Raw genomic sequence first — 40,907 nt, forward strand, 5'->3', positions numbered from 1 at the left:
TTGACTAAGTTATTTAAGGCATTTTTAGCTTCAGATCAAAGTGAATTAAAGACTATGCTTACAACTGATTTTACTCAAAAATTTGGAGGAGAAGAAAATCGAGGGAATGCTTTCATACAACATGCATCAACATTAAGTAAGCAATTGAAGAGTATGGATATTGTATTTGAAGATGTGAACATTGACAGTGATGGGACAATATCTGAAATACATACAGTAACTGCAACAAAATTAAATGGTAAATCTGCAATATTGAAATTGTATGCGTTCTACTACTTCGATAACACTGGTAAACTTAAGAAAATCGATGAGTTGTCTACACTTTTACATGGTGCGAAAGCAGATCGTGATCTAGGTTCGCGAACAAGTTAATATCCTGGTGAACTGTTTTGGGTGACATTGTTAATTTTGGTGTCACCTAAATTGAAAGTTTTTATAACCAATAAAATAAAGCCTATATTGATTTTTGAAAAATTAACTAATTCAATTTGTAAAATTGGATAGATAAGGAGGGGGTTTGGAAGATAAACGACTAATTCTAAAACACTTTGAGTCACACAAATCAGAAAGGGAAATTCATAGCCATTCTTATTTACATTTGGTCTATGTACATAAAGGGTGTCAAATTCTATATACAGATCAGCATAGCTTATTATCTATGCCTGGGACTTTAGTATGCGTTCCGTCTAATACTCCGCATCGAGCAGATTTTCTTGAAAAGTCACAGATGTCTTTACTCCGTTTACCTTCAAATTTTAATCTAAATATCAATGAAATATGTATATTGAAGGTCTCTCCGTTTGTCACACAGCTATTTAACCTTTGGGAGAGTAAATTATTTAAACCTAGTTTATTTGATGAATAAGTAGATGTACTAATCGATCAATGTTCTCGTTGTGTGCCACTAGTGAATCCATTGATTGCCAGTGGAAGTATGGATAGACGGTTATTTTTTATCATTGAAGCGCTTTCTGATAAACCCAATATCAAAATGTCTATTTCGAAATTATCTGAGCAAGCAGGAGCTTCTGTTCGCACGCTAAACAGACTATTCTTATCTCACTTCAAAGCATCTTTTAAAGAAATCAGAAATAAAGTTGTCATGGAGAGAGCTGAGCAAATGATGAAAAAAGGTATTAGCGTCACCGACATAGCATTTGAGCTTGAATACTCGAGTATTTCTGCTTTTTCTACCGCTTTTAGTAAGTATCAAAAACAAAAGTATTAAAGATATATTTTCAGAAAGACTTATTTTCTTTATTTGTTTTTTAGTTGAATAAATAAAAGGAATTAAAAACTCTGAATAATATCTTTCTTATCTTTAACATATGGCTGTAAGGTTTTTGTTAAGGTGATTTAAGAAAAACTCAATAATTGTGTATTCAGTTCCAAAATACAAAGTGGCCCCTTAAGAGCCACTTCAATTTTTATCTTATTTTTGTAGCGCTGCGATTGCTGCGTCGTAGTTAGGCTCATCAGTAATTTCTGCTACTAGTTCAGCATGGATCACAAGACCTTCCTCGTTTAGTACAACAACGGCACGAGTGGCTAAATCACGAAGTGCGCCTTCAGCTAGTTTAACGCCGTATGCTTCTGCAAATTCTGGACTACGGAATAGAGAAGCAGTTTGAACGTTCTCAATACCTTCTGCTTCACAAAAACGACCCGTTGCGAAAGGCAAATCAGCAGAGATACATAGCACAACTGTATTTTCTGTATTTGCTGCTTTTTGATTAAATGCTTTCACACCAAGCGCACAAACGGGTGTATCGATGCTTGGGAAGATATTTAAAACAACTTTTTTACCTTTTACTGAATCAAGCGTGATGTCAGAAAGATCAGCGCCGCAAAGTGTAAATGCTGGTGCTTGAGTACCTAATACTGGGAATGTACCTGCAAGTTGAACAGGTGAGCCTTGGAATGTTACTTGAGTCATTTTTTACTTTCCTTTTATATAGCACGTAAATGACGTGCAACTTTTTATTCACACACTATATACACAGGAGAATAAATTAACAGTGCCCTATCGCATATTTAATCAAGGTCATACCACTAGGTTATTTTTTGTCTTTTCAGTCGCTTTACATCGAGGGGCAGACTGATTATTTAATAGACATAACTCATCATTAAAAAACGCGATAGCGACTTAATTTCTTTTTTGTAAGCACACAAGATGTCGCTCTTTGTTGATATTGTGATAACAGCATAAGTTTGAGCGTATTTGTTAAAGTTGTTGCGACTTTTACAGATAACGTAATTGAATGGTTACATCTTGTATTGCGAGATTAAATATTCAGTTTGGGCTATCAATGATGAAGATTTACAAATTTTGTTGATAAAGATTCACAACTTGCGTTGAGACAATAATAATGAAAAAAATAATCCTATTAGCCGTTTGTGCCATGTTTGGCATTGCCGTTATGGCGAGTATGGCATCGACCTACTTTATATCCAGCCAAAATATAGACAACATCATCCTCGATAAATCTCAAATACAGGCGGAATTCTTAGCCAAAAATGCAGGGTATATTCTAGAAAATTCCGAGACACCTAAAAAAGATCTTCAAGCATTGGTTGATGATTTGAAACAACGTCCTGATGTTAGCTATGCCATTGTTATCGATAATAATGTTACAGCTGTTGCACATAGTGACAAGCAAAAGCTAAACAAAAAGTATGATGATGCGTATACCGTAGACGGCGCGACAAAAGGCGTACAACAATATTCCAAATGGTATGCTGATGTACAAAAGGTATGGGTGTTCGACATTATGGCGCCAATCTATGTGAATGGTCAGCTTTACGGCACATTTGATATTGGCATTCCCATTACCGAAGTAAGCCAAGCAACCAATGGCATTATTACTTACCAGCTGGGTTCGATGATTGTGATCTTCGTACTTTGTTTAATTGTGCTATCTCTACTGCTCAATAAATTAATGCGTCCACTATCAGTACTTAAAGATGCATTGCATGATATCTCGCAAGGTGATGGCGATTTAACAGTGCGCTTACCAATAAAAGGAAATGACGAAGTTGCCCAGATCTCGTCAGCGTTCAATGTATTTGTTGAAAAAGTACATGGCATTATTTCCCAAGTGGTCAATTCTGGCGTGGAATTAAATGGTTCTGCCATTGCATTACGTGAACAGTCACAGCAAGCACTCGCGAGAGGACAAGAGCAAAATGAACAGACCATGCTCGTTGTGACATCAATGAATGAAATGATTGCCACGGTTAATGAAATTGCATCCAACGCCGCGAACGCCGCAGATGCAGCAAGCATGGCAACAAATGAAACCCAAGAAGGGTATAAAACGCTACAACGAACAACAACGGCCATCTCTAACCTAGAAAATGAGATGAACAGTACTTCAAATATCATCATTGTTAGCTTGGCGGATAATACGCAATCTATAGGTACGATTCTTGAAGTAATACGTGGGATCTCAGAGCAAACCAATTTACTGGCATTGAATGCGGCTATTGAAGCAGCAAGGGCAGGAGATGCTGGGCGAGGGTTTGCCGTTGTTGCTGATGAAGTGCGTAATCTTGCAACGAAAACAGCCCAATCAACAGATGAAATCGATGCCATGATCCACCAGTTACAAACAGAAGCACAGAGCGCGGTAGGTTCAATGAGTAACAGTAAGGCACTGATTAACGAAGGGGCTACCGAGACAGAGCATGCGCGACAAGCGCTTGAATCAATCTCACAGCAAGTAACCACCATTTTAGATATGAACACCCAAGTGGCGACAGCAACTGAGCAGCAATCAACAGTGGCTAATGAGATCAACTTGAATATGGATACGGTTAGTCACTTGGTTAAACTTGGTTTGAACGCCAGTGAACAATTAGAGGTATCCAGCCAGCAACTAGCAGACTTATCGCAAACGCTTGATGAGCATGTTGGGGCATTCAAAATATAGTAAGGATGTTCGGTAAAAGGCGACGTTAAGTCGCCTTTTTTATATTTATTAATCAGAAGGTTAATGTTTTAAAAGTATTTTATATTCAAATGATTAATAACTTTCAAAAAAGGTAATTGTGACTATTTGTCTATTTCAGCATGCCTATATGTGTAATGGGGTTAATTTAACTTATTGAATATAAATTAAAATTATGGAATGACCAGTGAATGTTACATTTATGTAAAATTATTATTACATATGTTACAGGTATAATTTTGCTCGTATGCTTGTAAGGCATTTAAATTATAGACACTCTTGATGTGCAAATTATTGCTTTTGAATATCCATATTTAGGCTTCCTATAAAGTCGTTGGGAAGTAATAATTTAATTAACATCAGGAACCAAACATGAACTTACAACGTCAAACAAGCTGCAAGATAGCAGTGCTTCTTGGTACATCTGTTGGCTTTTCGGTACATGCCGCAGAAATGGTAAAGGTTAATGATAATAAATTCCTCTTACAGAGCCTTAGGGCACAATCTACAAGTATTACTCCATTAGAAACGGGCTTTTCTGAAATAAAAAAAGTTGTCTTACCAAACGGGAAAACCAAAGTCCGGTATCAACAGACCTACTTAGGTGTGCCTGTCTTTAATACTTCTGTTGTGGCAACTCTTTCTAACAATAAACCATCGGATGTTTATGGTTTGATGGCGAAAGGGGTCAACCGCGATTTGCCAAGTATTACGCCTAAATTAAGTGAAAAAGAAGCAATTTTAGCTGCTATTACTTCGCACCAGCTCGTTGCTAATAACAATCATAATATTGAAAACAAAAACGCTAAGTTAATGGTAAAACTTGATGATAACCAAACGGCAAAGATTGTTTATCTCGTTGATTTCTATATCGCCTCCGAACATCCTGAACGTCCATTTTATATTGTTGATGCAATAAATGGCGTTATTTTAGAGCACTGGGATGGATTAAATCATGCTAAAGCCTCAGGCATGGGCCCTGGCGGTAATATAAAAACTTCTGAATACATTTATGGTTTTGATTTTGACGGTCTCCCTATTAGCAAGGTGGGGACAACGTGTACGTTAGAAAATGCTGCAGTTAAAACCGTGAATTTAAATAATGCGACCGAGGGTAATACCGCTTATCAATACAATTGTATTGATGATGATAACTACAATTATTTTAGATATGTAAACGGTGCTTTTTCGCCGCTTAACGATGCACATTATTTTGGTAATGTTGTTTTTGATATGTATCAAGATTGGATGAATACATCACCGTTAAATTTCCAGTTAACAATGCGTGTTCATTATGGCTCCGAGTATGAGAATGCATTTTGGAACGGATCTTCAATGACATTTGGAGATGGTAAAGATCGCTTCTATCCACTTGTTGATATTAACGTAAGTGCCCATGTAGTGGTCAACTAAAATTGGCCACGGTTTTAGAGTTTTCCCAATATAATCGTTCTGATTCGTTGGGAGTTAGGCCGCCATTATATTGATGCGGCCTGAGTTGACAGTAATACCCGATAATGTAGCGGATGATCTCTTGTTGAGCTTCAGCAAAACTACGATAACCCACTGTTGGCACCCATTCGGTCTTTAAGCTTCTAAAGAAACGCTCCATTGGTGCATTATCCCAGCAATTTCCTCGGCGAGATAAACTCTGTTTTATCTTAAAACGCCACAGTAATTGACGGTACTTTCGACTTGTATAGTGGCTACCTTGATCGCTGTGGAACATGACGCCTTTCGGCTTACCACGCGACTCATAAGCCATTGAAAGAGCTTTGCCTGTCAGACTGGAATCAGGTGATAAAGACATCGACCAACCAATCACTTTGCGGGCAAAAAGATCAATAACAACCGCTAAATACATCCAGCGATTTCCTGTCCAAATATACGTAACATCACCAACCCAAACTTCATTTGGGGCGGTAACAGCAAACTGTCGGCCCAAGTGATTTGGAACCTCAACATGTTCTTGAGAAGCCTTTCTGTATCGATGCTTTGGCTGTTGGCAACTGACTAAACCAAGCTCTCTCATGAGTTTTGTTGCTCGGTATCGGCTCAGTTTTAAACCCTGATTTGTGACTATATCTGCAATAGTCCTCGCTCCCGCAGAGGCGTTGCTTGCTGCGTGGGCCTCACTAACTAAGCTGCGAAGTTTGACTGTTTCCGCCCTAATCGCTGTTGGACGCTTTAGCCAATAGTTATAACTACTTCGATGAACATTGAAGACTTCGCATAATGTTTTTACGCTATAGCTCTGCTTGAGTTTCTTGATCATCAAGAATTGTTCAGTGAGTCCGACATCAACAGAGCCGTGGCTTTTTTTAATATTTCATTATGCTCTTCAAGACGAGCTAACTTCTTTTTTAATTCCCGAATTTCTATTTGCTCAGGGGTCATAGGCGAAGCTTTTGGCGTTTTGCCTTGTCGTTCTTGTTTAAGCTGACGAACCCATTTATCCATCGTGGATTTACCCACATTCATGGCTTGGGCGGCTTCTGCCACTGAGTAATTTTGATCAATCACTAACTGTGAAGCCTCGAGCTTGAATTCTGCGCTGAATAGTCGTCTTGTACGATTTGTCATAGTGTCACCTGTTAACGTATGAAGTGATGATATCACCTCTAACTAAGTGACCAAATTCACTATGCCACTACAAGCACTGCAGTTCTATGATGCATATATGTTTGGCTCAACTTTAAGTGGAGTGGGACATGATATTGACATTCTTATTGTCGGCCCGTCCGGTGATACTCTTTCAACCTTAAAAAAAGAGATTGCTGATGCAGGAAAAGAGCTGCCTTTAGATGTGTTATATATGCAACCATCAGAGGCTATTGAAACTAATTTCGTCAATAGTGAGGGTTGTGTCAAACTATCGGTACTTGCATCTAGTCCCTAAATAAAAGAGCTAGCATAAACTATGCTATTTGCTGGATAAATCTGCCCAAGCGGGTTCTCCTCGTTTAGAGCTTTAGAACAGTATCGATACTCAAATTAAGTAAAAACCTAAATCACTTCTGTCCAGAAGTTAGCTAGAACCCCCAAAGAAGCCAGTTAAATAAATCCCAAAAAGTATCAATCCTAGTCTCTGACAGTCGCTAAACAAATCGGATTCAGATAAGATCTAATTATCACTGATGAAAGTTAGATAATGTAATAACGAATACCGTAAAGAATTACGATCTAACTTTTCTATAGAGCGCCCTAAAAATAGTTACAAAATTAGATAAAAAGACAGAAAGTTAGATAACTACCTTGTAGCCCTTATTCCATATAGGGTTTCTAACTTTTCAATCTAACTTTAGGTTAACTGTGTTTTTTATATCTTTAGTAATAAGAATAACGCAATAAGAGTATGCTGTTATTATTAGGATTATCTTAATAATATTTATACAGTTTATCGTTAAAGCAAGACGACTCTATACATAAAAAACTGTTTTATTTTAGAGTTATTGCTCTAGAATGAAAAAAGCATTAAGAAAAACTGGTATCAAAGGGTTACCTTATGAGAATAAAACCATTTATGGTTAAACCACTGGCTATCGCCTTGCTGGCGATCACGCCTAGTATTTATGCATCACCAATTGCGTTCAGTGATGCGTGGCATACTGTCGTGACAAAGAATGATGGTTTGGCGGCTGGACGTTCAAGTGTTGAGCAAGCGGAGCACATGCAAGATGCGGCAAGTGACTTATATCTGCCAACTGTGACGATTGGCGCTAATTACACCCGTTTGGATCAAGATGTAAAACTGTCACCTTCAGATTTGTTCGGCAGTATGCCTGCATCTTCTACAGCAGCAGGTCAAGAATTAACAAAAATTATTGCCGAGCTTACTAAAGTAACAGGCCTAGACCTTAATTCTGCACTAACGTCAACGATTGAAGATCGTGATGTGTTAACCAGTTCTGTTCGTGCTATTTGGCCTATTTTCACCGGTGGTCGTATCAGTGCGGCACAAGATATTGCTAAAGGACAAACGGAAGAAGCGAAATACATGCTTGCCATGATGCAACAGGCTAAGTTTGAAGATTTATCCCGCTTTTACTTTGGCGTTGTTTTAGCAAAAAATGTTGTCGAAACACGTAAAGAGGTTGAAGTAGGGCTAAAACGTCATTATGAGCATTCGCTTAAACTTGAACAACAAGGTCAAATTGCAAAAGTTGAGCGCCTACAAGCAGAAGCGGCTTACGATAAAGCGAAAGTTGACGCACAAAAATCAGTGCGTGATTTAGAAATTGCACAAGTTGCGCTAACAAGGTTACTACAGCAATCGAGTACCACAGCACCCACTACCAACCTGTTTATCAATAGCTCTTTACCGCCTATGTCGGCGTTTATAAATAAAACGTTAGCAAGCTACCCTGGTTTACATATTTTGGATGCTAAGCGTAAACAGGCAGATGGCTTAATTGATGTAGAGAAAGGCAAATATTACCCAGAAGTGTATTTGTACGGGGATTATAACCTCTACGAAAGCGATTCTCTTGCCGCTAAAATGGCACCTGATTGGGCTGTGGGTATTGGTGTCAGTGTCCCGCTTATCGACAGCTCTGGCCGTTCAGGCAAGGTAAAAGCGGCGCATTCGATGGTGACACAAGTGAATCATTTACGTGCGCAAGCCGAACAAGATCTGACTGTGTTAGTCGAGAAAACCTATCGAGAAGCTAATCAAGCAGTAGAAGAATATAACGGTTTACAATCGAGTCTTGCATTAGCAAAAGAAAATATTCGTCTACGTGAAAAAGCATTTAGCCAAGGGTTATCAACGTCACTTGATGTGGTTGACGCTGAACTGTATTTATCTGCCGTTAAAACCCAGCGACTTGCTGCGGCCTATCAATATGTTATGTGTTTAACTCGTTTACTTGCGGTAAGTGGTGAAATGAACACCTTCAATAATTATCAGAAATATCAAGGTATAGAGGTTTAATTGTCATGAGTAAGTTGAAGTCTATAGCAGTAGCGGTTCCTGTAATTGCTGTTGTGGGTTGGTTGGGTTATACCTTCTGGCATGCTTACCAGCCTCAGCCTGAACGTATGCAAGGTCAGATTGAAGCGCAGCAATACAATATTTCTTCAAAAGTGCCAGGACGTATTGATCAAGTACTTGTTCGAAAAGGTGATGAAGTTAAACCGGGACAACTTATTTTTACCATTTTAAGTCCGGAAATTAATGCCAAGTTAGAACAGGCGAAAGCGGGTGAGCAAGCGGCTGGTGCGTTGGCAGAAGAAGCTGAAAAAGGCGCGCGACGTCAGCAAATTGCAGCAGCAGAAGATCAGTGGCGTAAAGCTACGGCAGCTGCGAAATTGATGAAAACGACTTATGTCCGTGTGAATAACCTTTATAAAGATGGCGTGATTGCAGAGCAAAAACGCGATGAAGCTTTTACACAATGGCAAGCGGCACAATATACCGAAAGTGCAGCATACCAGATGTATGAAATGGCCAAAGAAGGTGCACGCGTAGAAACTAAACGTGCAGCTCAAGAGAAAGTTAAAATGGCAGCAGGGGCAGTGGCAGAAGTGGAAGCGTATGTTGCTGATACCAAGATCTCTAGCTGGCACCAAGGGGAAGTTTCACAAGTGTTGCTGCACGATGGTGAATTAGCACCACAAGGTTTCCCTGTTGTGAATATTATTGATATTAACGATGCGTGGGCTGTCTTTAATGTGCGAGAAGATAAGCTAAAAGATTACCAAGAAGGTAAAGAGTTTAACGTAACCATTCCTGCACTAAGTGATAAAGCTTATTTATTTAAAGTAACACACGTTGCGGTAATGGGTGATTTTGCTACGTGGCGTGCAACAGATACGGCGAAAGGCTTTGATATGCGTACGTTTGAAGTGGAAGCTCGTCCAACACAACCAATTGATGGCTTGCGCGTAGGCATGAGCGTGATTGTAGAGCAGTAATATGAATAGCTTTCAGTATGTGAAGCAAGAATGGCGAAACATATGGAAAGATGGCTGGTTACGAGCATTAACACTGTGGTTACCTGCCGTGTTATTTCTCACTATGTGGGCTATTTTTTCTACGGGTATAGCGCATAACTTACCTGTTGGTGTTGTCGATCTTGATCATAGCCAGTTGTCTCGTCATTTTACTCGTTATGTGGATGCAAGCCCGACAATGGCTGTTACACGTCAATTCACGAGCCCAGATCAGGGTAGTGAAGCGATGCGAGCCAATGAAATCTATGCCATGGTGGTGATCCCAGATAATTTTGAAAAAGACACAAAGCTTGGTTTTTCGCCACAGATCACCACATTTTATAATGGACAATTTATTTTAATAGGTAAATTGATCAGCTCTTCAATGCTGCTTGCCGAAGGCACATTCAATGCAGGGGTTGAAACCGTTAAGAATATGGCGACAGGGGCACCAGTACCATTGCAAGCGATGGGGCAAGCCGTTCCTATTCGTGGGCAAATTACACCGTTATTTAACAGTAATAGCCATTATGGACAGTTTTTGGTTTCTTCCATTATCCCGTCTATCTGGCAGATCTTGATTGTTGCAACAACGGTGTTAGCTATTGCTCATGAAGCGAGAACACAAGGATTATGGAAGTGGTTACAAACATCACCTGTTTCTAAGTTATTAGGTAAGTTAGCGGCCTATACGGGTTTATTCCTTATCCAAGGGTTGCTGTTCTTGTGGTGGATGTACGTAGCGCTTGATTGGCCTATGCATGGTGATTGGTCTATTTTGATTGTTGCGCAATTGTTAATGGTGCTGGCGTGTCAAAGTATGGGGGCTTTTCTTTATTTTCTTGCAATGGAAGTACCGCGTGCAATGAGTTTCGTTGCGGCATTTACAGCACCGGCTTTTGCCTTTATGGGGATCACTTTTCCTGCCACTGATATGCCGATGATTGCAAAAATGTGGCGTAGCTTATTACCTGTAAGTCATTATATTGAACTGCAATTACAGCAAGTTGATTATGGTACTGGTTGGTATCAGGCATCTCATCAATTGTTTATTCTGGCGTGCTTTATGGTGGCTCTTGTGATGGCTGTGGTGCTGATGTTAGTTCGTCGCCGAAAGGCGTTGGATAAACATCCTATTGCGAAAGGGGAAGCATAAATGAGCTGGTTAAGTTTATTTAAGCATGAGTTAAAAGCCATTTTTACGAATGTTTCGTTGGTGTTTACAGTATTTGGTGGAGTGGTTTTCTACTCTTTTCTATACCCGTTACCTTATACCAATGAGCTTCCTCGTGATCAGAAAGTTGCCGTAGTCGATCTTGATCAAACTCAGATGAGTCGTGAATTGATCCGTATGGCAGATGCCACACCACAGGTTCATATTACTCAACATCTAGGTAGTATTGATGCGGCTAAACAAGCGTTACTTGATCGTCAAGTAGAAGGGATTTTAGTGATCCCCCATGATTTCTATAAAGATGTAATGTTAGGGACTAGCCCAACACTGGCATATTCAGGTAATGCGGCGTTGTTCTTGGTATACGGTACGATTGTAGAAGGATTAAGCGCTGCAGGTGCCGATTTAGGTGTAAAGGCGAAGATTAACCATCTTGTTTTAAAGGGTGACAATTTCGTTCAAGCAACTGAGCAATACAGTGCGATGAAACTCAATATGCGTCCTGTGTTTAACGTAACTATGGGTTATATCAACTACGTAGTGCCAGCGGTATTTGTACTGATATTGCATCAAACACTATTAATTGGTGTCGGCATGGTGGGCGCATCTGAAAACGAGGCTCGTGCTGCGGGTAAAACCGGTTACTGGGCTGAATATCCGGTATGGATGATTATGGCAGTAAGGGCGTTTATTTTTGTCGTGATTTATTTAGTTTTAGCCGCTTACTATTTTGGTTTTACCTTTACCTATTATGGGGTAAATCGATTGGCATCAATTCCTGATCTCCTTTCCATGACGGTAGCCTTTTTATTAGCGGTAATCATGTTGGGAATGGTATTAGGACAGTTGATTCCACGTTGTGAGTTAGTCACGCTGGTGGTGCTATTAAGCTCATTACCTCTGGTGTTTACCGCAGGCTTTATTTGGCCAACCTCTGAATTGCCAACATTACTACGAGAGTTAACCCAGTTAGCACCGTCAACGGCTGCTATTAATGGTTTTCTTGGCTTAAATCAGATGGGCGCAACCTTTGCTCAAATGATTGGCTGGTGGCAGCAATTATGGTTACAAGCATTAGGTTTTGGTGCTTTAGCATTTTGGTTAATGTCACGAGCACGAAAGGCAAATCGTTAAGCCAATAATAATTCAGCAAAAACAAAAAAGGTCACCATTAGGTGACCTTTTTTATATCAACAGCAAACTAAATATTAGTCAGCCATTTCAGCGTTGTGGTAAACGTTTTGTACGTCATCACAATCATTCAATGCATCAAGGAATTTCTCGAACATAGCGATGTCGTCGCCAGCCAATTCAGTCATTGTCTGTGGAACGAAAGAAATTTCTTCAACATCTAATGTTACTTCTGGCATTGTAGCCGCAATAGCATTTTTGATTTTGAAGAATTCTGTGTGAGGAGCGTAAACAGTGATCACGCCATCTTCACATGTGATGTCAGTAACATCAGCATCTTCCATCATTAGATTCTCAAGAACTGCTTCTTCATCAGTGCCTTTGAATTCAAATACTGCTTGGTGTTCAAACATGTGGCCAACAGTACCTGGGCTACCAATCTTTGCATTGTTTTTAACGAATGCTTGGCGAACGTCCATGAAAGTACGGTTGTTGTTGTCAGTTAGGCAGTCAACAATAACCATGCAGTTGCCAGGACCAAAACCTTCGTAACGTGCTGTTGAGTAATCTTCACCGCCGCCACCTTTAGCCTTATCAATTGCTTTTTCGATAACGTGGCTTGGCACCTGATCTTTCTTCGCTTTTTCAATAAGACGGCGAAGTGCTAGGTTAGCATCTGGATCAGGGCTACCGTTCTTAGCACAAACGTAGATCTCTTTACCGTACTTTGAGTAAACTTTGATCTTAGCGCCTTGGGTTTTTGCCATAGACAATTTGCGTACTTCGAACTTTCTTCCCATGAGGAATCACTCTCTTTTACTATGTGTGACGGTCAATTTTGCAAGGATTTTACCAGTAACCCTCCTATTATTACTAGCGTGATCTGCTATTTAGCATAGAAAACCGCCTTTTTTCTCACTTGATTGAAGGTGAGGATCTCGGAAAAGTTACATCTTTTTTATTACTGTGATAATGCGTTGATTTTTAATTAACAAATTGAAACGCTATGTAAATATTTATTAGACAGATAAATCCCATAGGGTAAGAAAGTTTCTTGATAATAATTCAGTAAATATAAAGTGTTTAATATTAGGTTTCTTATATTGCGGTAATTTATTGATGATTATTTTGTATAATTCTCAGTCTGTAAGAATTTAATTTGCAGTATGGTTTTTTATTGGTTAAAAGTAATTATCATACAAAAACAAGAAGCCAACACCGTGACAAACTCACTCAGTGCTAATGAAAAGCTGTTGCAAGTATTAACTCACATTGCAGCTTCACCTTTCCCTCTGCAAGCCCTGCAATTAAGTGTCGAAATGAATATGCCTATTAGTAGTTTATACCGCTACTTAGCATTACTAAGGGATTGGAATTTAATCGAAGAGAATCACGGTCATAATACGTACAGTGCCGGGCCTGCGGCATTGCAATTACAACGTAATTTTCAGATTAATTCACCATTACCAGATGATGTTCGACCTATATTAAAACGCTTGCAGCAACAAACTGGCGAGATGTCGGCATACATGGTGCCTGTTGGGTTTAATGCTTTGTGTGTCGATAGCATTGATAGCCTATATGCTTTGCGTTGTAGCTATGAAAAAGGGCAGAGCCAGCCTCTTATCCGCGGTGCTTCAGCAAAAGTGATTTTGGCGTATTTACCCCTTTCTCGCCAATTACGTATTTTGAATCATTATGAGATCGCTGAGAAAGAGCAATTAGACACATGGTTAACAGAGCTTGATCTTATTAAACAAGATGGTTTTGCTATTAGTACGTCTGAAATTGACGAAGGTGTCTCTGGTGTCAGTGCGCCTGTTTTTATTGGTAATAAAGTGGCAGGTGCAGTGAGTGTTATGGCACCTACTGAACGTATCAATAGCTGTAAAAATAAAATTGTCATGTGTGTTTTACAGGCCGCTCGTGTATTACCTCCACAACATTAAATTACAACGTTTTTGATCAAAGGAAGATAAACGTATGTTTGTAGATCATTTAAAAAAATTATTTAAAACTGATGATGTTAAACCTCGTATTACACATCGTTCACATACGTTAATTTCTCCTTATATTGATCAACAAGAACAAGGGATTGTTTTACTTGGTGTTATTTCTGATCTCAGTATTGGCTGGAATCGAGGTCGACAAGGAGCGAAAGAAGGACCTGCAAGTATTCGTCGTATTCTTCCCAATACACATTCGCATTCAAAACTGCCCTTTTATGATGCTGGCGATATAGAACTGGTTGATGACGATACAAACTTCTCAACATTAAGTGATAAGCAAGCGCAAGTTGTAAATGGTTTACTCCATTCTGGGCATTTCCCTATAATGTTAGGGGGCGGTCATGAAATTTCTATTGCAAGTTATCAAGCGTTATCAGATTTTGCCGATGATAAAGCAAAAATACATACCGAATGGCAAGTAGCTAAATCGATACCTAATAATGTTGTTGCTTTATCGGTGACGCAAGAAGATCCAACGATGAGTTATCAGCCTTGTAAATCGCGTGTTGGGATCATCAATTTTGATGCACATTTTGAGTTGCGACCAACCTTGTCTGTTCGTTCAGGTTCGGCTTTTCATTCTGCATTATGTTATAGCAAAGAGCATCACCGAGATTTTCATTACCTTGGTTTAGGTATATGCGATCGTGCTAATTCACAAGCGATGTTTAAATTAGCTGAAAATCTGGGCTGTGAATGGTTGCTTGATAGCCAAATAACGTCACGAAATAAAAAAGCAGTACAAGCCAAAATTGATAAATATATCGATAGTGTCGATGTTATACAGTTAAGTATTGGACTAGATGTATTTTCCGCATCCATTGCGCCAGGTGTGAATATGACCCAAATGCAGGGGGTTGGTTTACCCATGGTGGAATGGGCAATTAAACATATTATGGCGAGTGGGAAAGTAAAGTTAGTTGATATCGCTGAGCTCAATCCTGAATATGATTATGCTAATCAAACCGCGAAATTAGCGGCGAAGTTGATTCAACTTATATCTCGATGCTTATAATATAATAAGCCACCTTATATAACTGATGATGGCTTTTCTTATTAATGATGTACCTCAACCATTAAACTTATCGTGATAACTCATTACTATACTATTAATGTTATCTCAGCAGACTCAATTGCAACTTATAGTCAGAATGGTGCTTATGTTGCACCAATCGGACAAGCAATAGATTCAGTACTTCAATCTCAAGTTACTGATTTAGTTAGAGATGGTGCGTATAACATGGTTGTTTATTCGCAAGTGAAATTAGCGGATGCTAGATATAGTTATGATGTATGGTCAGCAATAGCTAAATTGTCAGATTCTATGGCGAACTATTGTTCTATTGGTGATACCTTAATTGCTAGCGAAGATATTTATCACAATGCTGTTGTGTCATGTACCGAACCTAATTTAGTTTCTGCATTAGTATTTCATGAATCATACTTGAACGATAAGTCACTGAATATTGGCGGTGTGGATTATAGTTTTATTAAAAATCAAATTGCAGTTGATTAGGTCAAGAGTACTCTTGGCATATTAATGATATGGGAGCTCTTCAACTCGAATCAATAACTGATAGTAAGAGAAAGATTATAACGTTAACTGATATTTATGTATCAATAAACTCTAGTGGTGAGGATGTTGTTTCTTTCTATTCTAAGGAGCTGATAATTAATGATTTGGTGAACTTAATTATTTTGTAACAAGTACTGGAATAGAATTTAATTAATATCATCTGAAGTAAAAGAGCAACACCTCGTGTTGCTCTTTTTTATTTTTAGCTCTTCAGCAATTGCCAGTATTTTTCGTAAATATTGACTGCATCGCCAACATCATTAGTAAACTCACCCTTATTTACTTCCTCATCTGTTGGGAAGATCATTGGATCGTTTTGTAATTCTTTAGGTAAGAATGACTTTGCTTGCTTATTTGGCGCAGGGAAACCTAGCTCTTCAACTAATTTTGCTTGGTTTTCCTGACGCATAAAGAAATCAATAAACTTAAAGGCTAAATCTTTATTTACACTGCCTTCTGGTACAATAAAGTTATCCATCCACAGAATTGAACCTTCTTTTGGATAAACAAATTTTAGCTCTGGCATTTCTTGCTTGGCTAAATAAGCATTACCGTTCCATTGCATACCTAGCATTGCTTCACCTGTTACGTATGGTACGTGTGGTGCGTCTGAGTTATAGACAATAACGTTAGGACGTAAGTCGCGCAGGTTCTCGTAAGCTTGTTTTATTTCTGCTTCGTTGGTGCTGTTAATGCTATGGCCCTGTGCTTTTAATGCCATACCAAATACATCACGAACATCGTCTAATAGCATGACTTGGCGTTGGAAATCAGTATTCCATAAATCATTCCAGCCCGTTACCTGATCGTTTTTAATACTATCTGAGTTATAAGAGATCCCTGTCACACCCCAAACATACGGAAGTGAGTAATCGTTTTTAGGATCAAATTGTTGGCCTAACAAACCAGGATAAACATCTTTTAAGTGATGCATTTTGGTTTTGTCTATTTTGGCTAACATGCCTTCACGTGCCATTTTTTCAATAAAATAGGTTGAAGCAAAAACCACATCATAACCTTTGTTATTCAGAAGTTTTAATTTGGTATACATCGCTTCGTTATTATCGAAAGTCGAATAGTTGACGGTGACATTGTATTCTTTCTCAAATGCTTGAATTACATCTGTTGGCATATATTCAGCCCAGTTGTAAATGTTAAGCACAGCATCATTTGCCGAAACATTAAATGCTGAAAGTGCGAATGTTAGTGTTGTCACCCCTTTAAAAACTTTTTTCATTTCTATTTCCCTAAATGACCAGGTAAGTCAGTGAGTAGCGGATAATAGAGTTAACATTAAGCATGTCAAAGCTAATTAGTGTGATATATGAACATTATCACAGTAATAAATTCCTTGTTGTTACATTAATAGCGTGACATTATCCGCGCGATTTTTTCTCTGTTCTTATTTATAGGCAATTGGAATGTCCATGCGTAGTCAATATATTAATAGTTATTACCAAGCAACAATTAATGCATTACCTGAGCAAGCAGAACTCGAACAACAAATAGAAGCTGACGTGTGTATTATTGGTGGCGGTATGACAGGTTTGAATGCTGCCATCGAATTACGTCAGAAAGGTTTTTCGGTTGTCGTTCTTGAATCTAAACGTTTAGCATGGGGGGGCTCTGGCCGAAATGGTGGGCAGTGTCTCGTCGGTTACTGTTTGGGGCTACGTGAAGTCGATGAGACCTATGGCCCTGAATGGGGAAAACAATTATGGGATCTCTCGTGTGAAGCGGTTGATATTGCACGCGAGCGTATTGAAACATTCAATATCGACTGTGATTTTCAACAAGGCTATATTGAACTTGCATTGAAAAAGAGCCAAGAAGAAGAATTAAAATCTTGGTATGACTTAAAGCAGACTTGTTATGATTACCCAACTGCAAGCTGGTGGGAAAAAGAACAAATTCAGCAAATAGCGCATACCGATCGCTATCTTGGTGGTTTGTTTGATTCAAACAGTGCACACATGCACCCATTGAATTACACCTTAGGTTTAGCCAGTGCTGCAATGTCATTAGGTGCATCGGTATTTGAAAATACCCCAGCGACTAAAATTGAAAAAGGTAATCCACATATTATTCATACACCTAAAGGTCGCGTAAAAGCGAAACAAGTGCTATTGGCATGTAATGCCTATTTAGACGGATTAAACCGTAAAGCACAAAGTGTCGTTTTGCCGGTTGCTTCTTATATTGCAGTAACCGAGCAATTAGGTGATCGTCAGCCCATAGCAAATATGATGGCAATGTCAGATTTAAATAACAGTCTTGATTATTATCGTCCGACTCCTGATGGTCGTATTTTATTTGGCGGTGTAAACCATCCATTTAATGGTGAATACAGTGATTCAGCGGAGCGCCTAAGCCAACGTATGATCACGGTATTCCCACAGTTAAAAGATGTGAAAATGAAATACCACTGGGGCGGCTTATTTGCGGTCACTCGTTCTTACATGCCTCAAATTGATCACTTGGGGAATGATATTTATGTTGCTCATGGATACACTGGACATGGCGTTGGTTTAACCAATATTGCTGGTAAAGTCATAGCAGAAGCAATGTCTGGCACTGCAGAACGTTTTGATGTGTTTGCTAAGATCAAGCATGGCTGGATACCAACACCAGAAGTGCTACGTAAACCTGCATTAGCAATGGCGATTTGGAAAGCGAGAATTGAAGATTCGTTAGGAAAATAGCTGAAATTTACGGTGTAAATTACAATTAGTGCAAATAATTTTATTTTCTTACCGAACTATGACGACTTTTCTGCAAAAAAAGTTACAATAAGGTATTACTTTCTAGTGAACAGGAAATACCATGATTGAACGTTTGGAAACAGGTGCTCGAATGAGCCGTATTGTAAAACATAACGGAACTATTTATCTATGTGGTCAAGTTTGTGCTGATGCAACAAAAAGTATTACAGAGCAAACACAGACAATGCTGGATAAAGTTGAAGCGTTATTACTACAAGCGGGAAGTGATAAAGAGCATATGCTTTCTGCAACGATTTATATTAAAGATATGAGTATGTTCGCAGAGATGAATGCAGTGTGGGATAGCTGGGTTCCTGAAGGTCATGCACCTGCACGTGCTTGTGTAGAAGCAAGTATGGCACGTGATGCTTTGTTGGTTGAAATCTCAGTTGTTGCAGCTGAAAAATAAGATTATATAAAGATAAGGCGTTTTAGATTATAAACGTTCTAATCAGGCTCAATAAAATGGCATCACTGATGGCAATATTGAGCCTTTTTTATCTCTGTTGTTAGCTCAACAACTGTTCTAATGTTATAGGTGAAGAGGCAAGACCTAATCGTTGCGCAGGCGTTAATCTGTATTTATCTTGGCGACAAAGGTTATGCCAAGCGCGGTAAATATCAAGCAGAGGTAATAATCCTGCTGGTCGAAGTTTACGTCTTGGTTCGTTGATCAGTTGGCTAAATTGGTCTTGAAAACGGTTTTGATAAGATGAAATAGCACGATACGTTGCATGCTCTAGCCATTGCTTATCTTTCGATGTTTCTCCACCAAGGTGGCAGATCCCTTTACTGGCGTTATCTAAATGTGTGAAAGCCCATCGATCTTGCCACCAACCTAGTAGCACAATATCGACATTGTCTGGTTTATCGCCGTGTAGCCATTGCTCACCTTCCAGAACATAAATAGGATCAATTCGTTTATTTTTAATATGGTCAATAAAAACCGAAATACAGGCAGAACGAAGCAGTGTTTCTTGGGGCATGAAAACCGCAAGATAGTCACTATGCTGGAACATTTGCTTTAAATATAGGTAGTGGCTATATACGGTGTATTGAGGGTGGATCAATGTTCCTTTCGTTGGGTAATTAATGATCCTGCCATCAGTTAATGGATTCTCCATATTGGAGCGACTAAAAATTTTCCGATACGTTGTATCTACTTGCGCTAATATTCCTTGCGGGATAAATGTTTCTTTCAGCGTTTGATGAGGTGACGAAAGGGCCATGTAGCGAGCGGTATCTTGATAAGCATCATGGTGCTCTTGTGTTGATTCAACAGTTTCTTGTTGGTAATTAATATGCTGAGTAACGACATACCCTGACTGCGCTTCTGCACTAGCAACCCATAGTACACCGTTCATACTTTTCTCTTGCAACGCTTTGATATTGGAAGCAAGTTCTACTTTATGTTGGTGTTTAAATAAGCGTTCATCAAACAAAGCAAGTTGGCGACGACACCTTGCTGCGATGTGGTTTAATTGATCATAAAATGTCTTTGGATTTATCTCTAAGCGACGACAAATATCTCGCACTGGATAACCAGTAAATAATAACCCTAAGAGTTTTTGTTGTATGAGATGCTTATTATTGGTACCAGACCAACGATCGACAAATGTTTGGTCGCATGCTTTACAACGATAGCGCTGCCTGTCACCACTAAAGCCAAATGCGTGATATAAATGTCTGTGTGTTAGTGCTGAAAAATCTTTATTCTCACAGGCGTTATTTGTACATCTAGGAAGATCGCCGCTTTGTTGAGTTTGGTAACGTAGGGCTTCTTCTACAACATCTTGGTTATTCAATAAAGGAGGAAAAGCACCACACTCAAGGCATACCAGTGTTGGACGATTTTTGTTTGTATGTTGTAGCACATAGTCATTTGGATTATGTGAACAAAAGTTCTTACAAATCAATGTTTTACAGTGATTAAACTGATGGCCATTGAAAGCTAAAGGTAACTGCTCAATGTGGTTTGCTGTTGTAAGAAATGTCGACATAATCAAACCTTATTTTTGAGGGATCTTAACAATGATTATAAATATATTATCAAGGTTGTTACTAAGCACAGGAGTGGGATTTGTGAGAAGGGGCTGAGTAAATAGTACTCAGCACTGTCAGAGAACAAAACGTTTCAATAATATGTTACCTATGATTGTGTAAGACGCCACATTTTACATTATCGAGCTGGTTTCTATTAATTGAAGGTATTGATTAAACTAACATCCCTTTAGTTTTTATTTATGTATAGAAATAAGCGGTCAACACCTCGGGGAAAATGTCTCCCGCTTATGGGGTATTTATAAAGAAATTGCTGTTTCTAGTGCGATATTCATCATTTCATTAAATGATTTTTGACGATCTTCTGCACTGAGCTTTTCACCACGTTTGATATGATCAGAAACCGTTAGAATAGTCAGTGCTTTTGCACCTAACTCGGCAGCAACGCCGTAAATACCTGCCGCCTCCATATCTACGCCAAGGATACCTAGCTTTTCCATTTTATCGAAAAGATCGCTTTCTGGACTGTAGAATAAGTCAGCAGAAAAAACATTACCGACACGAACCGGTACTTTCTGCGCCCGTGCTTGATTTACCGCAGTTTCTAATAATTGATAATCCGCAATTGCTGCAAAATCATGATTTGAGAAGCGAATACGGTTTACTTTTGAATCTGTTGAGGCTCCCATACCGATGATCACATCCATCAGTTTTACATCATCATGGACAGCGCCACAGCTACCGATACGGATAATATTTTTAACACCAAAGTCTTTAATTAATTCGTGAACATAAATAGAGCATGAGGGAATACCCATACCATGCCCCATAACCGAAATACGTTGACCTTTATAAGTGCCGGTGTAGCCATACATACTACGTACGTCACAAACACGCTTAACATTATCTAGGTAAGTTTCAGCAATAAACTGAGCACGTAGAGGATCACCTGGCATTAGAACTGTTTCTGCAAAATCACCAAGCTCTGCGTTAATATGTGGGGTGGCCATATATTGCTCCTAGATTTTAATAATTAACAAAGGTTATTGTTGTGTTTTAATGGAAACAGTTTATGTAAGCGGGATGATTATTCTCGCGATCAATATCACATAATTTAGGCTGTTTTAGATAAAATAGTCAGTTGTTTACTAATTATGTTGAAAAAGAGAGGTTGAGCTTCTTTTTTTGATGGCTAAATACTCAAATTTTGTCGCAAGAAAACCCCAATGATTATGGTGTATGGCTATTTTGATCATTTATCTTTTTAGGTAAAATAAAACAATAAAATTAGAGCGAGCATAATTCATGTATAACCTTACGTTACTGTCTGATGGTGAAAGAACACGTATTGAATTAGATAAGCAGGCAGCTTATACCGTATGGAAAGTAAAAAACGGTAAGGTTGGTTACGAAGCAATTGCTGAACTTATTAACAATATTACCGATGATGATGAGCGAGATTTCTGTGATAAATCAGTAACCAAATATAAACATCAAATGGGTGTTAATTAACTTAGTTGTATGATCTGTATCTGTATAAGCGACCATTGGAAGGCTTTGTTACGTAATTTAAATAAGAGATCAAACCGCTTAAAGAAGATTGTTTTTTATACAAAGCATGGAGTTTCAGGTATACCAAGTCCTGTAAGCTTTTCAAGTTCTTTAATCATGGAGTAGGTTTCACCAATCTGAGCGTTGTAGTTTCTGAAGCTGAGTTTTTTCAGCTAGCAATGGCTCGATGGTTTATAAAGGTGTGATAAGGACAAACAAGTGGGATGTTAGCCAGCTTGAATACTGAAATTATTAAACTTTGTAACGCTATCAATGATATAGAAACCACAAATTACCATCAGTGCTGTTGTCATGGTTAAGACGTTGAATCGACAAGGTCTCGTCATAAGGTTATGATGATGATTAATTGATGTAGCCGATCAGATAGTAACTTCGTTATTTAGTTCCAACGAATTGCGGAACAAACCCTACTGAATAGGTAATCGTTAGCTTGATATAAGTTAATTTAGAAATAAAAAATCATTAAATAATAGCTCGAAAATAAATATAACTACTTTTATACTTTAATTAAGTATAAAGTAGTTATATATAAATATTTACACTATACAAACCACGATGGAAAAAATATTACAAGTATTTAAATTTCCATAAGACTAAAGATTCAACTTTCCCTTCACTAAGTTCCTTACCGTTCTTATTTCCTAGTAAACGTACATTGAAATCTACCCAGTCACCATTACGATCATGATGAAAATTCCAACCGGGCGTCATCCAATTACCAGGATGAAAATTATTATAAAATAACTCCAAATTAGTATATCTCAAAGCAAAAAAAATATTTTTTGCAGCAGCGTCTCCGACTATACGATTTTGTATAAGAATATATTTGTCGTTACCGACATTAATAATATCTTCAACGTCAAAAAAAAGCCCTAATGTTAATCGACCAGGTATATCTGTTGAGCACTTGTAGCCGAATCCTATGCTAGATAATCTTGTATTTGTGTCTAAAGGATTTTCATTTATTGTTTGTAATGGAATATTTCCCAAATCAATGACATTTTGACTCAAAGCTACTGCACAAATACCACTATTATATTTTATAGCGGTTGGTGCTCTAATTTTAATTTTATAAAAGATAATACTTCCATTAGATGTTTTTAAAGAAAGAATAATGTCATCGATATTGGCAGTACTAGGTACTATATAATTACCCTCACTATTTTTGCGAGGAGTACGTATAAACTCAGCTGTAATTATTATTTTTCTTTTATTATTAAGACCTGAATTTGAAAAATTAGGAATAATTGTTGAAGCCTTTTCAAGAGCTACTTTTTCATTATTACCACTTTGAATATAAATTCGAACACCAATATCGATGTTGGAAGTTTGCCAAACATTATCTTGAGTTCCAAATTGCTTAGGTGCTTGGCTGGTTTTAATACCGCTGTCTATTGTTAATATCGCATCAGAAGTTCTGTCACATTTATATACAACTTGAGTCGGATCATTTTGTGAAAATGTAGAGATTGATCTAGCTAATGGAACCCACTTCTGCTCCCTTACTCCTGTTGTTGTATGATTTACTCTTGTTCTTTGCTCATAAATGTCATTGTTCCAATCTTCGCCCCATGTAGAACTTAAAGTAATTGCTGAAAGGGCAGTTGTTTTTACATTACTAACATTATTACCTTCAGTATATACGCATTCTGCTTGTGAAGCAGTGGTAAATAAAGCAAGTAATAAATATAATCTTATAAATTTCATAATAATCCTGTTATCAATCATAAGAAAATACAAAATGAACTAAAGTTTCATAACGACCACTAAATAGTTTTTCGTCGGGGTTGTAAATTACTGGTCGAGCCCTTAAATAAGCAGTCGCGGATTTTTTATTAAAATCTTTTTTAATATGGAAACTACCATTATTAGTAACTGACCTCCAGTTTCCATTATTTTCTGGTTTATATTCTATTTGAATCGCAACATTCTCTGCTATTCCGGAACCACTATTATTTATATTAGTCGCAAACTTATAGCTGTTCTTGATTAGATCATCCGTCAATACATCAATATGAATATACTCAACACTTCGAGAACAACCTCCCAATCTAAGTTTAAATGATTCCCATTCAACATTATTATTTAATAGATCTATAATAGTAACATCAGGAAAGGTTACTGTCTGATAATGAGAACCAGTATCCAATTTTAAATTACAAGATGCCGCAGTTATGTTTGCTTTTAATATAACTGGGTAAATTTCTATTCGCTCAGTTGCTACCGAGAAAAAACTTACCTGTAGAGAAAAAATAAAAAATGGAAAATAAACTAATTTAATTTTTTTCATTACATTTCGCCTCTAAACTATAAAAACCAGAACTATTTTGAGATAAATCATCTAAATCGTAAGGGATTTTACAATCCATATTTTTATTTTCTATCAACCAACTTAGTGTTAGATAACCCTTTTTTGAATGCATTCCGGATAGTACCGCTAAATTATCATCACCGATTAAGTTATTAATATTATGTTCAAATTTATCATAACTATGATTATGAATAGTGGTTCCGAATGGAATGATAGCATCATTCTCAGTGAGTATTTTTAATATCATTTTATGACCAATTATTGATTTAAACTCAATTTTAGTTAAAGCGCCTGCTGTTGGAACAACAGAAGCTCTAGTAATATCAAACTCAACATTATTAGGAATACTATATGTGTTTACTTGAAATTCATTTTCATAATATTCAGAAATATTAGGAATTAATGCATAACCAAAATAATCAGTTTTAACTTTATTATTAATTTCTATATTACTACTTCCGTGAGTATCAATTAATGCAGCGGTACCATTATGAATACTTTTACCCAAAGTAATCCCACTACTATGAATTGCAATACTTCCATTCAGCCCATAGGTCAATTGGTGATACGTGTCAGATTCACTTATGCCTGCATTCATTGAGCCAAGACTATGATCATAATTAACATTCAAAGATGAACTATCATGATTTCCTTTAATTAAACTTTCTGTTGCTGATAAACTAAAATTATTATTGTAGTAACCAATATTTATATTGCTTGAATTGGTTTTTTCATTTATATTCTCATAGTGAGAAATTGATGAACTGATGTTTTTATATAATGGTATTGATAAATTTAAGCCAATAAGATTATCATCACCATATTCTGATTTAACATTAGAATAATATATTGATGTTGATACACCCCAAAAGCTATTATTATAATTTATATATGTATTAAGCGTTCCATCATTATTTTTTATTGTTGAATTCTTTAATATAGATAAGGATAATGTTCCAAAACTTGAAAACCCTTTATTAACACTTACTCCAACAGTGTAATCATAGTCATTTTCCCAAAAGTTACTATTATACTGACGAATATAATCAGTTGGTGATTTATAGTTTGAATCAAATTTATCATAATAAATATTAAATCTTAAGTTATGTTTACTGAATTCTTTACTATAATCAACATCAAAATTATATGAATCTTTGTTGTCTTTTTTCTCTGTATATCTAATTTTTTGATTTTTTAAAGTTAAATTACCTAAATTACCAAAGTTAAAACCTAAACCAACTGATAAAGCTTGATATTTATCGAATAATGTCGTGTTAGTTAAAAGTGTTGTATAATTGGGGAGTCCATAACTAAAACTTGCTTGAACGATATATGGTTTATATTTTACTTCTTTTTCTCTATACTTTCCGATATTAAAAGAATATTTATGCACCCCCTCAGCCAAAAATGATGAAGAAATTGAATATGGAACAGTAAAGGTTTGCTTACTTCCATTATTTTCTGTAATAACAACGGTTAAATCATCACTATTCGAGAGAGGTTGTACATCTTCAAGTATGAAAGGTCCAGCAGAGACGGACTTCTCATAAATTAATGAATCATTTTGATACACCGAAACAACAGCATTGCTTTTTGCAACCCCTTTTATGTTTGGAGATTGCCTGAATGATGTTCCATCTTCCATATAATTATGATTAATTAAGTTTATTCCTGTTAGTGGAATACTACTGTTATGATTAGCTGAAGATGAATAAATCTGACCTGCTTTAAAGTAACTTTTTAGTGCTATTATATCTCTAAATAAATATAAATCATTGGATTTCCACTTATCTAAATTATTATATGTAATATTATTAATTATTCGCCATGGGCCTAAAGTTATTTTATTATCTAATGATAAAAAACTACTATCAGAATCGTTATTACCCTTTTTATCATAATATTTAGATTCTGAATAATAATAAGTGCTTATTAGAGATGGAATCCCATTATCCCACATAGCTGTGTTATATTTTGATTTATCAATGTATATACCTGGTAGGTATATATTTAATTTATGTTTTGATAGATTAAAGTTATAGCTTGCATAAGGGATTTTACCTATATCGACGCATTGCCCTTCCAATGTAAATGGAAGATCTTTTGTTTTGACTCTCATATTTGCTAGTAATTTATCAGACAGACATGGGAGTAGCTTTTTATTACGATCTATATTAATAAATTCAACACTAATTTCACTAGTACGCTTATCGTTTAAATAAATATTAACAGGGTAGGTACCAGCGACACCACCCTGTACTAGATATGCATTGAGATCATCTTCACTAATAAGACCAGAAAGTATACTTAAATCAAGGCTTTCATTTTCATGACCATAACTAGAGGACATTAAAGCGATAGATATTGATAATAAGGAAATATCCTTTTTATTAATCATTTTAAGTCCCTTTATCAATTTACCTAAATATTATAATCTATTCGATTGATTCCACCAAAGTCATTAATAATTCCTATGTCTATCGTATTTTTAGCACTTGGCTTTAACTTCATTGATAACTTGAATTCTTTATTGTTTAGCGGCGGTATTATATGATTTGGCAACTTTTCCACATTGAAAAATTTACCATTTAACTTAATATTACTAAAATTTATATAGTATGGTGTTGGGTTATTAATGGAAATACCATTTAATGTTTTCGTTATTTTTATTTTCTTTCCTACAATATTAAAGTTAGGATCTGAAATTCCTTCAGGTCTATAAATTAACTTCACTTGTGTCGCTATTGCCATCACAAGTTTACTGTGGCCATCTTTCTTGACTTTTGGTATGGCGGTTATTGTAGTGTAAGTAATTGATTCTTTATCTTTGGGTAAATCACCAAAAGCACGCGATATTCTTAATGTGATTTTATCATTATGATCAAGACTTGAAATTGGTGGTGTAATAATAAAAGCATTTTTATTATTTAATTTTTCTACTTTTCCTTTTACAAAATACTTATCGGTTTCTGAATCATTAGAAATAGATAAATTTGCACTTTTACTTGCACCATGAAATATCACTCGAGTTTGATCTAATCGAACTGATGAATGTGCAGGAAGACAAATCAATAGGCTACCAGCTGCTAGTAGTAATTTTTTCATTTTGTTCTCTTATATACTAGGCCAGTAAAAATACTGACCTAAATAATATCCATTATTAATTAGTGGTAACTAATATCTACTGCTGCGGAACCAGTATATTTACCTGGTGCAATATCGGTATCAGAAGTAGAATCTTGGATTACTGCCCAATGAGCTGTAAAGTGGGCATCAATTTTACCGTTGCCGTCAGCTAGTAAATTAGTATCTGTACTAGTATCACCAATTTCAATTGAATCGTTGAGTTTTATGACCTCACCAAATTTTGGTGAAATCTGAATTCCAATATAGTCACTTGAGCTAGTTGAACCATCTTTGAATACTTTAAGAGTATCCATATTGTCATTGCTACCGTCTATATTACTAAATTTAACATAGACTTTTTGATTGTTTGTTAATTTTGCTGCTGTAGGACACTCTTCAAATGTAATAGTAAAGTCTGTTGCTCCCCAGTAATGACCTTTTGTTACTGAACCATTTGAATCTCGTGGTGGTACCGCTGATGTTCCCATGTCAACCAATTGATTAGTACTACCAGAGCCAATATTAATTTTACAACCTTGTTCTAGTAATTGACCTGTAAATTGGACGGTACCTGTACCTAAATTGACTAATTCAGTTTTACTTGCAAGAGCTTGTAGATCGGCAAATGCAGCTGTACTACATACAGTACCCATAGCTAACATGCTAAAAAGAAGTGATGTTTTAAATTTATGCATACTTATATTCCTTATAAGTGATTCAAAAAATATTTATTTAACTTAGTAATATTTATCTTTGATTATGTTTTACTTTTATTTTGATGGATTATTATTTATTTAAATTGTTAATAAATATATTTAATAACTGCAATTTTTTAACTAAAAAAAGTCATTGTTTTTTATAAATTGTATTTTTTTCTATCATATTCTATCTTTAATGGTTACTTCCTCATTTATTTAACTGAAGGGATAGTATTGTTATTTGGTGGAAAAGTATTATTATTTTGTGAGTTTGATGTTTGTTTTTTTACATCTATTTTCGGTGAGAATCACATTTTTATCAAACGGGGGGATAGGCTATGGCGGTTTTAATTAAATAATAATGGGACAGTTATTTTGTGGTTGCACGAGTAATATAATTGAATACAAGCTTTTTATTTTAAATAATCATTGAGTGAAAATAAAATGGGCATAAATTAACTTAGTTGTATTATTTGGTTCTGTATAATCGACTACCTGGAAAGATAGTCGCTATGTTTAGGGTTTTAGAATATTCTCTTTTTTAAGAATAGAATAATATATTCTCAGATATGCTTTAAAGACTACCTTTTTATCGTGAGAGAAAAGATGAAAAATATAGTCTTAATTTGTGATATTGACATAAAAAAAGGTAGTAGTTTTTTTGATTTTTTAATTCAGCTACCACATCCTAATAAACATTTTATTTTATTAGCACGATCTATTTCAGATGATGCTTATTCTGCTTTAAAATCAAAAAAATATACCTACTCCTCTTTTGCTAATTCCGCCCAATTGTTTGCTTTACTGCTACGTTATCACCCTCATCTTATCCATTTCCATTTTTATGGTATTGGACATATTTATACATTCATTGCACGCGTTTTTTGTTCGAAAATTGTGCTTACAATGCATAATTCACCCCCGAAACACGTTGAGATAACAGGATGGCGTCGTTGGAAACAATTGGCTCTAGGTATTCCAATTACTCGCCTCTGTGCTATTTCTCCTTTTATTCAGCGATGGTTAGAAGCGTTTATGCCATCTAAAAAAATATTGCTGATTAATAATGGTATAAATTTATCGCGATTTAACTATAAAAAATTACCGCCAATTACGAATAAATTACGTTGTTTCTATATCGGAAGTTTAAGTGCAGAAAAAGGAATCCACTACTTATTAGATCTGTTTTCTCAACCAGAGTTAACAATAATTTCGCAATTAGATATTTATGGGGATGGGGAGCTGTCTGAGCTGGTGAAGCTCACAGCATATCGAGAGCAGTCGATTAATTACCATGGACGTTCATCACAAATTGAGCAGGATTTACAACAAGCACATATTGTATTGATGCCATCTTGTTGGCAGGAAGCTTTCGGATATGTTGCTGTTGAAGCAATGGCTGTTGGGCGACCTGTTATCGCTGAACCGACTGGTGGGCTTGCTGAGATATTTACCGATAAACAACAGGGTTGGTATGTGTGTTTTGAGCAAATAGATCAGGTACAAAAATTGCTAATGTTTCTTTATAGCCAAAATAAGTTACTTGAACGTGTCGGCTTAGCTGCGAGAAAAAAGGTAGAGCAAAAATATGATATCACAATGCAAATCGCGCAAACTCACGAATTGTATTCATCTTTGATTAAACAATAAAACGCTTTAAATAAGCCGTAAAGGTGGTGATTAATGTTAATAACGGATCGAATTCGTGCTTATATCAAACAAAGAAACACGCCATTAAGCCGATTGTTATATCGACTCGCAAAGTGGTTCGTTAATGGTCAACTACCTGATTTAGCATGGATATATCGACCTATTTATATTGTTTATCGATTAGCACGTTTTATCTTGCAGCGCTTGTTGAACATTTTTTTCTACCTTCCTATGTTACAGGCGCGGTTAGAACACTACAGCCCTGGATTGAGTTTAGAAAATGGCTTTCCTTTAATCCAAGGACCGATAAAAATTTATATTGGCAATAATACGTGTTTAAACGGAGCACTGAGTATTCACGGTCATCCTGATAGTGGGTGTTGCGAAATAAGAATGGGTGAGAATTGCTATATTGGTTGGCAGACTGGTATTTCAGTAGGAAAGAAAGTACTTATTGGCGATAACGTTATGATCGCAGGAAGAACGAGCATTAATGCTCACAGCGGTCATAGTCCAAGTTTAGACCGGTATAAGCCACCAGAAATGGCAGATTTAGTGATTGAAGATGATGTATGGATTTGTACTGGCGTCAATATTGTAAAGCCTGTCACTATTGGACGTGGATCTGTTGTTGCATCTGGATGTGTTGTCACTAAAGATGTGCCGCCAAATGTATTGTTTGCGGGTAATCCAGGCAAAGTCATTAGGGCGTTAAGGTGAAATGAATGAATATATTTTATTTTAGTTATTTTTCCCCACCGCTATTAAATGTTGGTGCAAACAGAAGTCGAAGATTTAGCGAGGCTCTAACGCGTTTAGGGCATCGCGTAGTGGTGTTTCGTGAAGCACGAGATCACCGATTTGCTAATGTTGATAATAAAAATAAGTTAGAACTTCTCGCAGATATTGTCCCTGTATCTTCATGGAATATTGATTGGAGTTGGAAATGGCCAACAATTATTCATAAGCAATGCTATCGCTTAAGGCATTGGCGTTCACCAGAAAGAGATGGAGATATTGCTAAAAAGTATTGGTTAATTGATTTACATTGGGGCTGGATTTTCCCTGCTCTTTATAAAGCATGGCAGAAAAGTAAAGTGATTAAACCCGATGTGATTGTTGTTTCTTGTCCTCCTTTTAGTAGCGCTTTAATTGGTATGCTACTTTCAAAATGGCTTAATGTTCCTTTGGTATTAGATTTTCGTGATGCGTGGTCGCAAGCAAGTTACTTTTTCGATGAAAGTGACGCTAAATATGAACAAAAAATAATGTCGCAAGCGAGTGCTTTGATGGTAACGTCGATAGCTGATTATCATACTTATCAATCGTTATACCCCCAACATTGTGTTCGCTATATCCCTAATAGTTATGATCAAGTCCTTGATCATGTTTCCGATAATCATAATGTGTTGACCCTTGGTTATTGCGGGACATGGGATGGTTTTAGGCGAAGCGCAAAAGGTCTACTTAAGCAATTGGCTCTGTGTGACCTTCCAATTCGCCTTATCAACATAGGCGATGTTCAAGATGAAATGATGCAGTTAATACGCGATTATAAATTAACAGGTAAGGTTGAAATGATAAGTGCTCAACCGAAAGAAAAATTACACGATATTTTATCGCAATGTGATGTGTTATTTATTCAAAAGGGTAAACCTGACAAAGGTAAATCTGATACCCATTTAGCGACTAAAGCAATAGATTATGTGGCAAGTGGCAAGCCAATTTTAGCTGAATTACCTGATGGTGAAACATTAGATTTTTTAAGGCGACACGCCACACAACTTTATGAAGTTTCAATAGATGAACCATTTATCTATTCGCAGAAACTAAAACAGTTGCATCAGTTGTTTGAATTCAAGCAGTTAGTCGTAAAGACACCTTCTTCTGATTTTTACTACCAGTATGGTCGTGAGAAATTAACGTCTGATTTTATCCAGGTATTAACGGATGTCACAACTTCTAGATTTACTGAACGAGTTAAAACGTAACGGCGTTGTTGTACTGCCCGAATGTATAACAAATGAAGAGTTACTAAAAATGCAACAGAGCTTTCAATCTCAATTGGAACGCCCTACTTTTAACTCATGGACAGGATATGCGCAAACGGATAGAAAGCGATTAATAGTGGATCAATTATTAACTTTAAATCGCTGTTTTTGTCAACTGCCCTTAATGCCATTAATTAATAACCTTATTGTTGAATATTTAGGAAAAGATATCTGTTTGCAAGAAGCGAAAGGATGGCAAAGTCTCCCATTTAAAGACAATTTTCACCCATTACATCGTGATGAATGGTATTGCACTGAATATTATCAATCTAAGTCTATTCCAAGATCATTGAAATTAGGCTGTTATCTTGATGATGTAGAGTCAGGAGCATTTGCGTTTGTTGCAGGTTCTCATCGGCATCACTATCAGGGGCAAGTGGGGGAGTTGTACCATCAACAAACTGAAGATTATGAATTAACGAAGGTAATTGGTAGAGCTGGAACGATCTTTTTGTTTGATCCTGAGTGTTTACATCAACAAAGTTATCCAAATCTAACTGCAAGAAATGCGCTATTTTATCATTTTTTTTCTCCTTCTGTCGTGTTGTCTACAAATTTCACAAAGTGGGGGCGCTTTCAACGTTTGTTGATAGAATCCAGTTTTTTGTCGGGGCTAAATCATCAGCAATTGGCTTTTCTCGGCAGCTCTCGGCAACCTTGTGATGATATATCGGATATACAGCATTTTTTGAGTTTAACTAAGCCGTTAAATATGGCTATACGCTCTTTGAACGAAGCGCACTACTTGATCGAAAAAATCAAAGCGAAGATTTTTCGCATGCGATAGTTAATGGTGGTGTGTCATCTCTTCCAACTTGTTTTATCGCTCGCCATTCCATCAGGCACAAATATAGCGGGTTCGACATTTACATTAACGGCCATTTTCCAACATGTTTAAACTGAAGTGTTAAGGAAATGATTTACCTGGTTCAGGCGTTTGCTGCAATCGTGGTTGATGAAAAATACTATTTAGCAATTAATGATTATTGATAATTTCTGTATCAATCTATTCTGTCTGGTTACAGGGAAGAAAAAAGGTATAGCTATAGTATCTCAAGTATGAATGGATATTGTCGAATAGTAATAAATTCAATCATATAAATTTTACAGTTAATCGTTATTAAATAATGCATTAATTACATAAAATATCGTATGTGACGATATAATACCTGATAGTAAATTAAAGTTACGTCAATATTTATCGAGTGGGTATGCTTATTGGATAGTTATTTAGTATCATTATCGTAGAAATTGATTTAATGGTGAACAACGTGAAAACAACAGATTTTTCGGCAGTCGATGATGATAATGATGAAGTTATGCTTTCAATGCGTGCAGAGCAGCGACCTCAATCTACAAAAAAGTCGTCGTTAACTGCAAAATCATTGAGTAAAGCAGATGTAGCAACTCGATCTAAACGTTTAACGGATTGTCCTGCTTGTGAAGGTATTGTGTCTCGTCGTGCACATTTTTGTCCTCACTGTGGTGAGCCTGATCCTTCTCGTCATATGCAGCGCTCTCAATGGTTATCACGCATAGTATGGACTGCAATCATCGCTGCTGGTTGCTGGTACGCCTATGTCGAATTAATGCCATGGGTTATTCAACGTATGAACTGATTTTAGTTTAGTTATAAAAACCGACGATGAATAAGTCATTGTCGGTTTTTTTAGTTGTTATATAAGCTTGTCTGTTAATTATTAATTCTGAATTAATATATCTCATTTATTATTTTGCATACCACGAGTTTGGTTCATTGTACGAGAACCTGCGCTACCATAGGTATTAATGTCATATCGATTTGGTGAGTAACCAATACGTGAACGATAACGGCGATCAAGCTCTGATAAATTAATACCGTAGTTTTGACTTAATTGTTGAATAATAACATTGATCTCTTTTTGAGAACTCTTTTGATTACGTAAATAGTAGTATAAGTTTTCAGCACGTTGTTGGTTCATCATAACCTCTCATAATGGCTATATAGGGATATTTAGTGGTGGTGCGAAACACCTGCTAAATTAATTACAGCAACACCTACTGTAATAATTGCCATCCCAATACATACTTTAATATCGATGTGTTGTTTATAAATAACACACTCCAATCTAATTCATAAATGAGGCTGTATTATAATTGTTTCAATAAGAATGATAATTACACCTTAATGGAAATTACTTTTACTGAATGGTAATAATTGTGGTTAATAACAGGAATTATAACGGTATAGATAGGTTCTGCAGTAAACTGTTAAGGACTTAAAATAGGTAGGTAATTGCAGTGCTTCAAGATCGCGCCGGACGAATGACAATATTTCACACTCTTGTAAAAAGTGGCAATTTCACTAATGCTGCGCATAAACTCGGGGTATCAACATCGCATGTGAGTAAACAGCTAGGTTTATTAGAAACAGAGTTGCAGGTGAAGTTAGTGCAGCGAACGACACGCAGCTTTACTTTGACTGATGAAGGTATCGAATATGCAAAATATTGTGAGCAGTTAGTCTCTGCGGTATTAGATGCTGATGCGATGATGGCAAATATTCGTGATGAGGTATCAGGTACTTTACGCTTAGGCTTATCTCAATCTTTTGGCACTATGCATATTATTCCTGCAATAGAACATCTTCGCCGACAATTTCCTGATCTTCATGTTGAAGTCAGTTTATTTGATCATCGTGCAAATATGGTCGATGAAGGGCTGGATTTATGGATCACCAATTTCGAAAATATTCCTGAAGGTTATGTAGCTCAACGATTAGCTGATACGCGTTTTATTGTTGCGGCATCTCCTGAATACCTTATTCATCATTCTGTGCCTACTCACCCCAGTGATTTGCAAAATCACAACTGTCTAGTTTATCAAAATAGGCAGGTAAACCATGGCACATGGTCATTTTTACGCGATCAAGAAGGCTTATGTGTCACGGTATCAGGAAATTATCGAGTTGATTTAGCTGAAGCGGTTCGTGATGCATGTGTATCAGGTTGGGGGATTGCATATCTTGCAACGTATCTTTTAACTGATGAATTTAAAACAGGAAAGCTGATTCAATTACTTAATGACTGGGAAGCCAATCAGGATATGCACTTTTATGTGGTGTACCCAAGCCGTAAACATTTGCCTAAAAAGATCGTCTCTGCAATTAGTTTTTTTAAGCAATATATTGGTGAAACACCGTATTGGGATGAAAATCTCTCTAATTATGTCAACCTGTAAGCATGCAGAGTAATCTTGCACCATTGCCACTACCGTAAAATTGTCTCTGTTATAAAGTCTTATCAAAATAACAATAACGTTAAATACTGATCGAGGAGATAATGAAATGACAAAGTCTCATGGCATTAAAATCGAAATTGATAACAACGGTGATGAGTTTTTCGTTGAATTAAAAGCAACAGGTAAATTAACCCATCAAGATTACCAGCTTATTACGCCTGAAATTGATGATGCGTTAGCCGATGTCGATAAACCTATTGTTGATGTGTATTTTGACGGTACTCAGTGCGATGGTTGGGATATACATGCGGCTTGGGATGATCTAAAGCTAGGCTTAAAGCACGGTAAGAAATTTCGTAAAGTAGCGTTATATGGCAATAAACATTGGCAAGAAGTTGGCGCAAAAGTAGGGAATTGGTTCTTATCCGGTGAAGTGCGTTATTTTGATAACTCAATCGATGCATTAAATTGGTTGAAAGAAGAATAATTTCAGTAAAATACTGTAAGTGGTGCGTAGAATATTGCCACCACTTATTACAGTGTTAATTTCATAACAATATCGAGTTTTGTTTTCGTTTCAGTATATAATCATACCACTATTGGAATAATTATAAGTTTTAGCCCTTCGTAGGCTTAACGCTTAAATACAATGAAACAGGATGAAACAGATCGGTTTATGAATAAGACATTGCTTGCGAGCGTATTACTTAGTGCTCTTTTTTCTTCAACAACTTTTGCCGCAGAAGAATTATCAACAGAAAATTCAGCTTATACACCGAGTGAGCCACTAGTTTTAGAACCTGTGGTTGCGACACCTGAAAATGGCTTATCGCCAATTGAAGATGAAGTGCCAAAATTTGATGACACAATGCATTACTTTGTGGGGTTAACAGGTGGAATGGCTGATATGAGCTTTTCTCTTGTTCACACTGATAAAGATAAAAATGCAATTTCACCCTCTTCACCTGACGCGAGCGGTTTTGCTGGTGCTGATATTGGTTTTTATACCGCTGGTGGTAATGGACGGATTTACTACAGCTATCAGAAAATGAGTGGTGAATCTGAGTTTGAGAATAAAAAGATCGCCGATACTGACGTCACTCTTCATTTATTAAGCGCTGATTATATCTTCCTAGCAGACAAAGCTATCAACCCATTTGTGGGTGCGCATGTGGGTTACATGATTGCTGAAACAACCAGCCAACAATATGGTTCTTATAAACAATCGAACCCTGTGCTTGGTGTTCAAGCGGGTGTTGCTTGGCGAATTTCCGACCATTTCACGACAGAAATTGGTGCCCGTCACACCGCGAGCCAACGTAAAGATCAAACTGATTGGGCTGGTGCAAAAAAAGAGGATATCGTAAATCCAAATACTCAATCTGATCTAAAGAGTATTACGACGTTCTACATCTCAGCGAACTATCGTTTTTAGATCTTCTTAATAACGAATACTAATGAGAGCAGCGATGATAATCATCGCTGCTTTTTTATATCTAGTGTTTACTGATTTTGCTTGTTTACTCATTGCGTCAGCAGCGTATAATGCACTCCCCTAGAAACGACAACCATTATCAATAAGGACTTCACTTTGAAGCTATTTGTCAGAGATCTCACTGTAATTGATGCGTCATACCTATGTACCGATCGCGGTATGGTTGGCGAAAGTTGGATTCTTGATGTGGTGATGTCGGGCGAGTTAAATGAAATGAGTATGGTGCTTGATTTCAGTCGTGTTAAGAAACAGATCAAACAATTAGTTGATCAATATGTCGATCACCGTTTAATTGTGCCTGCTAAATCTCCAGCAATTCACACTGCCGCGACTAAAACGGGCTATGCGACAGTCGATCTTCTGCGAGAAGACAAAAATATTCACTTACATTGTCCAGAGGAAGCATTCTGCTTTATTGATGCAGAGACAGTGACGATTGAAAGTGTGACTGAGCATGTTTATCACGTACTTAAAGATAATCTACCTGAGAATGTGCAAGGTCTGGAAGTAGTACTTCGCCATGAAGTAATTCAAGGTGCTTTTTATCATTACAGCCACGGTTTAAAAAAACATGATGGTAACTGTCAACGCATTGCACACGGTCATCGTTCTCCGATTGAGCTTATTGTTAACGGAGAGCGCAATGCTGAACTAGAAAAGCAATGGGCGAAGCGTTGGCAAGATATTTACTTAGGCTCAGAAGAAGATGTATGTAGTGTCACTAAGCTGAATTTAAGTGAGTGTGCCAAATCGGTATCGGACGAAACTCATTATGGTTTCCGTTACACAGCACCACAAGGTGAGTTTGAACTTGCAATTGCTCGTTCGGAAACGGAAATGTTAGCCACTGACACCACTGTTGAATTACTTGCCAGTTATATTGCTGAAAAGGTTAAACCAAGTTTATCTGCTGATGATTGTCTTGATGTTGTTGCCTACGAAGGGGTAGGTAAAGGAGCAATGGCAACGTTGTAATTGCGTTACATTTCGCAATATAAAAGCCTAACTAGCTGAGTCTTACTATATTAAAAGTGATACTAGCAATGTTAGGCTTTTTTTGTGCCTAAATTTTCAGCGCTAAACATTAAAAAATGAGACTAACGCCACTTTTTGTAGCTTAACTCTCTAAAAAATCGATATTTTATGAGTAGACTGAAGGTAGACGTCGTAACGAGAGGGATCGATTATGTCAGTTAAACCTCTAACCAGTGACAAGCTGTATCGCGTATCAGCGCTAAACGAATTGAGTGATGAGTGTAAGTCAACCAAACACCTTACACCATTAGATGAGATAGTAGGACAAGAGCGAGCACAACAAGCGGTTGAGTTTGCGATGTCGATTAAGGAAAAAGGTTACAATATCTATGCGATAGGTCGTAATGGATTAGGTAAACGCACCATGGTAATGCGTTACTTAAATCGTCACGATCCTAATGGCAACGCCAATACATTGTATGACTGGTGTTATGTCTCAAATTTTGATGATACCCGTTGCCCTAAGGTGCTTAAGCTACCTGCAGGTGAAGGTAGTGCATTTAAAAAAGATATTGAACAGCTCATGAAGCGCTTAGTGAAAGCATTTCCAATGGCATTTGATAATGAGCTTTATATTAGTCGAGCTGAAAAGTTAAAAACACAATTAGCGCAGAAACAAGAAAATGCGTTAATGACAATGAAAAAAGGCGCAGAAGAACGAGGTGTTGGCTTAACCATTACTACCCAAGGTGATTATCAACTTGTGGCTATGAATGGTGAAGAGCCACATACTGAAGACTCTTTCGCTGAATTAAGTGGTAAAGAGCAACAAACGTTTGAAGATACGATCAATGATCTTGAAGTTGAGCTGCGTGGTATTGTTCGTCAGTTAACGGAATGGGAAGAAAAGTACTCGGATAAGCAGCAAAAGCTTGATGAGGATATTGCCAAAGATGTGACGGCGCATTGCATTAAAGATTTGAAAGCGAAATACAGTAAACTGCCTGAGATTAAAGCTTACTTATCAGCAATGTATAACGACATTCTAGAAAATATTGATATTTTCTTAGAAGAAAGTGAAGAGCAAGTCGCATTAGCTTATGCATCGTTAGACAAGAAAATGCCACGTCGCTACCAAATCAATGTACTTGTTCATCAAGATGTTGATCGTAAGTTTCCTGTTGAGGTTGAAGAGAGTCCAAACTACCACTCTATTTTTGGTTATGTTGAAAATGCGACCTTCAAAGGAACCGTCTTTACGGATTTCTCTTTGATCCGTGCTGGTAGTTTACATCGCGCTAATGGTGGCGTGTTAATGATGGATGCGGTAAAAGTTTTAGAGCGCCCTTATGTTTGGGATGGTTTAAAACGTGCACTGCGTGCGCAAAAGTTGAATTTAAGTTCGCTTGAACGTGAAGTGACGTTGTCTGGCACCATTTCATTAGAACCAGAGCCGATCCCATTAAATGTAAAATTGATTTTGTTTGGTGATTATCAAACCTATCAATTACTACAACATTACGATCCAGAGTTTAAAGAGCTATTTCGTGTCACGGCAGATTTTGAAGATGATATGCCGCGAACAGATACTTCTGAAGAGCAATATGCTCGCTTTATTGCCAGTATCGTTCATGATGGCGATATGCTCCATTGTGATCGGAAAGCGATTGCAAGGATCATTGAATACAGCTCTCGCCAAGCGGATGATCAGCATAAGCTGTCATTACATTCTGCTGATATTGCGAATTTACTGCGCGAGACTAATTACGTTGCGAAATCATCTAACGCAACCATGATCCGCAGTAGCCATGTTGAGCAAGCATTACAAAATCAAGAGCAGCGTGTGAGTCGCTTAAAAGATCATGTGATGCAAAGCTTTGTTACAGGTACTACTCTTATTGATGTTGATCATCAAGCCATCGGGCAGGTCAATGCATTATCTGTGATAGCAACGTCTGATTATCGATTTGGGGCACCTAGCCGAATAACCGCAACTACAGCGTACGGTAGCGGTGAAGTTTTTGATATTGAACGTAGTGCAGAACTGGGCGGAAGTATTCACTCGAAAGGCGTGATGATCCTCTCGGCATATCTAGCATCCGTATTTGGTAAAACAGCGAAGATCCCATTAACAACACATCTTACCTTTGAGCAATCTTACGGTGGTGTGGATGGGGACAGTGCATCAATGGCTGAAGTGTGTGCGATTGTTTCGGCTTTTTCTGGTTTACCGTTACGTCAAGATGTCGCCATTACAGGTTCGATGAACCAATTTGGTGAAGCACAGCCGATTGGCGGGGTGAATGAGAAAATTGAAGGTTTCTTTGATGTGTGTGCGATCAAAGGAAGAACCGCTAATCAAGGTGTGATCATTCCACAATCTAACGTGCATAACTTAATGTTACGCAAAGATATTGTAGAAGCAGTAGAAAAGGGTGAATTCTATATTTGGGCGATAGACCATGTCTCTAAAGCTATTGAGATCTTCACAGGTAAGCAAACGGGGACTGATGCAGAGCAAGGCATATATCCAAATGATACTGTCTTTGGTATTGCGCAAACTAAATTGAATGCATTAAGACGATAATTACCTTATCTCTTGTTGCCATTTATAAACGTTTAATAAAAAGCCGCATATTATTACTCTGTTGAGATGAATATATGCGGCTTTTTTATCACGAAAAATCACGTTTGATTATTTCAGCGGTTCCAATTTGAGTTTTTCACAGTGCTCATTCACTTCATCGAAATGACGTAGTGTTTTTTCACTCGGTTGTTCGCCTTTAAGGCTGACAATAACCAGTGCTGCTGATGACAAAATAAAGGCTGGTATGATTTCATATACGCTAAATAAGGTTGAGTTCGGCCAAGCGGCGTGTGCTGAAATCCAAGCAATAACGACTCCTGCACCAACCACCATACACGCGATAGCACCGTGGGCACTACAACGACGCCAAAATAGCGAGAATAATACAACAGGCCCAAATGCAGCACCCATGCCAGCCCAAGCGTGTCCAACAATAGATAAAATAGTGCTTTGTGGGTTACTAGCAAAAATCATAGCCACTAACGATACGGCAACGACAGATAAACGTCCAAGGATAACTTGCGATTTTTCGCTGAGTTTGATGTTGAAAAAGTGAGTGATGTCTTCCGTTATCGCACTCGATGATGCTAATAATTGAGCAGCAACAGAACTCATTACAGCTGACAATACTGCCGCAATAAGAATTGCAGCGATCCATGTTGGGAATAAGCCTTTGGCAAGCTCTA

Annotated in this window: 37 protein-coding genes and 4 pseudogenes (1 of these 41 only partly in view); 26 read left to right on the plus strand and 15 right to left on the minus strand. The window is 37.2% G+C overall.

Features of this window, described 5'->3' with window-relative positions; translation table 11 throughout:
* The 3 genes from SKA34_RS06505 to SKA34_RS06510 all read left to right on the plus strand — a co-directional run.
* A protein-coding gene (locus tag SKA34_RS06505) for a hypothetical protein (RefSeq protein ID WP_006644698.1) crosses the window boundary here: on the plus strand, positions 1–372 show its 3' portion. Its footprint begins 216 nt before the window's first position; only the last 372 of its 588 coding nucleotides appear in the window; the start codon falls outside the window, past its left edge; the stop codon is at positions 370–372.
* A 145-nt stretch (positions 373–517) separates the two neighbouring features.
* Positions 518–865, plus strand: coding sequence for an AraC family ligand binding domain-containing protein (locus SKA34_RS22830; RefSeq protein WP_083784347.1), 348 nt, complete (start codon positions 518–520; stop codon positions 863–865).
* A 42-nt stretch (positions 866–907) separates the two neighbouring features.
* Positions 908–1,228, plus strand: coding sequence for an AraC family transcriptional regulator (locus tag SKA34_RS06510; RefSeq protein ID WP_157044454.1), 321 nt, complete (start codon positions 908–910; stop codon positions 1,226–1,228).
* 204 nt (positions 1,229–1,432) lie between these two features.
* Here SKA34_RS06510 and tpx read toward each other — a convergent pair whose 3' ends face one another.
* Entirely contained in the window at positions 1,433–1,936 is a 504-nt protein-coding gene (tpx, locus tag SKA34_RS06515) for a thiol peroxidase (RefSeq protein ID WP_006644700.1), read from the minus strand.
* 466 nt (positions 1,937–2,402) lie between these two features.
* Here tpx and SKA34_RS06520 point away from each other — a divergent pair, with 466 nt between their 5' ends.
* Both SKA34_RS06520 and SKA34_RS06525 read left to right on the plus strand, forming a co-directional pair.
* Positions 2,403–3,932: a methyl-accepting chemotaxis protein gene (locus tag SKA34_RS06520; RefSeq protein ID WP_198138483.1), complete on the plus strand. Its 1,530-nt coding sequence runs from the start codon at positions 2,403–2,405 to the stop codon at positions 3,930–3,932.
* Positions 3,933–4,322: 390 nt separating this feature from the next.
* Positions 4,323–5,354: pseudogene (locus tag SKA34_RS06525) on the plus strand (hemagglutinin); the annotation flags it as partial.
* A 1-nt stretch (position 5,355) separates the two neighbouring features.
* Here SKA34_RS06525 and SKA34_RS06530 read toward each other — a convergent pair.
* Positions 5,356–6,533 (minus strand): IS3 family transposase gene (locus SKA34_RS06530; RefSeq protein WP_086004105.1). Its coding sequence is split into 2 segments (ribosomal slippage): positions 5,356–6,275 and positions 6,275–6,533, totalling 1,179 coding nucleotides; the frame shifts between segments, so codons are not numbered across the junction.
* A 61-nt stretch (positions 6,534–6,594) separates the two neighbouring features.
* Here SKA34_RS06530 and SKA34_RS06540 point away from each other — a divergent pair.
* The 5 genes from SKA34_RS06540 to SKA34_RS06560 all read left to right on the plus strand — a co-directional run bounded on the left by SKA34_RS06540 (position 6,595) and on the right by SKA34_RS06560 (position 12,192).
* Entirely contained in the window at positions 6,595–6,849 is a 255-nt protein-coding gene (locus tag SKA34_RS06540) for a nucleotidyltransferase domain-containing protein (RefSeq protein WP_006644703.1), read from the plus strand.
* Positions 6,850–7,455: 606 nt separating this feature from the next.
* On the plus strand, positions 7,456–8,883 hold the full coding sequence (locus SKA34_RS06545; protein ID WP_006644704.1) for a TolC family protein: 1,428 nt from the start codon (positions 7,456–7,458) through the stop codon (positions 8,881–8,883).
* 5 nt (positions 8,884–8,888) lie between these two features.
* Positions 8,889–9,866 carry an HlyD family secretion protein gene (locus SKA34_RS06550; protein ID WP_006644705.1) on the plus strand — a complete coding sequence of 326 codons (978 nt, stop codon included), beginning with the start codon at positions 8,889–8,891 and terminating at the stop codon, positions 9,864–9,866.
* 1 nt (position 9,867) lies between these two features.
* Positions 9,868–11,040: an ABC transporter permease gene (locus tag SKA34_RS06555; RefSeq protein ID WP_006644706.1), complete on the plus strand. Its 1,173-nt coding sequence runs from the start codon at positions 9,868–9,870 to the stop codon at positions 11,038–11,040.
* Positions 11,041–12,192 carry an ABC transporter permease gene (locus SKA34_RS06560; protein WP_006644707.1) on the plus strand — a complete coding sequence of 384 codons (1,152 nt, stop codon included), beginning with the start codon at positions 11,041–11,043 and terminating at the stop codon, positions 12,190–12,192. It begins immediately after the preceding gene.
* A gap of 74 nt (positions 12,193–12,266) precedes the next feature.
* On the opposite strand, the gene SKA34_RS06565 is transcribed toward SKA34_RS06560, so the two are convergent.
* Positions 12,267–12,989, minus strand: a complete 723-nt coding sequence (locus SKA34_RS06565) for a YebC/PmpR family DNA-binding transcriptional regulator (protein ID WP_006644708.1) — start codon at positions 12,987–12,989, stop codon at positions 12,267–12,269.
* 366 nt (positions 12,990–13,355) lie between these two features.
* Here SKA34_RS06565 and SKA34_RS06570 point away from each other — a divergent pair, with 366 nt between their 5' ends.
* The 3 genes from SKA34_RS06570 to SKA34_RS06580 all read left to right on the plus strand — a co-directional run bounded on the left by SKA34_RS06570 (position 13,356) and on the right by SKA34_RS06580 (position 15,714).
* Complete coding sequence (locus tag SKA34_RS06570; RefSeq protein WP_006644709.1) at positions 13,356–14,138, plus strand: IclR family transcriptional regulator; 783 nt, start codon at positions 13,356–13,358, stop codon at positions 14,136–14,138.
* A 34-nt stretch (positions 14,139–14,172) separates the two neighbouring features.
* Positions 14,173–15,213 carry an arginase family protein gene (locus SKA34_RS06575; RefSeq protein WP_006644710.1) on the plus strand — a complete coding sequence of 347 codons (1,041 nt, stop codon included), beginning with the start codon at positions 14,173–14,175 and terminating at the stop codon, positions 15,211–15,213.
* Positions 15,214–15,285: 72 nt separating this feature from the next.
* Positions 15,286–15,714 carry a hypothetical protein gene (locus SKA34_RS06580; RefSeq protein ID WP_006644711.1) on the plus strand — a complete coding sequence of 143 codons (429 nt, stop codon included), beginning with the start codon at positions 15,286–15,288 and terminating at the stop codon, positions 15,712–15,714.
* Positions 15,715–15,976: 262 nt separating this feature from the next.
* Here SKA34_RS06580 and SKA34_RS06585 read toward each other — a convergent pair whose 3' ends face one another.
* Positions 15,977–17,011, minus strand: coding sequence for a PotD/PotF family extracellular solute-binding protein (locus SKA34_RS06585; protein WP_006644712.1), 1,035 nt, complete (start codon positions 17,009–17,011; stop codon positions 15,977–15,979).
* 190 nt (positions 17,012–17,201) lie between these two features.
* On the opposite strand from SKA34_RS06585, the gene SKA34_RS06590 reads away from it, so the two are divergent.
* Both SKA34_RS06590 and SKA34_RS06595 read left to right on the plus strand, forming a co-directional pair.
* The gene (locus SKA34_RS06590) at positions 17,202–18,476 is read left to right on the plus strand and encodes an FAD-binding oxidoreductase (RefSeq protein WP_006644713.1); all 1,275 of its coding nucleotides are present in this window, start codon (positions 17,202–17,204) and stop codon (positions 18,474–18,476) included.
* Positions 18,477–18,597: 121 nt separating this feature from the next.
* Positions 18,598–18,945 (plus strand): RidA family protein, encoded by a 348-nt coding sequence (locus SKA34_RS06595; protein ID WP_006644714.1) that lies wholly within the window; start codon positions 18,598–18,600, stop codon positions 18,943–18,945.
* Between the two features lie 100 nt (positions 18,946–19,045).
* Here SKA34_RS06595 and SKA34_RS06600 read toward each other — a convergent pair whose 3' ends face one another.
* Positions 19,046–20,536: a hypothetical protein gene (locus tag SKA34_RS06600; protein WP_006644715.1), complete on the minus strand. Its 1,491-nt coding sequence runs from the start codon at positions 20,534–20,536 to the stop codon at positions 19,046–19,048.
* A 300-nt stretch (positions 20,537–20,836) separates the two neighbouring features.
* Positions 20,837–21,547 (minus strand): purine-nucleoside phosphorylase, encoded by a 711-nt coding sequence (gene deoD / locus SKA34_RS06605; protein ID WP_006644716.1) that lies wholly within the window; start codon positions 21,545–21,547, stop codon positions 20,837–20,839.
* 295 nt (positions 21,548–21,842) lie between these two features.
* Here deoD and SKA34_RS06610 point away from each other — a divergent pair, with 295 nt between their 5' ends.
* Entirely contained in the window at positions 21,843–22,049 is a 207-nt protein-coding gene (locus tag SKA34_RS06610) for a DUF3283 family protein (protein ID WP_006644717.1), read from the plus strand.
* A 95-nt stretch (positions 22,050–22,144) separates the two neighbouring features.
* On the opposite strand, the pseudogene SKA34_RS23145 reads toward SKA34_RS06610, so the two are convergent.
* The 7 genes and pseudogenes from SKA34_RS23145 to SKA34_RS06635 all read right to left on the minus strand — a co-directional run.
* A pseudogene (locus SKA34_RS23145) lies at positions 22,145–22,255 on the minus strand (IS5/IS1182 family transposase); the annotation flags it as partial.
* Positions 22,256–22,269: 14 nt separating this feature from the next.
* A pseudogene (locus SKA34_RS23885) lies at positions 22,270–22,429 on the minus strand (IS5/IS1182 family transposase); the annotation flags it as partial.
* A gap of 247 nt (positions 22,430–22,676) precedes the next feature.
* Entirely contained in the window at positions 22,677–23,816 is a 1,140-nt protein-coding gene (locus SKA34_RS06615) for a hypothetical protein (protein ID WP_039859782.1), read from the minus strand.
* Positions 23,817–23,829: 13 nt separating this feature from the next.
* The gene (locus SKA34_RS06620) at positions 23,830–24,399 is read right to left on the minus strand and encodes a fimbrial protein (protein WP_006644719.1); all 570 of its coding nucleotides are present in this window, start codon (positions 24,397–24,399) and stop codon (positions 23,830–23,832) included.
* A complete protein-coding gene (locus SKA34_RS06625) occupies positions 24,386–26,818 on the minus strand; it encodes a fimbria/pilus outer membrane usher protein (RefSeq protein ID WP_006644720.1) in 2,433 nt (810 codons plus the stop codon). Before SKA34_RS06625 ends, SKA34_RS06620 begins: the two co-directional genes overlap by 14 nt.
* 23 nt (positions 26,819–26,841) lie before the next feature.
* Complete coding sequence (locus tag SKA34_RS06630; protein WP_006644721.1) at positions 26,842–27,525, minus strand: molecular chaperone; 684 nt, start codon at positions 27,523–27,525, stop codon at positions 26,842–26,844.
* Between the two features lie 59 nt (positions 27,526–27,584).
* Positions 27,585–28,199 (minus strand): fimbrial protein, encoded by a 615-nt coding sequence (locus SKA34_RS06635; protein ID WP_198138471.1) that lies wholly within the window; start codon positions 28,197–28,199, stop codon positions 27,585–27,587.
* Positions 28,200–28,850: 651 nt separating this feature from the next.
* Between SKA34_RS06635 and SKA34_RS06640 the strand changes: the two genes are divergently transcribed.
* The 5 genes from SKA34_RS06640 to SKA34_RS06660 all read left to right on the plus strand — a co-directional run bounded on the left by SKA34_RS06640 (position 28,851) and on the right by SKA34_RS06660 (position 33,564).
* A complete protein-coding gene (locus SKA34_RS06640) occupies positions 28,851–29,894 on the plus strand; it encodes a glycosyltransferase family 4 protein (RefSeq protein ID WP_006644723.1) in 1,044 nt (347 codons plus the stop codon).
* A gap of 33 nt (positions 29,895–29,927) precedes the next feature.
* On the plus strand, positions 29,928–30,614 hold the full coding sequence (locus tag SKA34_RS06645; RefSeq protein ID WP_006644724.1) for an acyltransferase: 687 nt from the start codon (positions 29,928–29,930) through the stop codon (positions 30,612–30,614).
* Positions 30,615–30,619: 5 nt separating this feature from the next.
* Positions 30,620–31,885, plus strand: a complete 1,266-nt coding sequence (locus tag SKA34_RS06650) for a glycosyltransferase (protein WP_006644725.1) — start codon at positions 30,620–30,622, stop codon at positions 31,883–31,885.
* Positions 31,845–32,732 (plus strand): phytanoyl-CoA dioxygenase family protein, encoded by an 888-nt coding sequence (locus tag SKA34_RS06655; RefSeq protein ID WP_006644726.1) that lies wholly within the window; start codon positions 31,845–31,847, stop codon positions 32,730–32,732. Before SKA34_RS06650 ends, SKA34_RS06655 begins: the two co-directional genes overlap by 41 nt.
* 484 nt (positions 32,733–33,216) lie before the next feature.
* Complete coding sequence (locus tag SKA34_RS06660) at positions 33,217–33,564, plus strand: hypothetical protein (protein WP_039859786.1); 348 nt, start codon at positions 33,217–33,219, stop codon at positions 33,562–33,564.
* 102 nt (positions 33,565–33,666) lie between these two features.
* Here the strand turns inward: SKA34_RS06660 and SKA34_RS06665 are convergent, their stop codons facing one another.
* A complete protein-coding gene (locus SKA34_RS06665; RefSeq protein ID WP_006644728.1) occupies positions 33,667–33,906 on the minus strand; it encodes a hypothetical protein in 240 nt (79 codons plus the stop codon).
* A gap of 319 nt (positions 33,907–34,225) precedes the next feature.
* Here SKA34_RS06665 and SKA34_RS06670 point away from each other — a divergent pair, with 319 nt between their 5' ends.
* The 5 genes from SKA34_RS06670 to SKA34_RS06690 all read left to right on the plus strand — a co-directional run bounded on the left by SKA34_RS06670 (position 34,226) and on the right by SKA34_RS06690 (position 40,221).
* A complete protein-coding gene (locus SKA34_RS06670) occupies positions 34,226–35,164 on the plus strand; it encodes a LysR family transcriptional regulator (RefSeq protein WP_006644729.1) in 939 nt (312 codons plus the stop codon).
* Positions 35,165–35,270: 106 nt separating this feature from the next.
* Positions 35,271–35,651: an STAS/SEC14 domain-containing protein gene (locus tag SKA34_RS06675; protein ID WP_006644730.1), complete on the plus strand. Its 381-nt coding sequence runs from the start codon at positions 35,271–35,273 to the stop codon at positions 35,649–35,651.
* A 189-nt stretch (positions 35,652–35,840) separates the two neighbouring features.
* The gene (locus tag SKA34_RS06680) at positions 35,841–36,599 is read left to right on the plus strand and encodes an outer membrane beta-barrel protein (protein WP_232284235.1); all 759 of its coding nucleotides are present in this window, start codon (positions 35,841–35,843) and stop codon (positions 36,597–36,599) included.
* 156 nt (positions 36,600–36,755) lie between these two features.
* Complete coding sequence (locus tag SKA34_RS06685) at positions 36,756–37,634, plus strand: 6-carboxytetrahydropterin synthase (RefSeq protein WP_006644732.1); 879 nt, start codon at positions 36,756–36,758, stop codon at positions 37,632–37,634.
* Positions 37,635–37,845: 211 nt separating this feature from the next.
* Entirely contained in the window at positions 37,846–40,221 is a 2,376-nt protein-coding gene (locus tag SKA34_RS06690) for a Lon protease family protein (protein WP_006644733.1), read from the plus strand.
* Between the two features lie 108 nt (positions 40,222–40,329).
* Here the strand turns inward: SKA34_RS06690 and SKA34_RS06695 are convergent.
* A pseudogene (locus SKA34_RS06695) lies at positions 40,330–40,907 on the minus strand (sodium:proline symporter); the annotation flags it as partial.

Origin of the sequence: Photobacterium sp. SKA34 (assembly GCF_000153325.1) — a bacterium.
Classification (GTDB): domain Bacteria; phylum Pseudomonadota; class Gammaproteobacteria; order Enterobacterales; family Vibrionaceae; genus Photobacterium.

Excerpts from the sequence above, each read along its gene's own strand:
- SKA34_RS06625 (WP_006644720.1), bottom strand. The coding sequence starts at position 26,818 with ATGATTAATAAAAAGGATATTTCCTTATTATCAATATCTATCGCTTTA.
- SKA34_RS06610 (WP_006644717.1), top strand. The coding sequence starts at position 21,843 with ATGTATAACCTTACGTTACTGTCTGATGGTGAAAGAACACGTATTGAA.
- SKA34_RS06550 (WP_006644705.1), top strand. The coding sequence starts at position 8,889 with ATGAGTAAGTTGAAGTCTATAGCAGTAGCGGTTCCTGTAATTGCTGTT.
- SKA34_RS06650 (WP_006644725.1), top strand. The coding sequence starts at position 30,620 with ATGAATATATTTTATTTTAGTTATTTTTCCCCACCGCTATTAAATGTT.
- SKA34_RS06665 (WP_006644728.1), bottom strand. The coding sequence starts at position 33,906 with ATGAACCAACAACGTGCTGAAAACTTATACTACTATTTACGTAATCAA.
- deoD (WP_006644716.1), bottom strand. The coding sequence starts at position 21,547 with ATGGCCACCCCACATATTAACGCAGAGCTTGGTGATTTTGCAGAAACA.
- SKA34_RS06560 (WP_006644707.1), top strand. The coding sequence starts at position 11,041 with ATGAGCTGGTTAAGTTTATTTAAGCATGAGTTAAAAGCCATTTTTACG.
- SKA34_RS06600 (WP_006644715.1), bottom strand. The coding sequence starts at position 20,536 with ATGTCGACATTTCTTACAACAGCAAACCACATTGAGCAGTTACCTTTA.
- SKA34_RS06645 (WP_006644724.1), top strand. The coding sequence starts at position 29,928 with ATGTTAATAACGGATCGAATTCGTGCTTATATCAAACAAAGAAACACG.
- SKA34_RS06675 (WP_006644730.1), top strand. The coding sequence starts at position 35,271 with ATGACAAAGTCTCATGGCATTAAAATCGAAATTGATAACAACGGTGAT.
- SKA34_RS06520 (WP_198138483.1), top strand. The coding sequence starts at position 2,403 with ATGTTTGGCATTGCCGTTATGGCGAGTATGGCATCGACCTACTTTATA.
- SKA34_RS06630 (WP_006644721.1), bottom strand. The coding sequence starts at position 27,525 with ATGAAAAAATTACTACTAGCAGCTGGTAGCCTATTGATTTGTCTTCCT.
- SKA34_RS06590 (WP_006644713.1), top strand. The coding sequence starts at position 17,202 with ATGCGTAGTCAATATATTAATAGTTATTACCAAGCAACAATTAATGCA.
- SKA34_RS06680 (WP_232284235.1), top strand. The coding sequence starts at position 35,841 with ATGAATAAGACATTGCTTGCGAGCGTATTACTTAGTGCTCTTTTTTCT.
- SKA34_RS06555 (WP_006644706.1), top strand. The coding sequence starts at position 9,868 with ATGAATAGCTTTCAGTATGTGAAGCAAGAATGGCGAAACATATGGAAA.
- tpx (WP_006644700.1), bottom strand. The coding sequence starts at position 1,936 with ATGACTCAAGTAACATTCCAAGGCTCACCTGTTCAACTTGCAGGTACA.
- SKA34_RS06690 (WP_006644733.1), top strand. The coding sequence starts at position 37,846 with ATGTCAGTTAAACCTCTAACCAGTGACAAGCTGTATCGCGTATCAGCG.
- SKA34_RS06585 (WP_006644712.1), bottom strand. The coding sequence starts at position 17,011 with ATGAAAAAAGTTTTTAAAGGGGTGACAACACTAACATTCGCACTTTCA.
- SKA34_RS06615 (WP_039859782.1), bottom strand. The coding sequence starts at position 23,816 with ATGAAATTTATAAGATTATATTTATTACTTGCTTTATTTACCACTGCT.
- SKA34_RS06655 (WP_006644726.1), top strand. The coding sequence starts at position 31,845 with ATGTCACAACTTCTAGATTTACTGAACGAGTTAAAACGTAACGGCGTT.
- SKA34_RS06570 (WP_006644709.1), top strand. The coding sequence starts at position 13,356 with ATGGTTTTTTATTGGTTAAAAGTAATTATCATACAAAAACAAGAAGCC.
- SKA34_RS06595 (WP_006644714.1), top strand. The coding sequence starts at position 18,598 with ATGATTGAACGTTTGGAAACAGGTGCTCGAATGAGCCGTATTGTAAAA.
- SKA34_RS06575 (WP_006644710.1), top strand. The coding sequence starts at position 14,173 with ATGTTTGTAGATCATTTAAAAAAATTATTTAAAACTGATGATGTTAAA.
- SKA34_RS06620 (WP_006644719.1), bottom strand. The coding sequence starts at position 24,399 with ATGAAAAAAATTAAATTAGTTTATTTTCCATTTTTTATTTTTTCTCTA.
- SKA34_RS06565 (WP_006644708.1), bottom strand. The coding sequence starts at position 12,989 with ATGGGAAGAAAGTTCGAAGTACGCAAATTGTCTATGGCAAAAACCCAA.
- SKA34_RS06635 (WP_198138471.1), bottom strand. The coding sequence starts at position 28,199 with ATGGGTACTGTATGTAGTACAGCTGCATTTGCCGATCTACAAGCTCTT.
- SKA34_RS06540 (WP_006644703.1), top strand. The coding sequence starts at position 6,595 with ATGCCACTACAAGCACTGCAGTTCTATGATGCATATATGTTTGGCTCA.
- SKA34_RS06545 (WP_006644704.1), top strand. The coding sequence starts at position 7,456 with ATGAGAATAAAACCATTTATGGTTAAACCACTGGCTATCGCCTTGCTG.
- SKA34_RS06640 (WP_006644723.1), top strand. The coding sequence starts at position 28,851 with ATGAAAAATATAGTCTTAATTTGTGATATTGACATAAAAAAAGGTAGT.